We start from the raw sequence: 57671 nt of genomic DNA, 5'->3' as shown, positions 1-57671 counted from the left end.
GCTGGCGCTGGCCGCCGGAAAGCTGACGCGGTTTGCGTTCCAGATAGTCCGTGAGATTGAGCACGCGGGCGGCATCGGCCACCTTGCGGTCGATTTCCGCCTTGTCTACGCTGGCCATCTTCAGCGGAAAAGCGATGTTGTTCCTGACGCTCATATGGGGATAGAGCGCGTATGACTGGAACACCATGGCAAGACCGCGTTCGGACGGCGCCTTGTGAGTGGCATCCTTGCCGTCAATGACGATCTTGCCGCCGGTGACATCCTCCAGTCCGGCGATTAGGCGCAGCAGGGTGGACTTGCCGCATCCGGAGGGACCCACGAAGACGACGAATTCGCCGTCTCTGATGTCGAGATCGATGGAAGGGATAACCCTGGCCTCGCCGAAGACCTTCGAAACCTTTTGAAGCGTGATGCTGCCCATGTCTGTCTTCCCTACTTAACCGCGCCGAAGGTGAGGCCGCGAACGAGTTGTTTCTGCGAGAACCAGCCAAGGATCAGGATCGGCGCGATCGCCATGGTCGAAGCCGCTGAAAGCTTGGCGTAGAACAACCCTTCCGGGCTGGAATAGGAGGCGATGAAGGCCGTCAATGGCGCCGCCTTGGAAGCACTGAGATTGAGCGTCCAGAACGCCTCGTTCCAGGCCAGGATGATGTTGAGCAGAAGCGTCGAGGCGATGCCGGGGACTGCCATCGGCGTCAATACGTAGATGATTTCCTTGGCGAGCGAGGCGCCGTCCATCCGCGCTGCTTCCAGGATCTCTCCGGGGATCTCCTTGAAATAGGTGTAGAGCATCCAGACGATGATCGGCAAATTGATCAGCGTCAGCACGATGACGAGACCGGTGCGCGAATCGAGAAGACCGACATTGCGGAAGATCAGGTAGATCGGAATGAGCGCGCCGACCGGCGGCATCATTTTCGTCGAAAGCATCCACATCAGCACGTCCTTCGTCCGTTTGGTCGGTGAGAAGGCCATGGCCCAGGCGGAGGGGATGGCGATCACGAGACCGATCAGCGTCGAGCCGAAGGCAATGACCACCGAATTCATGAAGTGGCTGAAATAGTTCGAACGTGACTGGACTTCGAAATAGTTTTCCGTCGTCCAGTGGAAGAACAGGAATTGCGGCGGCGACGCGACGGCATCGGCCTCCGTCTTGAAGCTGGTGAGGAAGGTCCAGAGGATCGGGAAGAAGATCAGGATGCCGATCACCCAGGCGATCACCGTCATCGTCACCTTGTGCTGGGTCGAAACACTGCGAGCCATCTCAAGCCTCCAGATTCTTGCCGATGAGGCGCACGAGGAAGATTGCCACGATATTGGCCAGGATCACGGCGACGATACCGCCCGCCGACGCACCGCCTATATCGAATTGCAGCAGCGCCTGGGCGTAGACGAGGAAGGTGAGGTTCGTGCTCTGCGTGCCCGGGCCGCCATTCGTCGTCACCAGGATTTCCGCGAAGACCGAAAGCAGGAAAATGGTCTCGATCAGGATGACCACGGTGATGGCGCGTGCCATATGAGGCAGGACGATGTGGATGAAGCGCGAAACCGCACCGGCGCCATCCATCTCGGCCGCTTCCTTTTGTTCCTCATCCAGCGACTGCAGCGACGTCAGCAGGATGAGCGTCGCGAACGGCAGCCACTGCCAGGCGACGATGAGGATGACCGACAGGAGAGGAACATTGGCGAGCCAGTCGAGCGGCTGCAGGCCGATGGCCTTGGCGAGCCATGCGAAGAGGCCGTTCACAGGGTTCATGAACATGTTCTTCCAGACCAAGGCGGCCACGGTCGGCATGACGAAGAAGGGTGCAATCACGAGAATGCGCACGATCCCCTGCCCGTAGATGGGCTGATCGAGCAACAGAGCCAGCGCAATGCCGCCCACGACGGTGATCAGCAGGACCCCGATCACAAGCAGCAAGGTATTGCCCAAAGCGTCGAGGAAGGCAGGATCGCTCAGGAAGTATCGGTAGTTCACCAGACCGACGAAGCTCTCCATCCCCGGATTGAGCAGGTTGTAATTCAGCAGCGAGAAATAGATCGTCATCGCGAGCGGAACGATCATCCATGCAAAGAGAAGCAGAACCGATGGTGACATCATCAGGCGGGCTGCGGAACGGGTGTGTGTCGTCGCCATGCTCGTATCGACCTTGTCTAGCGCGAAACTCCGAAAACACATTCTTTTCTGAGAGGTTACGCGTGGGCCCGGAAAATTGGAATATCCTTTGGCCGGCTAACGCAGCAATCACGAGCGCAAAGCATCTGCCGCGTCGAGCGAGAACAAAGGAGGCCGCCGACGCAGTTCGGGCACTCGGCGGCCTGAAAACCGGAATGCCTCAGCATTCCGGTCCTGTCTCGGGAGTTTCTTATTTTATGTAACCAGCCTTGGTCATTTCGCGCGTCGTCAGCTGCTGCGCGCTCTTCAGCGCCTGATCGACCGAGATCTGGCCAGCAAGCGCTGCCGAAAACTGCTGGCCGACGGCCGTGCCTATACCCTGGAATTCAGGGATCGAAACGAACTGGCCACCGGTATAGGGCACCGGCTTGACCGAGGGCTTGGCCGTGTTTGCCGCGTTCATCGCTTCGAGCGTCTTGGCGGCAAAGGGGGCGGCCTTCTGGTACTCGGAGTTCGCATAGAGCGACTGACGTGTTCCCGGAGGAACGTTAGCCCAGCCTTCCTTGGAAGCGACGAGCTGCGTATAGGCCTTGTCGGTCGCCCAGGCGATAAACTTCTGGGCAGCTTCCCCCTTCTGCGAGCTTGCCGGTACGGCAAGGCTCCAGGCCCAGAGCCAGTTGCCGTGATTGCCGAGGTCACCCTTGGTCGGGAACAGCGCATAGCCGACCTTGCCGGCAACCGTCGAGTCCTTCGGATTGGACACAAAGGAAGCAGCGACCGTCGCGTCGATCCACATCCCGCATTTGCCGGTCTGGAACAGGGCGAGGTTCTCGTTGAACCCGTTCGACGAAGCCCCCGGAGGGCCGGCTTCCTTCATCAGGTTGACGTAGAACGTGAGTGCGTCCTTCCATTCCGCCTGATCGAACTGCGGCTTCCACTGCTCATCGAACCAGCGGCCGCCGTAGGAATTCGCAAGCGCCGTCAGGAAGGCCATGTTCTCGCCCCAGCCTGCCTTGCCGCGCAGGCAGATGCCGTAGACTTCGCCGCTCTTGTCGGTGATCTTGCGGGCCGCCTCCGCGATGAAGTCCCAGGTCGGAGCGTCAGGCATCTTCAGGCCGGCCTTTTCGAAAAGGTCGGTGCGGTACATCAGCATGGCGCTTTCACCGTAAAACGGTGCAGCATAGAGCTTGTTCTCATACGAGACCGACTCGCGGATGGCCGGAAGAAGGTCATCGATGGCATAGTCGCTGCCGAGGTTGTCGAGCGGCAGGAGCCAGCCCTGCTTGGCCCAGATCGGAACTTCGTAGTTGCCGATCGTCAGAACGTCGTACTGGCCGCCCTTGGTTGCGATATCCGTCGTCACCTTCTGGCGCAGAACGTTTTCCTCGAGAGTGACCCATTCGAGGTCGATATCGGGGTTCTTCGCCTTGAAATCATCCGTCAGCTTCTGCATCCGGACCATGTCGCCGTTGTTAACGGTGGCGATCGTCAGCGTCTCGGCAGACGCCATACCGGCGAACGCGAGCGCCGAGCAGGCGCCCAGCAGGAAAGTTTTCAATGTCATATCTTCCTCCCAGAAGAGAAAATATCGAGCATTCGCTTTGCTCATGAGCAATTACTCACCACACGCGACAAAATGTCAATGCGGATTCGTCGCTGCAATGCCGAAGATCGAAGTTATCTATTTGAAAAGAAATAAAAAAATTTTTGCTCAGGAATTGAGCAAAAATTCGGCCGTCTCTTCGTCAGTGATCAATCCGTTGATTTGACGACCAGTTACAGCGGCTTTGATGGCGCTGAATTTGCGTCTTCCTTTCGCAAGCCCGATGACCATGGAGGCCTCTCGCGAGGGGATAGGCGCACTCGCGACACGCTCGTTGATCGCGTTTTCGAGAAGCCTGCCATTACCATCGAAGACCCAGCCGCAGATCTCGCCCGCCGCCCCTCGTCGCATCAACTCCATCATCTCGTCCTTTTCCAGGAAACCATCGACGCAGAGGGGGCCATCGATGCCAAGTTCGCCGATACCGACGAAGGTGACGTCTGCCTGCGCGCTCATGTTAAGCGTCGAACGGACGAGTGGCTGACCGTGAAGCAGTTCGCGCTCCTCCGCGCCGGTCACAAGGACCGGCAACGGCATCGGATAGTGCCGCGCCTTCACCGCCTCGGCCATGCTGAAGATGACATTGTAATAGGCGGCAGAACCGTCCGGTGCGATATTGCCCGTCAATGAGACGATGCGATGATGCGAACATTCGATGACCGGTAATTGATCCACCGCTGCCTTCAATGTTCGGCCGGTTCCGATCGCAAGGACGATCGGATCCGAACGTTTCAGCCAGCGCTCGATTTCCGCCGCGCCGGCCTCGGCGATGCCGACGGTCGTGGACGTGGAGCCCGGATCGCTCGGTACCACCTCGACATGCTTGAGGCCGAAACGCTGGCGCAGGGCCTGCGCCAGCTCCAGACAGGCGGCGATCGGATGGTCGAGCCGAACCTTGACCAGCCGCTCCGCAACGGCCAGCGACACCAGCCTTTGTGCCGACTGGCGCGATATCCCCATCGCCGATGCGATCTCATCCTGGGTCCGTCCCGCGACATAATAGAGCCATCCGGCCCGAGCCGCGTCGTCGAGCCGTTCCTGGATTTCGGGCCTTTTCACCATTTATGCCTGCCGTACGATTTGCGGAACAACCTGTAAGGAATCTCTTATTCGGCAGATCAAACCAAAATTTGGGCAAATGTCGAGTGGATTGAGAAATTGCTTAAGCAGATCCTGTCAGGCGAACCAGCGCATCACAAAGAAGAGTGCGGTTTTGGCTAGCCCGTAGACCACGCCGCCGACGACCGTCAGTGACACGGCGGACATGACTAGCCCGAAGATGATGAACAGCCCATCTCGGCCCAATATGCCAAAGGAGAACAAGGTAATGGCAAGCGCTGGAAGGATGTTGCCGAGCGGGATCGGCAGCGTGAGCACGATCGCAAGCACGAGACAAAGGAAGCCGGTCAAATATTCGATCGGCGGATAGACGAAAAGGCCGAGCCGCGGCGTCAGCATCCGCTCGGCGCGTGCAAGCCAGGGATTGATCCGGACAACAAGCGCCTCGAAGTCCTCCCGCTGCATTGAACGCCTGGCGATGAATTTCGGCAGCCAAGGGCGCAATCCAAAAGTAAGCTGCGCCGCAAGAAACAAAAGCGGCGTTCCGAGCACGGCCGAGGTTCCGGGTGGCGTCGGAAAGATGTTCGGCAAGGAGAAAATCAGCATCAGTGCACCGGTCGCGCGATCACCCACGTTCTCGAAGAGATCTCCGACGGATATGCGCTCCCGGCTCGTGTCCCCGGCCAATTGCCGCAGGATCGCAGAAAGGCGCCGACCGGATTTTGGTCTCTTCGGTCTCATTGTTCCCGCCGCAGTTCCGATGCTGTCGGTCGTCATAGTTCCCCAATATCGTTCAGCTGCCGATAACAGCGTGTTCTCTGTCGAATAGGCCCAGATGATGACTGGGATGTTACAGAATCGCCGCTCGTTAAAGGGCGATTTCGATACCGGCGCTTAAAGCCAAGAATAGATCCAGACGGCATATGTTCCATGCTCGCTGAACCCCGCTACCCTGTTTTCAATCGATTGAGCTTGCAAATAGCACGGAACGATGTCAGCACACGAGGGCAGTTTCAATTCAATAGAACACGAATGATCATTTCATTTGATATTGGCGGCTCCGCCATAAAGAGCGGGATCGCCCGTTCCGAATCCGATATCATGCCGCTTGGCCGCTGCCCTACCCCGAGAGCCGACTTCGCGCCGTTCGTGGAAGCGTTGCGCGGCATCATCGTGCAGACCGGGGAAAGTCCGGCCTGCCTCTCATTTTCCATCGCCGGCGTCGTCGATCCCGACACGCAGGCGACCACCTGCGCCAATATTCCCTGCATTCACGGACGGCGCCTCGCCGCAGATCTTGAAGCGGCGCTCGGTTATCCGGTCCTGATCGCCAATGATGCCGACTGCTTTGCCGTGGCGGAGGCGCAATTGGGTGCCGGCCGCGGCCATCGCATCGTCTTCGGCGCCATCCTCGGCACCGGCGTCGGTGGTGGGCTCGTGACGGACGGGCAGCTCGTCAACGCCGCCGGCGGCTTTGCCGGCGAATGGGGCCACGGACCGATCGTCGCCTCCTTCGCCGGCGATCCGCCCGTCAGCATTCCTGCCTATCCCTGCGGCTGCGGACTGAAAGGCTGTGTTGATACCGTTGGCGGCGCCCGCGGCGTCGAACGCCTGCACAAGACGCTGCACGATCTGGACTTCTCCAGCGAGGACATCATCCGACAGTGGCTGGAGGGGGACGCGCGCGCCCGCCGGACCATCGATGTCTATGTGGACCTCGTCGCTTCGCCGCTGGCCGTGACGGTCAACATCACCGGCGCGACGATCGTCCCGGTCGGCGGCGGCCTTTCCAATGTCGAACGCCTTATCGAGGAGCTCGACAAGGCCGTGCGTGCACGGACGCTGCGCAAATTCGATCGTCCCTTGGTCGTGCGCAGCCAGTGCCGCGTGGAGCCAGGCCTGATCGGCGCGGCACTGATCGGATTGAAACACGCGGAAAATCCTTAGAAAACCCAGATGAGAGATCCGTTCAAGAACCCCTTCCCGACGGCAGACACGGCGCGCCACGCCATCTGGGAAATGCTGGTCACCCGCGATATCGACGCCTTCCTTGCCGCCGACTGGACAAGGGTTGCCGGTGACTTCATCGAAGACGGCTTCATCGGCATCGACGCCGGGCGCCACACGAATCCGGACCAATGGCGCCTCGCCTTTCCGACGCTCGAGGCCTATCGCGACGAATGGCTGCGTCAGGCGAGCGAATTCGCCGCCATCCGTTTTAGCGAAGACCCGCGCACTGCGATCTTCACCACGACCACGCTGGAAAACATCGAGATAAACGGCGAAACGGCGCTGGTCCGCAAGAAGTTCGACGGCAGCATCCTGCGCAGTGATGGCGAGCGCGACCGCATGCTGTGGCAGACGCTCTATTACTGCCGCCTGCATGGGGACCGTTGGAAGATTTCCGGCTTCACCGGCTATCTGCCGAACCCGATGGGTTGAAGCGACAGCAGAAGGCGCAGCTCCGGCCGCGCCTTCCGGAATATTGTCTTATTCGGCGGCGATCGCCGTCGGCCGCATGGACTCTTCGCCGACATCCGCCTCACCACTTTCTGCGGCCGGCGAATGCTTCTTCGGCTCTTTGCCGAAGAACAGAGCATAGCCGGCCGGCAGCACCAGGATGGTAAGCACGGTGGCGACCAGAATACCACCCATCATGGCATAGGCGAGCGGACCCCAGAAAACACCGCGCGAGATCGGGATCAGCGCCAATACCGCGGTCATTGCCGTTAGCATGATCGGCCGGAAACGCCGCACGGCAGCGCCGACGATCGCCTCCGAACGTTCCATCCCGGCCCGGATATCCTGATCGATCTGGTCGACGAGGATGATCGAGTTGCGGATGATGATGCCGAGAAGCGCGATGACGCCGAGGATTGCGACGAAGCCGAAGGGCGCGCCGCTGATCAGCAGTGCCGCGGCCGCGCCGATGATGCCGAGCGGACCGGTCGCAAGCACCAGCATGGCCTTGCCGAAATGCTGCAGCTGCGCCATCAGCAGCACGACGATGACGACGAGCATGATCGGCGCCTTGGCGGCGATCGAGGCCTGGCTTTCGGCGCTGTCCTCGGCGCCGCCCTGGATCTCGATCTTATAGCCTGGGGCAAGGCTGTCGCGCAGATCCTTCGTCTCGTTAAAGAGCTTCATGGTCACGTCGTTCGACTGGACGCCGTCGGGCAGCGTCGCACGCACGGTGATCGTCGGCAGGCGATCTCGCCTCCACTCGATGCCCTGCTCCATGACGGGCACGACCTTGGCGATCTGCGAGATCGGCACCGAACCGCCGAAATCCGTGGGGACATAGACGGAGTTGACCGCCGAGAGCAGATGACGCGACGATTCCGGCTCGCGGGCGACGATGGAGACGGTCTCTTCACTGTCGCGGAAATCGGCAAGCGGCGCACCGGACACCGTCGCCTGCAGCATCTGCCGCACGCGCTGCGAGGTTACGCCGAGCGCCCTCGCCCGATCCTGATCGATGACCAGCTTCATCGCCGGGACAGGCTCGAGCCAGTCGTCGTGGATCGCGCCGAGCATCGGATTTTGGGCGAAGCGCGCCTTGACCTCGTCGGCAATGCGGCGGACTTCCTGCCTATCCGGTCCCATGACGCGCAGCTGCACCGGCCATCCCGTCGGCGGGCCGAGGAACAGACGGTCCACCTTGGCGCGGATCGACGGAAAATCCTCGGCGAGAATGGTCCTGAGCTTCACGATCAGCCGTTCGCGGGCGGGCTCGTCATTGGCCATGATCAGGAGCTGCGCGAAATTGGGGTTGCGCAGCTGCTGATCGAGCGGCAGGAAGAAGCGCGGCGCGCCTTCGCCGATATAGGTGGCGATGAAGCGCTTGTCCTTGTCGTCCATCATGCGCTTTTCGAGCGCCTTGGCCTGTGCATCCACTTCCTTGATGCTCGTTCCTTCCGGCAGCCAGAGGTCGACAAGAATTTCCGGACGGGAGGACTGCGGGAAGAAGTTCTGCGGAATGAACTGGAAGGCAAAGAGGCTTCCGGCGAAGGTCAGAAGCGTTAGCGCCAGTACGATGACGCGGTGGTGCACAGCCCACGCGACCGTGGCACGCAGGCGCCGGTAGAAGCGGGTGTCGAAGACGTCATGATGCTGGCCGGCATGATGACGCTGCTTCAGGATCATGTAACCGAGCCAGGGCGTAAAATAGACCGCTACGAACCATGACGTCACCAGCGCAATACCGACGACATAAAAGAGCGAACGCACATATTCGCCCGCCGTCGATTCCGCAAAGCCGACCGGAATGAAGCCCGCCGTGGTGATCAGCGTGCCCGTCAGCATCGGGAAGGCGGTCGAGGAATAGGCGAAACTTGCCGCGTCGAGCTTGACGAGGCCCTCCTCCAGCTTCCGCTCCATGAGCTCGACGACGATCATGGCGTCGTCGACAAGAAGGCCGAGCGCGATGATCAGAGCGCCGAGCGAGATGCGCTGCAGGTCGATGCCGAGCTCGTACATGATGGCGAAGGTCGCCGCCAGCACGAGCGGGATGGCGATTGCGATGACAAGCCCCGAGCGCCAGCCGATCGACAGGAACGAGACGACGAGCACGATCACCAGCGCTTCCCCGAGCGCATGCATGAATTCGCTGATCGCATCGGTCACCACATCCGGCTGATTGGAGATCTGGTCGACCGAGACGCCGTAAGGCAGCGATGATTCGAAGCGCTGATAGGTCGCTTCGACATCCTTGCCGACGTCGGTGACCTTGAAGCCTTTCGCCATGACGACGCCGACCTGAACGCTGTCATGGCCGTCGAAGCGGTACTTGCGCTGATAGGGATCCTCGAGGCCGGACGTCACGGTTGCGATGTCGCCGAGGCGGGTCACCTGATTACCGGCGCGAATGCGCAGCTCGCGGATATCGTCCACCTTGTTGACATCGCCCTCGACGGAAATGCGCACCGAGCGGATGCCGGTATCGACGCTGCCTGCCGGATCAACATTGTTCTGGCCGACCAGCGTGTTGCGCAGATCGTCGAGCGTCAGGCCACGTTCCGCAAGCGCCTTCGAGGAGACGTCGATATAGATCTTCTCCGGCTGGTCGCCGATGATCACCGCCTTCTCGACGCCCGGCGTCGTCAGCAGCATGTCGCGCGCCTGGATCGCGAATTTCTTCAGTTCCGGATAGCTGTAGCCATCGCCGCTGATCGAGTGCAGCGTGATAAAGGTATCGCCGAATTCATCGTTGAAGTAAGGGCCGAGCAGACCCTGCGGCAGCTCGTTGGCGATATCGCCGACCTTCTTGCGCACCTGGTAGAAGGCATCGGCCACTTCGGCCGCGTCGGTATCGCCCTTGACCTGCAGGGTGATGATGGCGCTGCCCGCACGCGTATAGGATCGCACGAAATCGAGATGCGGCGTCTCCTGCAGCTTGCGCTCGATCTTGTTGACGACCTGATCCTCCATGTCCTGGATGGAGGCGCCCGGCCACATCGCCTGCACGACCATGACACGGAAGGTGAAATCCGGATCCTCCTTCTGGCCCATGCGGGTCAGGCCGAGGACGCCTGTAATGATGATCAGCCCGAAGAGAAAGCGCGCAATGCTCGGATGCCCGATGGCCCAGCGCGAGAGATTGAACGGCTGTCTTTCCTGCGTGGAACTGGTCATGGCATGTCCCGCCTTATGGATGAGTGGAGCGAGAGCGGGATGCCGAAAAGTGTGTGCGATTTTCGGGCGACATCCCGCTCTAACTTTTTTGATTGAGAGACGATTCAGATTTTCAGGTCGATTCGACCTGAAATCATCCGTCTCTAGCGGACGACCGCGGCCTTGCCGCCGTCGTCATCGGCGGAAGCGGACTGTGCGCCGGCACCGGGGAGCTTCACTTTCAGGTTTTCCGTCATGAACTGGGTACCCGCAGCGACCACCACGTCGCCCGCCTGCAATCCGTCCGTGACGCGCACCCCACCATCGGTAAAATCGGCGACCTTGATGTCGCGCGCATGCACGGTACCAGCCTCCCGGTCGACGACCCAGACGATCTGCCTGCCCTCTTTTTCGGCCAATGCGCTCAAGGGAATGGAGATAAGATCCTTCTCATCCTCGACCTTTGCCTCGATCGTCGCCGTCATGCCGAGCAGGATGCGCGGATCGTTCGGCAGGCTTACCCGAACGGCGAAGGTGCGCGATTGCTGATCCGCGCTGCCGGCAACCTCGCGGACCTTGCCCTCGAGTGTCAGCGCATCGTCCGACCAGAAGCGGGCCTTGACGATCTTGCCCGGCTTGAATTGAGCGATATCCATCTCCGGCACGGCGATCTGGACTTCCTTCTCGCCATCAACCGCGACCGTCACGACCGGCGTTCCGGATCCGACGACCTGGCCGACATCCGCGTTGATGGCAGTAACGATGCCGTTCTGATCCGATTTGAGATCGGCATAGCTCACCTGGTTCCTCGCCTGTTCAAGCGAGGAGGCGGCGGAGTCGCGGGTGGATACGGCCTGATCATAGGCCAGCGAAGCCTGTTCGAGCTCGGATTTCGGCGCCACGTTCTTGGCGAAGAGCTGCTCGGCGCGTTTGCGGGCAAGATCGGTCGTCTCGACCTGTTTCACGGCCGCGGCCAGATTGGCCTCCGCACTTTTGACCGCCAACTGATAATCGTTCGGATCGATGCGCGCCAGGAGATCGCCGGGCTTGACCCGATCACCGACATCGACCAACCGCTCCGTGATCTTGCCGTTGACGCGGAAGCCGAGGTTCATCTCGACACGCGCCCGGACGGAGCCCGAATAGTCGAGACGGCGCGCGTCATCCGCCTTGGCGATCTCGACGACCTTGACCGGACGAATGACCTCCTTGGTCTCGGCGACCTCGTCCGAGCAGCCTGCCAGGGCCGCGACGATTGCGGCAGCAAGCGCGAAACGCGCACTGACCGGCATGGCAATACTGATGGTCCTGAGCGAAAGCATCTTCGCGCTCTCCTGATCAGTTGAAACGAAAGTATAAAAGTCGCCACCACTGGTGGCATCTTTACTTCTTCAAAGCTCTGATTGCAAATTCTATAAGATCATCCGGCATCGCCCGGTTCTCCTTTGCGAGGCACTGGGCGACCATTTGCGGATGACAGAGCGAGATCGTGGCCGCACCGAAACATTTGGCGGCCACATCGGCATCCTGGTCGGCGAATTCACCGGCTTCAATGCCCTCACGGATGATCTCGGCCATGAGATCATGGATCCGGTCGATATGCTTTTCGATGACGTGCCAGTCGCGCTCGATGGCGACGACCACCATTTCGTGCACCTTCTGCTCGTCAAGCATGGTTTCGAGGGTCATCTTGTACTGACCCTGCACATATTGGCGCAAACGATCTGCGGCGCTGATCTTTTGGCGCGAGATGTCATAGGCCATCTGATAGCTCGCGGCCAGCATGCGCCCGCAGACGGCCTGGTGGATTTCCGTCTTGGAGGCGAAGAAACGGTAGATATTCGCAGTCGACATGCCGAGATCGCGCGCGATGTCAGCAACCGTCGTCTTGCTGTAACCATAGTGACGAAACAGCCGTTCGGCCGAATCGAGAATTCGCGTCACATTCTCCTGGCGCGTGGAGTCGATGCTGACATCGTTGAGACCATACATGGCGGCAATCCGTCTTACGACTGACGATTTTCAATTTTCGTCAGTCGTAAGACATTATTACTCGCATGTCAACCGTCATTTGGCGGCGACCACTACTGCCAGTATGTTCTGAAGGTTGGTGCCGCAACCAGCATGCGGCACCGGAGGGGTGGCAGACGTCAGCTAAGCTTGACGTCGAGCGTGATTGGAACGGCCGAAAGTGCCTTGGAAACGGGGCAACCGGCCTTAGCCTTGTCAGCGAGTTCCTTGAAAGTCGCCTCGTCCGCGCCCGGAACGGTTCCGGTCAAAGACAAATGAATGGCGGTGATGGCAAATCCGCCCTCGACGCTCTCGAGCGTCACCTTTGCCGTCGTCTCCATGCTATCGGCCTTGAAGCCCGCTTCACTGAGGATGAGCGACAGCGCCATGGTGAAGCAGCCCGCATGTGCGGCGCCGATCAGCTCTTCCGGATTGGTGCCCGGAATGCCTTCGAACCGGCTGGCGAAGCCATAGGGATAAGCTTTGAGCGCGCCACTCTGTGTCGATATCTGCCCTTTTCCGTCCTTGAGGCCGCCGGACCACTGAGCCGAGCCTGTGCGATTGATCTGCATGCCGTCCTCCTTGTTGATGAGCATTAATTGAGCAGCACTCCTGCCGCCCCGATTGCATGAAGCGCGCGCAAAGGCGCCGCAATCGGCAATATAACGCTCTATCCGTCGAAGACGACAGGGCGGTAAAAATTGCTGGGCCGAAGCGAAGAAAGACGTGTTACGCCGGATGCTGCTGCACGCTGAGGCCGCCGTCGATCGTTAGACAGGTGGCATTCATGAACGGGCATTCATCGGAGATCATGAAGACGGCAGCCATCGCGATTTCCTCCGGGCTCGCGATGCGTCCGCCGGGATGCAGCTTCATCGTCTCCGCCTTCGCCGCCTCGGGATCCGGAAAGCTGTTCCAGTAGTCGATGACCTTCTGCGTCGCAACATAGCCGGGCGCAATCGCATTCACCCGGATGTTGCGCGCTGCATATTCGAGGCCGAGCGATCTGGTCATGCCCAGCAGCGCATGCTTGGCGAGCGGATAGGGAAAAGTGTGGGGAATGATGGTGAAAGCGTGGGTCGAGGCGATGTTGAGAATAACGCCGCCCCCCTCTTCGATCATTCCCGGCAGAACCGCCCTGCAGCAGTTCCAGGCCCCCTTGAGATTGATGTCGAAGCAGCGGCTCCATTCCTCGTCGCTGGTTGCAAGCGGTTCGGAAAAGACGTTGACCCCGGCATTGTTGACGAGCCCGTTCAATGGCCCGATCTCTTTGCCCGCTTGCGCCACCGCCATGCGGATCGTCGCGGCGTCCGTGACATCCGCCGGCAGATAGCCGATCCGGGCCTCGTCGCCGCTGAGTTCTCTTGCCGCCTGTGCAAGCATGGGGCCGTCGCGATCGAGCAGAAAGACATTTGCTCCTTCGCGGATGAAGGCGCGTGCGATCGCAAGGCCAATCCCCTGTGCAGCACCGGTGATCATGATACGCTTTCCCGCAAGACGGTCGCTCATTCCCGTATCTCCCTAAATTTCTCCGGCAGCGTCGCAAGCCCTATTCTTACCCCACCGGAAAGGCTCTCGCCGGGCGCCAAAATTGCCAGTCCACCGCGACCGGCCATGTGATGCCCGTTCGGCAGATGGCTCATCGGCTCCAGACAGAAAAAATCCGCCCGTTCGACCGGCATGTAAAGCATGTAGCGGCCATAGATCCGATCCGCTTCGATCTCCGCGCGGAGGCCGAGCTCCGGCCACACGATCGTCGCATGACCGTCCCAGCCGCCAAAGGCATTGTTGACCCAGCGCCCGGGCAGCAGTGCGCCATTGGAGAAATCGAGATCGACGGGCAACGGTGACGCCGGACCCGGCAGATGTCCGCCCCGCTCTCCCCAGAACCGCTCGCACCGGATTGTAAGTCGCGTTGCCGGCGTGCGCAAAAAGAACGGGTGCTGGCCGAGACCGAAGGGCAGCGGCCTGTCTCCGTCATTACGCACCGAAAGGTCGAGCGCGACTGCATCGTCCTCGATGCGAATGTCCTGTTCCGCCTGATACCGGTAAGGCGAAACCGCGTCGGGATGATGAGACAGCGAAAGACGAACACGGCGCCTGTCGGCGTCATCGACATTCCAGCGTTCCAGCCAGCCGTCCCCATGCAGATAAAGGGGATCGGCACTGTTCGGTTGGAATCGATAGTCGCGACCGTCGAAATGAAAGACATTTCCTTCGACACGGTTGCCGAAGGGCACGAGCGGGAAGCTCGCCATATCGCCACCCGGCCCGCCGGCTCCGACCATGAACGACGAACCGCGATATCTTGCCGACATCAACGCTCCGCCGCGACGGCTGACCCGCATGACGAGATCGCGATCGCGAAGAAGAAGCTCGCCGTCGCCGCGCTCTTTGCTCACCCGCGGCGCCCTATCGCCCTCGACCGCAGATTGTCGAGCAGAACTGCAACAAGGAGGATGAGACCACGCACGACGTATTGATAGAAGGCCTGGATATTCAGGAGATTCATGACATTCTCGGCAATTCCCAGGATGAGCACGCCGACGATCACGCCCGTCATCGCTGCACGACCGCCGGCAAGCGAAACACCCCCAAGAACGCAGGCCGAGATGACCGAAAGTTCGAGGCCTGTGGCCGCATTGGGCTGACCGGAGGTGATGCGCGAGGCAAGCAGGATGCCGGCGATGGCGCAGACAAGACCCTGCAGCGCGAAGATCCAGATGCGCATGTTGACGACGTTGACGCCGGCAAGCCGGGAGGCCTCCGGATTGCCGCCGATCGCAAGCGTATTCTTGCCGAAGACGGTCCGGTTCAGGACGAAGCCGAAGAGGATGAAGAGGGCCACCATGATCCAGATTGGTGTCGGAATCCCGAACAGACGGGAAAGCGCCAGCTGATAGAAGGTCGGATCGTTGATGCCGACCGCGCGGCCGTCCGAAGCGATCAGCGCCATGCCGCGCACGATCTGCATCGTCGCGAGCGTGGTGATAAGCGCGTTGATCCTGAACTTGGCGATGACGATGCCGTTGACCACGCCGACGACGGCGCCACAGAGAAGCGCGGCGAGCAATCCAACCGGGATCGAGCCTGTCGAATTCGAGACCATGACCGCAATCATGCCCGAGAAGGCCACGGTCGAACCAACAGAAAGATCGAAATCGCGCGAGGCAAGGCAGAACATCATGGTGCAGGCGACGATACCGATCGTGACTACCGATTGCAGCAGACCGAACATGTTGCGCTCGGTGAGGAAGTTCGGAACCGCAAGCGACACGATGATGAAGGCGACCGCGAAGATGACCACAAGGCCTTGCTCGCCGAGAACGATTTTTTTCAAAGATTTCATCGCCTAATTCCCTGAATCAAATTGTGCCCGCGGCGTTCTTGTCTGGAAGCGCCGCCGTCAGGATGCTGCGCTCGTCGAAATCCGCCCGAGCGACATTGGCTGCGACCCGACCGCCGCACATGACCATGATCCGGTCGGAAATACCCATGACCTCGGGCAGTTCGCTGGAGATCACGACGATTGCCATGCCATCGGCCGCAAGTTCGTAGAGGATCTCGTATATTTCCGATTTCGCGCCAACGTCGATGCCGCGCGTCGGCTCGTCGATCACCAGAACCTTGACGCCTTGCTCCGAAAGCCAGCGCCCAAGGATGACCTTCTGCTGATTGCCGCCGGAGAGATTTATGATGTCCTGTTTGCGCGACGGCGTGCGCACGCGCAGCTTGGCGATGAACCGTTCGGCAAGCTCGCCCTCTCTGCGCAGATCGAGCACGCCGAAGCGGGAGAAATGCCGCCGGGAGGAGATGGCGATATTCTCCTCGATCGATCGGCCCTGAATGATGCCGTCGAATTTGCGGTCCTCCGGGCAGAGCACCATGCCGGCGTGGATCGCCGCCTGCGGATTATCCGGCCGTACCGTAACGCCATCGATCGCGACGCTTCCCTGGCTGCGATGGTCGGCACCGAAAAGCAGTCGCGCCATCTCGCTGCGGCCCGCGCCGATCAAGCCAAAGAAGCCGAGGATCTCGCCGCGGCGGACGGAAAAACTGATTGGATTGCGCAGCTTCGGCCCGGAAAGATTCCTCACTTCGAGACGCACATCGCCAAGCGGACGTTCCCGCCAGGCCCAGATATTGCTGATCTCGCGACCGACCATCTCGGAAATGATCTGCTCGCGCGTCACTTTCGAGACATCCGGATGATGCGCAGCAAGCTTGCCGTCGCGCAACACCGTGAGGCTGTCGCAGAGCCGGAAGATTTCATCCAGCCGATGCGAGACGTAGAGGATAACCGTGCCGTTCGATTTCAGCCGGTCGATCAGGGAAAAGAGGATCTCGCTTTCACGTGATGAAAGCGACGAGGTCGGCTCGTCGAGCGCGATGACGCGGGCATTGACCATCACAGCCTTGGCGATCTCCACCATCTGCCGCGCGCCGATCGACAGCGACGACACCTTGGCGGTCGGATCGACATCGATGCCGATCTCGGCAAGCTTGGTCCTGACGGTTTCGATCAGCACCTTGGCGTTGATGACGCCGCCCTTGCCCGGGAACCGCCCGAGCCAGAGATTTTCGGCGACCGTCAGCTCCGGAACGAGCTGCAGTTCCTGGTGAATGACAATGACACCGGCATGGAAGGCATCGCGCACCGAACCATAATGCTGCTCCGCGCCCTCGATCAGGATGCTGCCGGCATCGGCCGACTGGTCGCCGGAGAGCACGCGGATCAGCGTCGATTTGCCGGCGCCGTTCTCGCCCATGAGGCCGTGGACGGCGCCTTTCTCTACCGAAAAGGAAACATTGGCGAGCGCCTGAACGCCGGGATAGCCTTTGGAAATGCCTTTGAATTCGAGGAAAGCGGTCATCATGTCCTCATCCTGAATGTCCGGCGGCAATAGCCGCCGGATCCTATCACCCTACAGCGCAATAGAAGGATGATTATTCGATTCCAAGTTCCTTGCGGACTTCCTGGTAGTTGTCGCGCAGCGCAAGCTGGCCGGCAGTCAGCGTGAGCTTCGGCGGCTCCTTGTCGTTGGCGATCCAGTCATACATGTCGATCGCGGTCTCATAGCCATGACGCTTCGGCGAGATGATGACCGAACCGAAGAAACCCGTCGCGGATGGCTTCTTGAACTCGTTGATCGCGGAATCCGCACCACCGATGCCGACACCGATGACATTGGAGGCCGGAATGCCGACCGACTCGGTGGCACGAACCGCGCCGAGGACGGCTTCGTCATTGAGGCCGAAGGCGACCCAATACTTGATGTCCGCATGACCGTTGAGAACGGTCGTTGCGGCATTGAGCGCAGCCTCCGTGTCGGTCTTTGCCTGCGGCGCATCGAAGATGTTTTCCGCCGGGAAGCCTGCGGCCTTCAACACGGAAATCGCGCCTTCGACGCGGTCGACGGCCGTCGGAAGCTGGTCGTAGGAAACGCGGATAGCGCCGACATTCTTCATGTCCCAGCCGCGCTTCTTGAGCTCGTCGACAATCGCCTGACCAACGGTTTCGCCGATCTTGGTCGCCGAGATACCCATATGCGGCACATCTTCCAGCGGCTTTCCTTCCGCGTCGACAAGCCGATCGTCGACCGTCATCAGCTTGAGCTCATTGGCGGCAGCCTTGGCGACGATGCCGGGACCGAGCTTGACGTCGGGCGTGCAAATGATGAAGCCCTGTGCGCCTTGCGCGCCGAGATTGTCGATCGCCGACTGGACCTTTTCACCGTCTTCGGCGCCGATCTTGACGAGCGTGAAGCCCTTTTCCTTGGCGGCCATGTCGGCAAACTTCCATTCGTCCTGGAACCACGGTTCTTCGGGTTGCTTGACGACGAAACCGATCTTCACGTCTGCGGCAAAGGCGGAGCTGGCTGTGACGATGGCAACGGTGCCAGCCAGAATGGCTGCTTTAAAAAAGCGCATGTCTCTCTCCCAAATCTGAGCGTCTGCCTCCCCGGCAGCACCATTGAATTATGATAAATCATCATACCAGTCAATTGCCAATGTATGATGATTGGAATAATAGAAAAGGGTCGCCGGTTGGTCGGCGCAGGAGGAGCTTGTCGCAAAGCCTGACGAATCCCGATAAGCAGGCGGAAGTTGGATGCGCAAGCAAGGTGGAGAGAGCAGTTGGAAACAATCGGACGGCAGAGTGGGACAGACACCCAGGCAGCCGGGCGCCGCCCGCGCGTACGCGGCAACGTGATGGCCGCGATTGCCCGCGATATCTGTTCGAAACGCTATCCCCCGGGTTCACCCTTGCCGCGTGAAAACGATCTCTGCGAGCTTTACGGCGTCAGCCGCACGGTTATCCGTGAATCGTTGAAAGTGCTGGAATCGAAGGGGCTCGTCCGTGGCAGGCCGCGCATAGGCACCACGGTCTGCGAGCAGGACGATTGGAACATCCTCGATCAGGACGTTCTCGAATGGATGGGACCCTATATCAGCAGCTTCGATCTTCTCGGCTGCATTCTTGAAGCCCGGCGCACGTTCGAGCCTGCTGCCGCCGAATACGCGGCCGAACGCGCGACCGCGCAGGAAATTGCCGATCTGGACAACGCCTGGCGGCGGATGCGCGATTCCGCCGGCGACCCTGAAAGTTTCACCGAGGCGGACGTGATGTTCCATTCGGTGCTGCTGAGCGCCAGCCACAATCAGATCTTCCGCCGGCTTGCAACCATCATCCATGCCGCGCTGCAATACGCGCTGCATGCTTCGAACATCGCGGCGGAAAATCGCGATGACGCCATCCTCCTGCATGGCGAACTGGTCGAAGCCCTTCGCCTGCGCGATCGGGAACGCGCCCGGATCTGCGCCAACCGCATGCTCGATCTGGCGGCGCGCGATCTTGCCGCCGCGAGCAAAGCGAGTAGCCGAACCGAAAGCATGCCCTGAGGAATCGGAATTAGGCCCAGGGCCGTCGACGTCATCCTGAAATCGAGACGGAAGCATTGCCATGAAAATCACCAAGCTGACGACCTATATCGTTCCGCCACGCTGGCTGTTCCTGAAGATCGAAACCGATGAGGGCGTCGTCGGTTGGGGCGAGCCGGTGGTCGAGGGCCGCGCGCTGACCGTCGAGACGGCGGTGCACGAGCTTGCGGACTACCTGATCGGCAAGGATCCGTTCCTGATCGAGGACCACTGGAACGTACTCTATCGCGGCGGCTTCTATCGCGGCGGCGCGATCCATATGAGTGCGCTTGCCGGCATCGACCAAGCGCTCTGGGACATCAAGGGAAAGGCGCTCGGGGTGCCGGTGCATTCCCTGCTCGGAGGCCAATGCCGCGACCGGATCAAGGTCTACTCCTGGATCGGCGGGGATCGGCCGTCGGATGTCGCAGCCAATGCCCGCGACGTCGTCGCCCGCGGCTTCAAGGCGATCAAGCTCAACGGCTGTGAGGAACTGCAGATCGTCGACACCAACGAAAAGATCGACAAGGCGGTCGAGACGATCGCCACCATCCGCGACACGATCGGCCCCCATATCGGCATCGGCGTCGATTTCCACGGCCGCGTCCATCGGCCGATGGCGAAGGTTCTCGCCAAGGAACTCGAGCCCTACAAGCTGATGTTCATCGAGGAACCCGTCCTGTCCGAACACCGGGAGGCACTGAAGGAGATCGCCAACCATTGCTCGACGCCGATCGCGCTCGGCGAGCGGCTCTATTCGCGCTGGGACTTCAAGCACGTGCTCGCCGACGGCTATGTCGACATCATACAGCCGGACCTGTCCCATGCCGGCGGCATCACCGAATGCCGCAAGATCGCGGCGATGGCGGAAGCCTATGACGTGGCGCTGGCGCCGCATTGTCCGCTCGGCCCGATCGCGCTCGCCGCCTGTCTGCAGATCGATGCCGTCAGCTATAACGCCTTCATCCAGGAACAGAGCCTCGGCATCCACTACAACGAAGGCAACGACATCCTGGACTATATCGCCAACAAGGAGGTCTTCCATTACGAGGACGGTTTCGTCACCATCCCGCAAGGACCCGGCCTCGGCATCGAGGTGGACGAGGCCTATGTCATCGAACGCGCCAAGGAAGGCCATCGCTGGCGCAATCCGATCTGGCGCCACGCCGATGGCAGCTTCGCCGAGTGGTAGCGATTACAGCCCCGCGCATCTTTTCAGACGCACGGGGCTGTAGCACTTTAAATTACGCAGTCCGCGCTGATCAGGAGGCAATATCCTCCAGCTTCCGGCCGCCGGTTTCGATCATCCTTGTTGCCGCAATCGCGCCGATGCCGGCGACGATGGCGAGCATCACGAAGACCGAGTTGATGCCCTGTGCACCGACGAGATAGCCAACGATCGTCGGCCCGACGGCGGACGCAATCCGGAGCCAGGAGGTTGCGAGACCAGTACCGATCGCCCGCATGCGGGTCGGGTAGATTTCCGGCGTATAGAGATAGAGGACGGCGTTGACCGAACCGACGATGCCATAGGCAATCGTCGCGAGCGGAATGACCGACCAGAGGCTCGCCGCACCGCCGGCGGCGAGCGCCACGAACAGCAATGCGCCGATAAGGAAGGAAACGACGGCCCAGGTCCGCCTGCCGATGCGATCGATGCAGAAGGCGCAGACCAGCAGGATGAGAACCTGCGCGACATTGGTCATCGAAGCTGCCCTGAGCGCAGTTCCGAGATCCAGTTGATAGACCGTGTGGTAAAGGGTCGGCATCCAGTTGTTGAGACTGTTGGCGACAAAGAAGGAGCTGGCCCACAGCACCCAGGCGATCAGTGTCCGCCAGCGGTAGGTGCCTGAGAGCAGCTCGCTCCAGCGGCTGCGTTGCTGAGGAGCGCTTGGTCGGCTTTTCTCGCCAGTCCCCGCGACCTCCAGATTCGGCCGCCCTTTGTAGACATAGTCCGGATCTCGGATTTTGGCGCTCGCCTCCGCCTGGAGAATGATGGCTTCGGCCTCGTTTAGCCTTCCCTGGCCGATCAGCCAGCGCGGCGATTCCGGCAGGCGGAACAGGAGATAGGTGATGACAAGACCCGGTATCCCGCCGAGCAGGAACAGTGACGTCCAGCCGAAAGCCGGAACAAGCAATGTTCCGATCTGTCCCGTGATCATCAGGCCCACCGGGAAGATCATCTCATAGAGCATGAAGTTGCGGCCGCGCCCCTTCGCCCGCAGCAACTCGCTGATATAGGCGGCAGCCACAGGCATTTCGCCGCCCACGCCGATGCCCTGGATCAGGCGGCACAGGAAGAGAAGATGAAAATTACCGGTGAACGCGCAGGCAAGGCTCATCACCGACATCAGGGCGGTGGCGGTCGCCGCCATGTGGACCCGGCCGAAGCTTTCCGCGAGCCGGCTGAACAGCAACGCCCCGATCAACTGTCCGATATAGCTTGCGGCAATAAGCCAGCCGATATTGGCCGGCGATAGCGACCAAAGCTTCACCAGGACCGGCAGGACGAAGGCGAGCGACAGCGCATCGAAGGCATCGAGAAAGGTTGCGCTGCCCATCACGATGCGCGCGCGCCGGTGCCAGGGCGTAAAGGGGATAGCCTCGAACCGAGCGATCAGCGCGTCGGCGCGACCAGAATTGGCAACGGCGTCGCCTTTGGCCGATGCCGCGATCTCGGCCGGATGGCCGGCGAGCAGGATACTTTTGTTATCGTGCATATACTCCTCCCAGACGTTGCACGTGCAAAACTGTCAGTCGGCGTTTCCGCGCCGCCTGTCCTAGAGCGGGATGCCGAAAAGCGTGCGCGGTTTTCGGGCAACATCCCGCTCTAACTTTTTGATTTAGAGGCGGATTCAGATTTCGGGTCGATTCGACCTGAAATCATCCGGCTCTCGGGTTTGCCGTGACTGCCTGCCCTTTCGATCAGGGTCCTGATCTCGCCTGCGATTGCCTTGGGGCATTCGATCGGTGTCAGGTGCCTTGCCGCCGGCAGGATGGTTAATGAAGCATCCGGAATTGCCGCTTGAAGATCACGTGCCGCCTGAACGGGCGTCGCATAGTCTTCCTCCCCCACGACAATGGCAACCGGAAACAGGAATTCGGCAAGGCTCGACCTGAGGTCGACTTTGCCCAGCATTTCGCAAGTCGCCGCATAGCATTCGATATTGTTCGCGGCGAAAACATTCATCGCATCCATCACGCGCGCGGGGTGCTCCCGCCGAAAGCGGTCACCGAACCAGCGCGTGACCTGGAATTCGGCCATCGAAGCCAGTCCTTCGGCCTTCGCCCGTTCGGCGCGCTTGCGCCATTCGGCCGGAGCGTCCTGGCCGTACCAGGCCGTGGTATCTATCAGCAGAAGTCCCCGGACCCGGTCGGGATGACGGGCGGCAAAGGCTTGCGCGACGCAACCGCCCATCGAGCAGCCGGCCACGATCGCATTATCCCAGCCGAGATGATCGAAAATGTCGGCGATGTCGTCGCCAAACATTTCGATCGTATACGGAACGGCTGACCGGCTTGAGCGTCCATGCCCGCGGCAGTCGATGGCTACGAGATCCGCCTCCACCGCAAGCTCCGCGATGACGTCGTCCCAGACGCTCGCGTCAAGGGCCAGCGAATGGATGAGGCCGATCCGCGGGACGTCAGCCCCGCGAGGGCCGGCGCGGTTAAACGCGAGCCTTGCACCATCCCTGGCTGTGATGTGGTCTGCAGTCATCTGGACACCACCGATGGCGTAGATTGCGACATGGCGGCCTCAGCCGGCCAAAGCCATGTCGTGTTCGCCGACGAGCGGCACGTTCCATGCGTCATAGCCATAGAGCCAGGACGTATCGTCGTTGCCGCCCGACATCCAGGTATTGGCGCTGGAGATCGCCTGAATGCGCGAGGTACGTGGCTTGCGGTTCGCCTCGTAGCGTCGGAACGCTCCTTCGATGTCGTCATTGTCGACATCCGCCAGGCACCGCGCCAGGACCGCCGCATCCTCGATGGAGGTGGCCGCACCCTGTGCCATGTAAGGCGTCATCGGATGGCAGGCATCGCCGAGCAGGACGACGCGGCCGTCGCTCCAGTGCGGCAGCGGCTCGCGCTCGAGGATCGCCCATTTATGGCAATCCGGGCAGGCTTCCAGCACCATGCGCACTTCGGGATGGAAGCCCTCATAGGCAGCACGCAACTCATGCACGTCACCCTTGGCGGACCAGGATTCCGCCGTCAGCCAGTCCGCAGGCTCGGGAACGCTGGTGACGAAATAGAGCGTGCTGCGATCGGCGGCGGTGTAATAGATGACGATGTGTCGGTCGATACCCCACCATTTCGTTCTGGAGGGGGTGATTTTGCCTCCCTTCATCAGGCTGGCGTCGAAGACCGCGCGATAGGCGATCCGGCCCTTGTGGATCGGTGCGTCCGGACCGACGACAATGTCTCGGACCAGAGAATGCACGCCGTCGGCGCCGATCACGGCATCGGCTTCCGCCTTGGTTCCATCGGCGAAGGAGAGCGTCACGCGGCCTTTCGCCTGATCAAGCCCGACGAGTTTTTTGCCGAGATGAACGATCTCCGGGGGCAGAACGGAATAAAGTGCTTCATGAAGATCGGCGCGGTGCATGCAAAGGAAGGGAGAGCCATAGAGGCTCTCCGGCATCGGAAGTTCGCGCTTGATCTCGCCGGTATCCCAGACACGGTTCAGGTGGGAATAAGGCTCGAATGCAATCTTTCGCAGTCCATCGAGAACGCCTATGCCGTGCAGGACACGCGTGGAATTCGGAAGCATCTGGATGCCCGCGCCGATGCGGGCGAACTTCGGCGTCTGCTCGTAGACGTTCACGTCGATGCCGACCTGGCGCAACGTGGCGGCGGCGGCAAGGCCTCCCATGCCTGCTCCGACGATGGCGATCGAGGGTTTGAATTTGGCCATGGCATTCTCCCTTTGGCTCCTCATCCAAGAACTAACGTCATTGATAAAAGCCAAATATCAGTATGTAAAATATTTATATAATTCATGTTTGATACGTTTTATGTTTATATGGCTGAAAACCAGAGGGATACCGGCATGGAACTTCGGCACTTGAGATACTTTGTCGCGGTGGCGGAAGAAGGCAGCATCACCCGCGCGGCAGAACGGCTGGGCATCCAGCAGCCGCCCCTTGGTCAGCAGATCAAGGCACTCGAGGACGAACTCGGGGTGGAGCTCTTCGATCGCCAGCCGAAACGAATATCGCTGAACAGCGCCGGCGAGGTTTTCCTGGAAGATGCCCGCGATATTCTCAAGCGCGCCAGCGAGGCGATCGACCATATCCGCCGCTTCGATCGGGGCGAAAGCGGCCGGCTCTCGATCGGATTCACCAGTTCCGCATCACTGCATGTGCTCGCCCCGAAGCTGCTGCAAGTATTTCGTGAGGCTTACCCGCTGGTGAAGATAGCGGTGGAGGAAAGCGAAACCTATGAACTGATCCTTGGCTTGCAGCAGCGACGCATCGATGTCGCCCTGCTTCACATTGCAGTCGACCGTTTCCCCGATCTGACGGGCACGATCCTGTCCGAGGAGGACATGCTGGTGGCGGTGCCTCGAACACACCCGCTCGCAGCATGGCCGCTGGAACCGGTGACCTTGCAGATGTTGGCGGACCAGGATCTCGTCGTCTACCGCCGGCCCGATGGCCCGGGCATTTTCGAGAAGATCTTCAATATTTTCACGGCCGCCGGCATCACTCCGAATATCTCGGACGAGGTTTATCGCCTGATCGCCGCGCTCAATCTCGTCGCCGCCGGACGCGGGCTAACGCTGGTGCCCGCCTCTATGCAGGTTCTGCATCGGGAATCCGTGATCTATCGTCCGCTCGCCCCGGGTGCCTTGCCGCTGCTTCCGCTCTACCTCGCCTATCCCCACAAGACCAGGCTCGCACTTGTCCGCAATTTTATCTCGATTGCCGCCGCACTCGGCGATACGCACGCCGGGTTCGCGGTCACGAAATCCGCAGGATCGTGATCAGCGCATAGCTGGCAATGCCAAGCGCAACGAGTGACAAGGTCGCGACCGCAATGACCCGTCCCCCGGCATGGGCGACCGCACGGATGTTGACGGACAATCCCAGGGCGGCCATGGCAATCACCGTCAAACCATTCGAGACCAGCGACATCGGAGCGAGCACGGCCTCCGGGATGAATCCGAACGAACGCAGGCTCATCGTGAGGAGAAAGCCGACGATGAACCAGGGGACGATCGGATGATGAACCGAATGAAACCCATCACCCCGCGCCTCGGCCTTGCTGAGAACGCCCATCATTAAGATGACAGGGCCGAGCATCAACACCCGGATCAGCTTGACCAGCGTGCCCGTTTGCACCGCAAGGACGCCGACCGGCGCGGTCGCAGCCAGCACCTGCGGCACCGCATAGACGGTCAGGCCGGCAAGCACCCCATATTCCGACACGCTCATGCCGGCATCAAAATGGAGGAGCGGCAGCAGGAAGACTGCGACGACTCCCAGCACAGCCGTGAAGGCGAGTGCTGCGGTTATTTCCTCCAATTTGGCCTCGATGACGGGGGCAACCGCCACGATTGCCGAATTTCCGCAGATGGAATTGCCGCAGGCGATCAGCGTCGCGAGCTTCGGCGGCAGACCGAACAGCCGGCCTATCGCATAGCTGATGACGATCGAGAACACCACAATGAGCGCAATCCCGCCGATGAGCGGCAGCCCTGCCGCCCCGATGGTGGAGAGACTAATGGAACCTCCGAGCAGAACGATCGCGATCTCGAGCAACATCTTGGCGCTGAAATCGATTCCGGGACGCATGCGCCGATCGATGGGCCTGACGGTGCACAGCACCATGCCGAATGCAATGGCAAGCACGAGGCTCTCGATCCATCTGCCGCCAAAAACCGCGATTTCGGCATGCTCCGCCATGAACGCTGCCAACGCTACGGCACCACAGAGCGCCACTCCCGGCAGAACCTGCTGCGCACGCCTGAGCAATATCATGGTCGTCATTTCCGTTTTTGGTCGATGACGAGAATGTCTCATTCATAAATATCGACATCCATCGAATATTCTTCTACGTTTCATTCGATAAATTAGAACGATTTCCCATGACCTTCGAACAGCTCGCCATCTTTGTCGCCGTCGCCGAGCGCGAGCATCTGACGCAGGCGGCCGAAGCCGTTCACCTGACGCCATCGGCGGTCAGCTCGGCGATCAGGAATCTCGAAGCCTATTATCGTGTCGAGCTCTTCCACCGTGTCGGCCGGCACATCGAGCTGACACAGGCTGGCCGTCTCTTTCTGGGCGAGGCGAAGGCAACGCTCGCCCGTGTCCGATCGGCCGAACTCGTGCTCTCCGAACTTGGCGGCCTGGCGCGCGGCAAGCTCAGCGTTCATGCCAGCCAGACCATAGCCACCTCCTGGCTGCCGCCACGTCTCATGCGTTTTCACAGCGACTATCCGGGCATCGAGCTCGACCTGACGATCGGCAACACGCGCACGGTCGCAGACGCAGTGATCGCGGGCGAGGCCGAGCTCGGCTTCGTCGAAGGCAAAGTTGACGCGCCGGCACTCTCATCGAAGGTCGTGGCGCAGGATGCTCTCGTGATCGTCGTTGCACCCGAACATCCATGGGCTGATGGACGTCCACTATGCGTAGAAGACCTGGCTTCGGGCAGCTATTGGGTAATGCGGGAAGAAGGATCGGGGACGCGCTCGGAGTTCGAAGCAGCCGTGGCAAGGCTCGGCATATCCGCGAGCGCACTGCAGACCGCGGTTGTTCTGCCGTCGAATGAGGCGGTTTTATCCGCCGTTTGCGCAGGACAATGCGCCGCAGCCGTTTCCAGTGCGGCCGCGGGTCTCTATCTTCAGCAGGGCCTGCTTAAAAGGGCAGCTTTCGATTTGCCTGCCAGGGATTTCCGGATCCTGCGGCATAAAGAGCGCCACAGCAGCAAGGCGTCAACCATTCTGGAGCGTATTTGTAATCCTCTCACCCAGACGGCTTGAGAGGCGCACCGCTCCTTTCGGAGCGCGCCTCAATTCTCCCAGAGACTGGCCTTCGAGAAGATCTCCGCCAGGGCTTCGATACCGGCCTGATCATCGGCATCGAACCGGGCGGACACGGGGCTGTCCAGGTCGATCACGCCCAGGATCTCCCCGTTATGGGTGATCGGGACGACAAGTTCAGATCGCGATGCGGCATCGCAGGCGATATGGCCCGGAAACGCATGAACATCTTCGACCAGGATCGACCTTTCCTCTTCCACGGCCGTTCCACACACGCCACGTCCAACTGCGATGCGCACACAAGCCGGCTTACCCTGGAAGGGACCGAGAACCAGCTCGTCTTCCGACTGAAGAAAATAGAAACCCGCCCAATTGAGATCGGGCATCATCTGGAACATCAGGGCAGACGTGTTTGCCGCATTCGCGATCGCGTCGGTCTCACCCGACAGCAAAGCCCGCAGCTGCTTGCCAAGCTCCCGATAGAATTGCGGCTTGTCGTTCTGATCGATCGCTGTTGCCTGAAACATTTCGCTACCTCGATTTGCGTCGTACGGTTTCCTGTTAAGCGAATTTGCTCCATCCGCCAAACCTGTTCGGAAAATGCTGGCGGATGATGAAGCCGTGACATTATGGGTCGCTGCTCGTTGTTGCGATGTCGCGCCGCATTCCTTTAAATCCGAGTGACAGTTGGATACGCGCAAGGCAAATGTCCATCCCGATTCTATGATCTCATTGAAACTGGAATGAATTTTATGACTGGAAAGCTGCTTGAAATACCGGTGAAACGCGCCGACGGACGTGATACGACACTGAACGAATACCGCGGACAGGTCATACTCATTGTCAATGTCGCCTCCAAATGCGGGCTGAGCGCGCAATATGAAGGGCTGGAAAAGCTCTATGAAGACAAGAGGGATCGCGGTTTTGTCATCGCAGCCTTCCCGGCCAACGATTTCAAGAATCAGGAACCCGGTACGGATGCCGAGATCGTGGCGTTCTGCACCAGCACCTATGACGTGCAGTTCCCGATCTTCTCCAAAATCTCCGTCAAGGGTGAAGGAAAGCATCCCCTTTATCAGCTCCTGACCGCGTCCGCCGTCGCAACGACCGGCGACGGCCCGATGCGTGAGCGGCTCAAGGACCGTGGTCTCGCGGTCGCCGACGACAGCGAAATTCTCTGGAACTTCGAGAAATTCTTGATCGGAAGAAATGGCGAATTGGTTGCGCGCTTTGCTCCCGACGTCACCGCTGACGATTCCCGTCTCGTCGCCGCCATCGACAGAGAATTGGCGAAAGCAGGTGAGATTGCTCTTAAACTTGGTGGCGATCAGGTGCCAGGTTCGGGATGATCCAGTGTGAAGAGTTGCTGGGTCCGCTTGACGCCGCGCAGCGCGAAACGGCCGACCGAAGCCAGCAGGTGGCGTTGTGTCGCCGGCATGGCCTCAGCGAAGTCGGAGGAGATCAGGATATTGCGGTCGACCGACCGGCACATGGACGCGATCCGGCTGACTTCGTTGACGGCCGGGCCGATGACGGTGAAATCGAGCCGATCCTGGCTGCCGATATTGCCATAGAAGACGTCGCCGATATGCAGGCCGAGATAGACATCTGTGAGTGGGCGGCCGTCGGCGGAACGCTGCTCGTTCAGAAGAACGAGCTTCTGCCGCAGCCGCGATTGCGCAAGCAGCGCCGAGATACAGGCATCCTCGGGCTTTTCCGCCTTGAAGATGGCGAGCACTCCGTCACCGATGAGCTTCAGGACATCGCCGCCCGCCTCATGAATGGCAGAAATCACCGCGCCGCTGTAGTCATCGAGGAGCGGTATGATCTCTTCCGGCGCCGCATTGTCGGAGATGCGGGTATAGCCGACGAGATCGGAGAACCAGAGCACCGCTGAAATACGCTCGGTTTTGCCGCGCATGATCTTGCCTTCAAGAACCTGTCGCGCTGCATCATCGCCGAGATAGACCTCGGCAATGGTGCGCGCAATCCGGCCAAGGGCGATGCACTTGATTGCAAGCGCCAGCACCGGGACGAGTTTGCGAAGAAGAAACAGATCGCGATCGGAAAAGCCTTCGGGCTTTTTCGTGGCGAAATGCGAGAAGAAGCAGTCCATCTCGCCGATCGTGCCCGCCGTGGCGAAACGATGGATCATCGCCACGAAATCCGTATGGCCGGCCTCTCGGATCGTCTCCAGCAGGGTGAAGTCCGTGGGATCGCCGAAACCGATGCGACGACGAACCTCGTTCTCAGTCCCCTGCCACAGGTAGTAGAAGGCGGATCGCTGCCAGGTATCGCGTGCCTCGCCTTCTCCGGATGGACCATATTCGAACTCGGTCTCGACCGCTTCTTCGCTGTCCCAGCGAAAGGCGCGGCCCTCATGAACGGGATGCAAGGTATCCATCAGGGCCATGCCGCGATCGATCAGGAGCCCGGCCCTGCGGCACCGCTCGCAAAAGCCAGTCAGAAGCTCTGCTTCCGTAGTGCCCTTCAGGCCTTGTTCGGTCAGCCAGGCCGAAATCTCACCGATGTCCGTGTCTTTCATGGCTGGTTCCAGGTTTTCCGTCCATGTTCTACATATAAGCGATCGGCGGAAAAAGCCTGACCGCTCTATCACTTTGAATCAGTGCGCAAGCCTTACCGAAAATCGATCCAGATCGTCGTGGTTAGCATTCTTAGAAGCGTTTCAGCTTTTCATGGAAACGCGGAACCGCTCTAAACTTTTGTTTTTACGCAGTTCCGGACGGAAAACCGCTTCGCACTTTTCCTGAATTGCTCTAGAGAATCCACAAATTACCCTGCGCGATCTTGAGCGCCGTCAGATTTCCCGTCGCATAAGCGGCGGTGTCGATGCAAATCCGGTCGTTGCCGAAAACGGGCTTCTGGTCCGGTGTATGACCATGGATGACCAGGATCGGCAAGCCGGGGCCCTGAGAGAGAAAAGGCTCCCTAATCCACATCAGGTCCTCGTCTGTCTGCTCGCGCATCGGAACGCCGGGCTTGATGCCCGCATGAACGAAGACGAGATCGCCGATCGAAAGAGCGATCGGCATGGCACGAAGGAATTCGATGTGATGTGCCGGAACCGCATAACGCGCGGCGGCAGCCACGTCCGCCACGCGCCCATGCCGCATCAGGTATTCGAAGTCGACGCCGTAGGAATGAAGCGTCTCCTGTCCTCCCAGGTTGAGCCAGGCATTGCCCGGCTGCGACACCGTCAGAAAGTCGAGAAAGGCCTCATCATGATTGCCGCAGATCGCAATGCGCTCAAAGCCTTCCGGCGGCGGCAGGCAGAGGTGGTCCAGGACTTCGCTGGAACGCGGGCCGCGATCGACATAATCACCAAGCAGGACAATAAGTTTGCGTCCTTCGACGGTATCGCCATCGCTGACGATCCGCCGCTCGATCTCAATCAACTGATCATAGCATCCATGCACGTCGCCTATGGCGTAAACGGCGGCAATTTCGGAGGGATCATAGGCCAACCGAGCCCGCTGTGGCTTCTTGGGCGCCGAGGGCTGTGCAATCCTGAAAAGTCTCGTTATCAGACCACTCATATCCTGCCAGGATGCGCCTGTGCGCTCAAAAACATCTTTGTCAGCAGTCCAATCACCCTACCGCATGGTCCCTAAACCGGAACCGGTTCAAGGATAAAAGCATTCGGCAATTCAAAGTATTACAGCGACCTTTGTGCGCCCTGTGAGGCGCACGGCGCTGTTCGATCCGAACAGCTATAAGCCAGCGATTGTTCGCGCGCAACTCATCGCATCTTGACGCTCGCCTCTGCCGTTTGATTCGATCATCACGACGGTGTGACTTGGAAGATTTCGTGCCTGCAGACGATCGAGCGGGAGGCCGAAAAGTGAGCGCGATTTTCTGGCGACATCCCGCTCTAACTCTTTGATGTAGAGCACTATGAAGGGCCCTCGGCTAAGGGTTCGTCAGCGGATGGCAGCCAGCGCGCGGTATCGAAATAATCCCGTGTGCGCCGTTGACCGGGCGTGCGCGCCTGCACAGTCATGAAGAAATTGAAGGCGCGGGGATTTTCAAATTCATGGCTGAACGAAATGGCGGCTCCGAAACGGCTTTCATCCACGGTATCCAGCCGGTTTATCGCTCCGGCTGCGTCCGCGAATTCGAGCCATCCGGCCTGCTCCACGAAATTCCTGTAAGCCTCGACAAGCTTTTTCTGCAATTCCGCCCCGCCTGCCTCCGGGGGCGGAAGGACGATCTTCATCCGAACCATCGAGATCTCGCCCAAGGTCGTTCCTCTCACGATCAGAAAAAACGAGCCCGCGTCGGCGATGTCGCCCGCATTGCCTGCGGTCGGCTCATGAATGCACTCCGACGTCTTCGCGTCGAAACCGCTCATCTGCCACCCTTTGTTCGAGATGCCCGCCGCATTCAGCCTGTCGCACAGCGTCGGCCCGGAATTTCGCCATTTCCGCAGAAACTCGCCGGGTGGGAGAGGACTGTCCGGGTCGAGAAGCGCTGCCGGGACGAGGATGTTCTTCTGTTTCACCTCGGTCTTCGGGAGCCCCTCCACCTTGGTGGGCGCAGCTATTCTGTCGTCGAACCAGTCAAGCTGATAGTGGTGCACGAGTGCCTTCAGGTTTCGCTTGTCGTTTGCAAGCAGCACCACGGCCAGGATGACGAATGTGAAGGCGGCAGCCGCAACCCAGAATACGCGCTTGCTCCGGGGTCTGATCGGTTCAGTCGTCATCGACCGGCCCAGGCCTTGTCATGCCGGCCTTCTCGACGTGCAGGGCAGGGTTGCGAGCGGATCTTTCCTGATTTTTTGTGCCTGCAAACCTCGAAATACACATCCTGCTCACATGCCACGATCCAGCCTGCCCGCGCCGGCAGTCGGAACGATATCCGAGCACATGCTTTCGGTGAAGTGGCTTTCTTTTCTACCGACGGTCACAATATACGCAACGCCCTTGCGAAGACGGACTGATGCCGCCATCCGCAAGGGCGCGCCCCCTCCACTGCATGGTTTGGTAAATCAGATTCGATTTACAGATAAAGCCACGCAGCACCTCGAAGTGTTACAGCGATCCTGTGCGTCTATGGGACGCACGGCGCTTTATTCACTGATCGTTGTCGTTTTCCATGGCCACGGTTGTGCTGCCAGGGATGCGCGGCGCGATCGTTGAAATAGATGACCTCGGCAAGCTGCAGGCCCAGTCGATGGACCGTTTTGCTCTGGCCATAAAAGACGGGCTCGACAGGCCAGTCGAGCGCGCGTGCAACATCGATCGTCATGATGACAACCTGAACCCAAAGGAGGGCGCCATTCGGATGATCGTATGAATATCGGAAAACAGGGGAGCAAAGCCGAGACGAATCCTTGCCTCGCGCGCGTCGGAAAAGTGCAACGGCGGATCGTCTGCTCGTCGCTTCTCGAAGACCAACGGCACAACTTTGCCGGTGACGTGCCGGATAGACCCGAGGATTTCCCTCACGGATGTTGCCTGGTCCGATCCCAGATTGAGGCTGAGGGAAGTGCCGCCGGCCAGCAGATAGTCGATCGCCGAGACATGAGCCTGCGCCAGATCGCAGATATGATGCGTTTCCGCATCGTGCCACTCCGAAAGTTCTTCTGCTGGATCTGCGTCGGCGGCATTGAAGTAACGCAGCGTCACATAGCGCAGGCCATAGGCGGCCACATAGTCGTCGAGCATGCTCTCGAAAATCAGCTTGGTCCGCTCGTAAGGATCGATCGGCACGTGCGCCATCTCTTCGCGGATCGGCAGAAACGCCGGTATGCCGTAAGTCGCACATCTGCTGGAAAAAACGAAGCGATCGAGCCCTTCGCCCAGACAGGTCTCCAGAAGCGCCAGGCTGCCTCCGACATTGCTGCAGTCATATTTTCTTGGATGCGCGGAGGATTCGCCGACATGGGCGCTCGCCGCACAATGGATCACACCTTGAGGCCGATATTTCCGAATCGCCGTCGTCAACCGGCGACGGTCTTGCAGGTCGCCCTCGACGAGCGGTCCCCATCGAACATTGTCCGGATGCCCTGTCGACAGGTTGTCATAGACGACCGGGACCACCCCCACGCGCGCCAGCGCCCTGCAGATATGGCTACCTATGAAGCCGGCTCCGCCGGTAACGAGAAGATACCGGTACATCTCATACGGCCTCCGCTACCATCGACCGGCTGATGAGCAGCTTGCCGCAATAAAGGATGCTTCGATGTCGAGCGGATCGCGCGCATCGAAAGTCACGACGCGAAAATTCCGGTTTGTCATGAGAGTGGGCGATATTCTGCCGTCTGCCCGTGGAAAAATCATCCAGGCAGGTGACCGAACAGTATCGTTCGAGCAATGCTTCACAGAGATGGGATCGAAGAAACTCGCTGCCGCCAATGACCAGAACAGCTCTGGCACGCGACGAAACCTGCGATGGTCCTATTTCGGCAGTTACGGGAACGAAGTTACGCATTACGCATCCCCCACGCAAGGTCATTACTGGACCTATACGTTACAATGCCAAGAATTCTTCAAAGTTTTCGACGCAATTCACATTTATACACGAATCATACGCCGGTATCGCATAGCGTCAACTGAAAAATAAGAGTTTATTATCTAAACTAACCTATTTAGCTATTCCCTAATACCTGAACTATACCTAAATTCCTCCACTCTTAATCCCCAGGGAGGATGCTTTTTTCCGCGACCAAATGATTCTTCGAAGGTTATCCCCGCCGAGCCCTCGGCGGTGGATCGATGCGCGCAAGCCTCCGCCAAGACATCGCTACAACTCCCGTACTGGCGTTCTCGAAGAACCGATGGAGCCTACGGCAGAAAAGCAGCGCTCCATCGCCTTGGCGGCAACGTCCAGCGGCAGAGCCGGCTCTACACGTGCGGTACGAAAACCTCTCCGAAAGTATCGATGAGATTCAAGGTGGAGACCTATTACCGCTCGTCTACGGCGCCGTGCGTCCTATAAGACGCACGGCGCCGTAGCGCTTTGAAATGCTGCATGTTTTTATCCTTAAATCGGCTACGATTTAAGGCAACATCCAGTAGCGGCTTCGAACAGAAGTCCCGTTGCTTTAAATGAAATTCGCTTTGAATGGAAACCACGCGTCCAAGGATGCGCGGTTTCGTCATCAGCACACGGCCGAACGCCTCAGTTGTTCCACTTCCGTGACGGGCCGCGGTCGCCCTCGGCATTGAAGAATCGCGAAGCCGCTTCGGTGCGGTTACGCACATTCATCTTCTTGTAGATGTTACGGACATGGACCTTGACCGTATTCTCCGAAAGCCGCAGCTGGTCCGCTATGATCTTGTTCTGCGTTCCTTTGCAGATCAGATCGAGGATCTGGACTTCACGGGTGGTCAGCGCCAGGAAGCTGCCGCTGTTTCCGGCCGGCGTTCCCAAAGAACGGGAGCCGTTGGTCAGAAGCGCCGGTGCGCTGGACAGCGACTGGTCGGATGACTGCCCCGTAAGCCTGCGCAGGAGCGCGGACGGGAAATGCTCGCCTCCCTTCATCAGAAGTTCGATCGCCGCCATGAATACGTCCAGCCGCAAATTGAGCGGCAGAACGCCGTCAATGTTCCTGCCTTCAACGAGGCGGGCAACATAGGGATCAAGCATGTTGATTGCTTCCACGACGAGGCCGACCGAAGCATCCGGATGGTGGACCTGCAATACCTGCAGCATGTCCTGCATCTCGTTTGCGGCAATATGGTAGAAAAGAACCAAGCCGACATCCGCTAGACTATCGTCGAGAAGCGTCTTCGGATCGGTAGCGCTCACCACGTCGCAGTCGGGAAACTTGATCGCCAAAGCCTGCGCCAAACATTCCGAAAAGAGATCCGCGTCGGCAAACAGGATGATGGTATGTTTGATTGGAAGGATATTCCGATTTTCCTCGGCCCCCCCAGCCCTCGAACTCGCCATAAACATTTACGCCTCTCCACCGTTACAAGGCTGACATTCGCCCAATGAGCTCCTGGCTCCCTGCAGGCAAAACCTTGTCACTGATCGAAGCGGCATGAGACAATCTGTCGGATAAGGCTTTAGTGCGGAAATGCCCTTACTTCCCGCCCTTTAGCACTTGGCCAGGCAGATTGCCCTTAATCCTTCGGATCCTGAAACGGCTTGATATGTTCTTTGAAGCGCCGAGTGAGAAATAGCCTCTTCTTCGGGCCTTCTCGACCGATGCCTCTCCCGTTTTCAGACACCATTTCGAACATATGAGTAGGTCTTAACCTTAGTCCCCGGACCTCAAAGCTCACATGCGCTGTTGATTGCCTAATTCGTTAGACAATTCTTAATTAAACTAATACAGGTCCGCCGTAAAGCAAATTGCCTAAATGGATTAGGCTTTCTGTAAAAAAACGCGAAAGGCAAACATTCTGGTTGTATACTTTAGAAAAATATCACCACCAGCTACAATTTTGCCCGCTTTTTCCCACTTTTATTCGTTAGTGTCCTACGTAAAAATTAAGACTAAAGTGGAGCCTCCCAGCTATTTAGCGGAGCGTGTGAAAAATTAAGCCATCCGTCTAAACATTAGGGATTAGAGCTTACTCCGTTCCACCTTGGTCAAGGCAGGCCGATCCTTCGATCTCAGCCAAATAAATGCGAAAAATTAGGTATTTACACGACCTCTCTGGAATTGAAGGGACCGCATAGAGATCGCTTCCGCCGGCGTTAGCCCCAATTGATATCTATCAGAGTTCCCTTTTCTGGATCACAGTTTGATCGTCGCACCAAAGTCGTGCGTCAGGAAATACCTGGAACGTCCTTAGTTTCTGCGTGGCGGGAAGGGTAAATTCGGGGGAGTGACTGCCTAATCGCATCGTAAAAAGTGAAGTGAAGTTGATGCCTGCAATGCATCAGCATGGATTTGTTCGTCCATGTATCGAGTAACGACGGTCCCAATACTAAGGGTCTGGTTCAACAGACCGGAGTTCGAGTGCAGGCAATTGTTGTCTGCTCATGACTAACGGCGCCGGGGCAAGCGCGAATAAGATCCCATTTGAGATGAGAGGGATTTCGAGGCTGCTCCGCTTTTTTTTGGAGAGAGATCGGAAATGCCTTCCTATAATGATCATGACGATCCGACGGTTGTCACATTCGACGACGACACAAAAGTCGGCGCACTTGCTGACGGCTTTGCCAACAGCGCAATCAATTCCACGGAAATCGACGAGGACTCAACTGGTTATGTCGGCGGCGTCGGTAACGGCGATAATCGCGACAACACCGATGTCGACGTAAAGGCGGATGTCGATACGAATATCAATAACGGCGACAATCGCGATAATCAATATGACTGGAGTTACGACAGCAAGACCAGCACCGATATCGATACGGATATCAAAACGGTCAATACCAACATCAATGATGCTGACACCAACATCAAGTCCGACTACGACTGGAGCTATGAGAGCAAGGTCGATGTCGATACGGACATCGACACCGATACGAAGACGATCAACACCAACATCAACGATGCCGACACCGACATCAAGCAGACGAGCGATAACGATACGGCAACAGGCAGCTACAACACCGCCAAAACCGACACCGACTTCGCAGTCCTCGAAGACGTCAAGGATTTCGACAATCTCGGCATCGCAGGGCGCGACCTGAGCTTTGATATCGGTGACGACTTCTCGTTCAACCTCCACGTCGACGGTCTGTTGAATGATGCGCTGAACGGCGCGGGCAACGATATGGCCTTCAACCCCGTTCAGGCCAACAATCTTGCCGACCAGGATTACGCCTACAACGTCAACTGGAACACTGAAGGTGCCAACAACAACCTGGGCGCCAATGGCGGAAGCGCCTGGGGCGCGGAAGGCATTGACGCTGACGGCAAGGTCGGATGGGACATCAAGGCAGGCGACGACGCCGCCGGCAGCAGCTCTGCCGACGCATCCGCAATCCTCGCCAATTCCGGTTTCCATCTGGAATTCGTCCAGGGTGCAAACATGGTCAGCAACGTGGTGGATTCCACGATCTTCGGGAACGATGGCTCGATCTCCAGCAGCGGCGAGGATTCGGACTCCTGAGCCGGCTCGCGAATTTTCAAGGCGAAGTGCACCGGCCGTCCGGCCGGTGCATGCTGGCGAGTTGAAGTTGAGCTTCTCGGCATAGCCAAAGTCGCCGAACTTCGACGACAGCGCAGAAAGATCCAAGCCCCATGGCTGGGGGAGCAGTCGAATGCACGCTGAGAAAGTTTCCGAAATTATCGCCCATTTCATCGGTTGGTTCGAAACCCTCACCGATGAGATGCGGATGCGCCAGAGCTATCGGGAGGGGCAGGCTCCGGCGGACGAGGAAGACGATATACCGGACGAGGAACAGCGGAGCGATGACTTCAAGTCCGATTTCACGCTCGGTGACTACGATCCCGGGGTGGACTACGCGGCCGGCCACTATTCCTACAATAACCTCGTTATGAGGAACTACGCTCGAACCTTTGAAGAGAGCATTGAAAAGCTTGCCGAAATCAATGCCCAGGGCGGCGTCGTACACCACAGGCCCGAATTCGGCACCAGCGATGGTGACTATGTCGAGTTGCCCGGAAAGCTGCCGGATCTCGTAGTTCATGCCGGCCCGGGCACGGCTGTCGGTCATGTCCTGCAGGTCAACGTGCTTCGCGACGATGACTATCTGAACATGACCGATGGTCCCGACCGTCTCCGGGACACGAGCTTCGTCACCGAGCGGCTCGCGGAATTCAATACCCACGCCGAGATCTTCACTCCCTTCGGTGCGCTGGAGGAACCCGAGACCAATGAAGGGTTGATGAAGATCGCCGATGAGGTTCACGATTACTCCCAGAATCTGCAGCAGGAAACCATCGGCGAGAGCACCAGCTTCGGCACCGGCGCCGAGGTTGATTTCGAGCTGGCCGCCAGCCAGATCAATGGGATTTACGTCAACGGCGAGCTTGTCGAAGAGGCGCCGAGCCTCAATGACTTCGTGGCCGACCGCGGCATTGCCAAACCGGAGGAGGCGCCGGACGACAGCCAATCCATGGTCCGTCACGAGGGTGGAAGCGGCGATTCTCTGGTCGTGGAAGCCGGGGCCAATATGGTGGCCAATATTGTCGGAATCGTCGACACGGGGGTCATGGCCTCGGTCACCGCCGTCATGGGCGACTATCATCAGATCGACGTCATTTCGCAGGTCTACGTCTACAGCGATCGCGACGAAATCGAATCCGTTTTGTCCAACAATTCCGATTCCGCGCATGACTCGGCGACGGTCGGAATGAACGTCGCGCTGTTCGAACGCAGCATCTACGATCCAGGTGCCCAGCACGAGACGACGGATGCGGACGGCGATCCGATCTTTCCGACAGCCTGGCGGGTTAGCGTCGTTGAAGGCGACGTCTCATTCGTCCACTGGGTCGAACAATACAATTTCGTTACCGACAGCGACACGATGACGGTCATGAACCAGGGGGCCGAGATTTCGGTGCTGACGGGCGGCAACAGTGCCATCAATCTCTCCTCCTACCTCGGCTACGGCATGCAATACGATCTGGTGATCGTCGGCGGCAATGCCCTCGACATGAATGTGATCACTCAGATCTCTATCCTCTACGACAATGATTGGGTCCGCTCCGACGGCACCGGTCAGATGGACGTTCAGACTGGCAACAACCTGCTGTGGAACATGGCGTCGATCCATAATGTCGGTGGCGCCGACCGCTTCCAGGATATGCCCGACTATATGCGCGATACGGCCGACAATATTGACGACCGCGTGCCGGTCATGCCGAATGGGCTTGCGGCCGATCACAATTTCGCAGGCTATGAAGCGCTGAATATTCTCTACATTACCGGCAACCTCTACGACGTGAACGTCGTGAAGCAGGTGAGCATACTTGGCGATTCCGACGACGTTGCCCATGTCGCGAATTCGCTGCTGGAAGAAAATCCACACGCGACGGTCACGATCGACACAGGCAGCAACACTGTCGCCAACGTTGCGCAGATCATCGACTACGACAGCTTCGGCCAGACGACCTACGTCGCCGGACAAGTCTATTCCGACGCGATTCTCATCCAGGGTGGGCTGGTGGAACATGATGCCTCCCAGCCGGAAAACCCGGGCGATCGGCTGGCGAACGAGGTCATCGCATTTCTCGACGACGACACGCCGAACAATGGCGACGGCGTCGTCGATACCGGTCACGACCAGTCATGGGCGAACGGGCAGGTTGCGGACATCATGCAGACCGTCCTGTCCTGACGAAACAAACCGATAAGAAACTTGCAGACGGGAGCTGCGCCAAATGAATCAGATCTCGAAATGGACCCCGGCCACACCTGTGCGAAATCCGCAAGAGGAAGAAATGACGGCCGCCTGCATCGCAGCAATCGATCGGGCCGTCGAAAATCTTCGCACGCTGAACGGCCTGTCCGATTTCGAAGATGACAGCAGCCGCCCATCGCCTGTCCCGACGGTCGTGACGGAAGCTCCCCCGGCACCGCAGGCGCCGCGTAAGGACGCCCCTCCAATCGCTCCGCTGCCTGGTTCCGTCATCGAAACACTGACAGCCAGGTCGCGCGACGAAGGCCAGCCGCAGCGTCATGCGACTGACGCCACGCCGCGCATCGAGGCCAAAGCAGCGCCTTCGGTAGCGCCCAACCCGCCACAGCCTGAGCGGATAACCCGTGAAGCGGACAGGCAGCCCGTCATGCGCGCAGCGCCAATCGTCGAGCCGGAAAACAAGCAGGAGTTAAAGTCCAAACCCGTCCCGCTTGCGCGAACGATCGACAACAATCCTGGCCCGATCAAGGAGAACGAGCGCCGCGTTCGCGCCGGCGGCGGCGGAAACGACATCAATCGCGGCACCGGCAATGGTGGCGGTGGCGGAGGCAACGAAGGCGGCGTCTTCCATAAGCGCAGCGGCCCGATCAATTTCGCAGCCAGCCTTCACGACGGTATTGCGGCGGTACGGCGCAACCTGATGATCGTGATGATCTTCACCGTGGCAATCAATGTTCTCGTGCTTGGAATACCGCTCTATCTCTTCCAGATCTCCGACCGCGTGCTCACCAGCCGATCGATCGATACGCTGATCATGTTGACGGTCGCTGTACTCGGCGCCGTCATCCTGCAGGTGATCATGGATTCGATACGCCGCTTCATCCTGATGCGCACCGCTGTCGAGCTTGAAGTGCAATTGGGCGCTCCGATCCTGAGCGCCGCAGCCCGGGCCTCGTTGCATGGCAATGGCAAGGACTACCAGATCCTGTCGGACCTGCAGCAGCTCCGCTCTTTCCTGACCTCGGGAACATTGATCTCTTTTCTCGACGCGCCATTGATGCCCCTCTTCATTGTCGTGGTCTATTTCGTCCACCCGCATCTCGGCATCATCATCATATGCTGCTGCGCGGTTCTCTTCCTGATCGCCTATCTCAACCAAAAGATGACGGCGAAGCAGTTCGGCGAAGCCAATGCCTATCTCAGCCGCGCCAATTTCCATCTGGATTCGATGGCCCGCAACGCGCAGATCATCAATGCGCTCGCGATGATCCCCGAGGCCGTCAAGATGTGGGGCCGTGAGACGGCGGGCTCGCTGAAATCGCAGGTTCACGCACAGGACAGAAACATCGTCTTTTCCGGTCTCTCGAAGGCCGCCCGCATGGTCACCCAGATCATGCTTCTCGGCTGGGGCGCGCATCTGTCGCTGTCAGGCGAATTGACCGGCGGCATGGTCATCGCCGCATCCATCGTCTCCGGTCGCGCGCTGGCGCCAGTCGAGGGTGCCATCGAAGGCTGGAACCAGTTTAACAAGTCCGCTGCCGCCTACGGCCGCATCAAGCAGCTGCTGTTGACGTCCCCGCTGAATTTTCCGCGCCTGCGCCTGCCGAACCCGGAAGGGCGGCTTGATGTCGAGCGCATCCTCTTCGTGCCGCCGCCACAGAAACGCGTGATCCTGAATGGCGTATCCTTCTCGCTTCAGAAGGGTGAATCGCTGGCGATCATCGGCAATTCCGGCTCCGGCAAGACGACGCTCGGCAAGATGCTCGTCGGCTCGATCCTGCCGACGTCGGGCAACGTGCGGCTGGATCTCATGGACCTGCGCAACTGGGACCAGCGGCAGTTCGGCGAAAGCATTGGCTATCTGCCGCAGGACGTTCAGCTTTTTCCCGGCACGATCAAGGCCAATATCTGCCGCATGCGCGATGACGTCGACGATAGCATGATCTATGAGGCAGCCGTGCTTGCGGACGTCCACGAATTGATCGCAACGTTCCCGCAGGGCTACGAGACGCTGGTGGCCGCCGATGGCGCGCCGCTCTCCGGCGGCCAGAAGCAACGCATCGCGCTTGCTCGCGCCTTTTTCGGAAATCCGAAATTCGTTGTGCTCGACGAGCCGAATTCCAATCTCGATACGAACGGCGAGGCCGCACTCGCGCGCGCCCTCATCCATGCGAAAAAGCAAGGCATCACTACGGTCACGATCACCCAGCGCCCCGCGCTCCTGCAATGCGTCGACAAGATCCTCGTCCTCAAGGAGGGATCGGTCGCCATGTTCGGCGAGCGCGTGGAAGTATTGAAGGCGCTGAGCGGCCGCACCGGCAATGCAGCCGGGCCCCAGGCACCGCGCGTCGAAGGATAACCGAAATGGCTGGACAAAAAAGCAAGGGCGGTCGGACCGAACAGATCGAATGGTACAGCGAAGTGCCGCGCTCCATTCGCCTTCACACGGTGATCGGGCTTGCGATCCTCTTTGCCACCTTCGGCGGCTTCGGTCTCTGGGCGGCAACGGCACCGCTGGCCTCGGCAGTCATCGCGCAGGGCAGCTTCGTCGCCACCGGCAACAACAAGATCGTCCAGCATCTGGAGGGCGGCATCATCAAGGAGATGCGGGTGAATGAGGGAGAGGTCGTCCATGAGGGCGACATTCTGGTGACGCTCGACCCAACCGCCGCACTTGCCAATGAACGCATGCTGCAGCTTCGCCGCCTCCGCCTGGAAGCGGTTGTGGCACGTCTCAAGGCGGAAGCGCTCGGAAGCTCCCAATTGACGATCCCCGATATCGTGATGGCCGAGGCGAGCGATCCCGACGTCAACACGATCATCCAGAGCCAGAACACGATCTTCCACAGCAAGCAGATCAAGCTGCAGGAGCAGCTGAACCTCATCGAAAAGAATATCAAGTCCTTGCAATACCGCGCCGTCGGCTATGAGGGCCAGAAGCAGTCCTTCGAGCGGCAACTTGCGCTTCTGACGGAGGAGCGCGATTCCAAGGCTCGCCTCGTCAAGGTCGGTTACATGCGCAGGACCGATCTTCTGGCAATCGAGCGGGCGATCGCCGATGCCATGGGAGACATTTCGCGGCTGCAAGGCGAATTGAACGAAGGCGAGGCGCAGATCGCCAGGTACCAGCAGGAAGCTGTCATCGCCGTTAATTCGAACAAGCAGGCCGCCCTTGACGCGCTCGAGACAGCCGAATCCGATCTGGAAAGCGTGCGCGAGCAGGCACGGGAGGCATCCGGCGTGCTGGAGCGCACGGTGATCCGCTCGCCCGTGTCGGGTACAGTCGTGCGCTCCTATTATCACACGGCCGGCGGCGTCATTACGACTGGCAAGCCGATCATGGAAATCCTTCCGGCCAATGTTCCGCTGATCATCGAAGCGCAGGTGCTGCGCACCTCGATCGACCAGCTGCACGAAGGACAGACGGCCGCAATCCGGCTCTCATCGCTCAATCGCCGCACGACACCCGTGCTCGAGGGAAAGGTTTTTTATGTTTCCGCCGATTCGATCGAGGAAACCAATGGGGCGACGATGAAGGATGTCTATATCGTCCGCGTCTCCATCACCAATGACGAGGTCAAGCGCGTGCACGGCTTCCATCCGGTACCGGGGATGCCCGCCGATGTCCTGATCCAGACATCGGAGCGGACGTTCTTCGAATATCTGACGAAGCCGATCACCGACAGCATGTCGCGAGCCTTCAAGGAGCGCTGACGGACTTCGCCACGCCGACAAGGCGGCGCACCGCAAATGTTACTCGATATTCCTTATAGAGAAATGGGCCAGTATAAAAAATTGGACTATAATGGCGGGCAGGGCAAATATAGCAAATTGGGGAGGCGCACCGCTATGCCGGCCATGTCGGATATTCTCTTGCGCGTTGGTCGGCTCAACTATGTCTGGACCAATACGGAAAGTCTGCTGATTTACATCATCGCACATCTGCTGAAGGTGCAGAAGGAAGCCGCGATCGTCATCTTCCTCACCCTGAACACGACGCGCGCGCGTATCGACCTGGTGGAGCGCCTTGCAAAGCTGCGTTCGACGCCACCCTCAGACAACAAGATCATACTCAGTCTTATGGGTCGGCTGAAAAAGGAATCGAAGATGCGCAACAAATATAACCACTGCATCTATTCCTTCGACGAGAAGGGCGAAATCTCCAGCACTCAGCTGATGCGCCTCGTGGACGATGACAAGGAAGTCAAATACGGCAAGGTCGAGCAACTCGACATGAAAGAGATGGACCGGCTGGAAAGATCCATTGCCGAAATTGTCGATATCAGCCGGGCGCTCTGGACCTTCATCCATGCGAGCCCGACATTCGCCGAACCCGTCCGCATGCAACGCATGCCCGCACAGAGGCCCATGCGCGCCCCTTCACCAGTGAAATAGCAGCGCCGCCGAAGGGGTAATCCCAATAGGTATAGTCGACTAACACGAAGGGAATATTTGAAGCTTTTCAATTGCCTATATGATGAGGTCTCTTGTTTCGCGTTCGAGTGGGGGACTTATGCGTATCGATGTTATCGACAACGGTGCGGATTTCGAAAGAGTCCGGGATAACTGGGATCGCGTCTATATGAGCGATCCGTATGCGCAACATTTCCTCTCCTGGATATGGCTCCGCGAATTTCTTTCCCGCAAACGCCGTTGGTTCATCCTTGCGCTACGTGAGCGCGAACCGGGCTCACCCTATGTCGCCTTTTTCCCGCTCAGGATTTCCACTACGCAGGACCCGAAGACAGGGATTTTCACCGACGACATCATCATGGCGGGCAATTATGCGGCCGATTATACGGGCTTCATCAGCGAGCCGGACTATGAAGATCACGCCATCAAGGGTTTCTCCGCGTTCCTGAAGAGCCAGAACTGGACGAATTTCAAGCTCGAATATTTCTCCGGCCCGCCGGAGCGCAAGGAGGCCATGCTGAGTGCCTTCCGCGGTTCAGACTTCAGGCACCGCGACAGCGCTCCGAAGTCGAGCGACAACCTGGACATCTGTCTCTGTCCAGTCGTGACACTGCCCGACAGCTGGGAAACTTATCTCGAGACAAAGATGAGCAGCCAGAGCCGCCAGAAACTTCGTCGCTTCCTGAGGAAGGTCGAGAGCGACGAGATGTATCGCATCACGCATGCGACGCCCGAGACGATCAAGCGCGACCTCGACGTCCTTTTCTCGCTGTGGCGGATCAAGTGGCTGCCGAAGAAGGGCGAAACTCGGATAGACCGGCTGATTGCGGCTACGCGCCAGATGCTGATGGATTGCTTCAACGACGGCAATCTCGACGTGCCGATATTCTGGTACGGCGACCGCCCCTTGGGAGCGCTAGCCAACATTGTCGATCGCCAGAAAAAGACGATTCTGTTCTACATCACTGGACGCGATGAAGAATGGAAGACACCCTCCCCGGGTCTGATCCTTCATGGCGACTGCATTCGCCGCGCCATTGCGGACGGCTTCAAGACCTATGATTTCCTTCGAGGAAACGAACCCTATAAATACGTGTTCGGCGCCGACGAACGCGCGATCAGCTGCACGGTCATAGCCACCCGCACGGGGCGCAATCTTGGAGACAAGCTTCATCCCCGCAGCATCCGCCATGTCTATGAACGCGGCACCCAGCTATATAAGAGCGGTGCCAAGCGCGGCGCGGAAATCGCCTTCCAGCAGGTCTGCGAGGCGGCGGCCGAACACATGGGTGCGCGCTTTGGCCTTGCCCGCCTCCTGTTCGACAAGGGATTGTTCGCTGAGGCGGAAGCCGCCTACAAGGAGATTGCCGCGAAGGTGACTGATCCCGTACCCGTGCTTGTCGGCCTTGGCGACGCGCAGCTGGCGCTTCGCCATTTCGGCGATGCCGCCGCGACCTTTCGGAAGGTCATCGATCTGCGTCCGCATCACAGCCAGGCGCACTTCAAGCGAGGTGTGGCTCTGGTGGCGGCTCATCGCTCCGCAGAGGCCGCCAAGGCCTTTGGCGCGCTCGAGAAATTTCATTCGGACGATCCAGAGCATGCATCCTATCGCGACAAGGCGCGCCACGCGCTAGCCAGGATCGCACCCGTAAGCGCCGCCAGGGAACCCACCCTTAGTCCCGCGCAGCTTCCGTTGGATATGGCGGCGCTGATCGCGGCAGCCCGCCCTGCTGGGTCGAAAGATCTGAAGTTCTCGACAGCGATACGCTATCCGAAGACGGTGGTACGTTCCCCTAAGTAATTTACTTAATGCATGTCGCGCAAAAGTGTGCAGCGGTTTCGCGGCAACGACATGCATGAAAACAACAACCTAAAGCCTGTCGCGTGAGCCTACCTTCATGCGATAGGCTTTAGGGGAACGCATGCGAGGCAACGATCACTCGTTCGACATCTCGATCGTCTTGTTGAAAGCCAGTGCGAGCAACGTGCACACCGCGCCGGAGAGAAGATAGTAACCGGCATAGGTGACGCCGAAGTGGCTGGAGAGACCAAGCGACACCAGCGGTGCGAAGCCGGCACCGATCAGCCAGGAAATGTCCGAAGTTATGGCGGCACCGGTATAGCGATAGACACGGCTGAACCGTGACGAGACGGTACCGGCCGCCTGACCGAAGGAGAGACCGAGCAAGCCGAAGCCGACGATCACGAAGGCGTCGCGGCCGGTTTGTCCCGCCTGCAGCAGCTGCGGCGCGATGAAGCTGAAGACGCCGATCAACACCGCCGCAACACCAAGCTGCGAGCGCCGGCCGATCAGGTCCGCCAGGAGGCCTGAGGCGACGATGCCGCCGATCAAGACAATCCCGCCGATGAACTGCACCATGAGGAATCCGGCCGGTACATGATCGGTGTACAGCGTTACCCAGCCGAGCGGAAACACCGTCATCCAGTGGAACATCGCGAAGCTCGCAAGCGATGCGAAAGCACCGATCAGGACGTTGCGGCCATGCGCGCGCAGCATTGCACTCACCGGTTGCGCCTCCAGCTCGTGCTGTTCGAGAAGCGCACCGAATTCGGCCGTCATGACAAGCCGCAGGCGGGCAAACAGAGCGACGACGTTAACCGCGAAGGCAACGAAGAAGGGATAACGCCAGCCCCATTCCAGGAAATCGGCCGACGAGAGGTTCGCGACGAAATAGGCAAACAGGGCGCTTGCCAGCATGAAGCCAATCGGCGCGCCGAGCTGCGGGATCATCGCATACCAGCCGCGCCGCTCCGGCGGAGCATTCAGAGCGAGAAGCGAGGCGAGCCCGTCCCAGGCGCCGCCAAGCGCGAATCCCTGGCCGAGACGAAAAAGCGAAAGCAGACAGATCGCCCAGACACCGACATCGTCATAACTCGGCAGGAAGCTCATCGAGACGGTCGATCCGCCGAGGATGAAGAGGGCGATGGTAAGCTTGGTACCGCGGCCATAGTTGCGATCGATCGCCATGAAGACCAGCGAACCGACAGGACGCGCGATGAAGGCGAGCGAGAAGATCGCGAAGGAATAGAGCGTCGCGGTCACGGGATCCGCGAAGGGAAATAAGAGCCGGGGAAAAACGAGGACCGAAGCGATACCGTAAACAAAAAAGTCGAAGAATTCCGATGCACGGCCGATAACGACACCGATGGCGATATTGCCCGCCGCCACAGGTTTGTCGGCATGAATGAGCCGGGCGTCGCGTTCGAGCGGCGCCGATGTCGGACCAAACGACTTATGAATAGCATTGCTCATATAAAAACGCCTCCCACGTTTCAAGGCTGTTCCATGGGAACAGACCCTAACTAGGATGTTGATCAAACTGACATCCATATCAAGAGCCGACGCTTGAAATAGTTCGGCTCTTTTCCATTTTTCTCCTGATTGCGGGACGATCGACGCTTTCCCGCATGAGGGGTCTGTCGATTTTCGACAAGTACTTGTATAAGAATTCCAGCAAATAGCATGGCGTCCGGAGAAATCCCTCAAAGAACCGTCAGGATTTCAAGGGGATGAGTGTGAAATTTATGCCGCATTGCACCATGCATGCTGCGGTGCGACCAAACACCTCATATCGTTCGCCGGACTAGTCCTTTAGTCGCAAACGGTCGAAAACAAAAAAGAGCTTTAACGACGTGCCGAAACTGTCACAGTTTTTACGCCGCCTGTCCGTTCTGCCGTTGTTTGGTTTGCTGGCAGGCTGCAACATGGTTGTCATGGCTCCCTCGGGAGACATCGCCGTTCAGCAGCGCGACCTTATTGTCGTCTCGACGATCCTCATGTTGCTGATCATCGTTCCGGTCATTTTCCTGACCTTGCTATTTGCCTGGCGATATCGCCGCTCGAACACCAGCGCCACATATGATCCCGAGTGGCATCATTCCACCCGCCTTGAAGTCGTTATCTGGTCGGCGCCGCTGGCCATTATCATCGCGCTCGGCGCGGTCACCTGGATCAGCACCCACAAACTCGATCCGTTCCGCCCCCTGGACCGTATCGATGCAGACCGCACAGTTCCCGAGAACGTCCAACCCCTGACAGTGGAAGTCGTGGCGCTCGACTGGAAATGGCTGTTCTTCTATCCCGAGCAGGGCGTTGCGACGGTCAACGAGATGGCCGCCCCGGTCGATCGGCCGATCGTGTTCAAGATCACTTCTTCGTCGGTGATGAATTCTTTCTTCGTGCCGGCCTTGGCGGGTCAGATCTATGCCATGCCGGGCATGGAAACGAAGCTTCACGCCGTCATCAACCGTGAAGGCGAGTTCGAAGGCTTCTCCGCCAATTACAGCGGCGCCGGCTTTTCGAACATGCGCTTCAGGTTCCACGGCGTGACGGAGCAGGGCTTCCAAGACTGGATCGCCAAAGTCAAGAGCCAGGGCACCGCCTTGAACCGCGACACCTATCTCAAGCTCGCAAAGCCGAGCGAAAGGGATCCCGTCCGCTATTTCGCTTCCGCCGAAACCGGCCTTTATGACGCCATCCTCAACATGTGCGCCGAGCCCGGCAAGATGTGCATGAACGAGATGATGCACATCGATATGACAGGCGGCGGCGGCAAGGATAGCGAGCACAACCGCGAACGCCTGATCTACGACAATCGCAACGCCGAAGCGAGCGATGTCACTCCGGCGGCCGCCGCACCGGCGCAGCCGATGCAGCACGACCACAACGCGATGGAAGGGATGGACATGCCCGGCATGGACATGGGCAACAGTTCTGCCGCCCCTGCCAAGCCGGCCACCAGCGAATCAGCAAAGTGAGCTCGGTCGTGCATTCGAAAACAAGAAAATCATAAGGGACAGAGGCAATCCATGTTTTCCAACCCGGACCTCTACAAATTCATTTTCGGTCGGCTGACGCTCGACTCGATCCCCTATCAAGAGCCGATCCTCGTCGTGACCTTCATCGGCGTCGTGATCGGCGGTATCGCCGTCCTTGGCGCCATCACCTATTTCCGCCTCTGGGGCTACCTTTGGAAGGAATGGCTCACCAGCGTCGATCACAAGAAGATCGGCATCATGTACATCATCCTGGCGCTCATCATGCTTCTGCGCGGCTTCTCCGATGCGCTGCTGATGCGTACGCAACAGGCAATCGCCTTCAACGGCTCGGATGGTTACCTGCCTCCACACCACTACGACCAGATCTTCACTGCCCATGGCGTGATCATGATCTTTTTCGTGGCAATGCCGCTCGTGACCGGTCTGATCAACTTCGTCGTGCCGCTCCAGATCGGCGCGCGCGACGTGTCGTTCCCGTTCCTCAATAATTTCAGCTTCTGGATGACGACAGCGGGCGCAATCATCATCATGATTTCGCTCTTCATCGGTGAGTTCGCCCGCACCGGTTGGCTCGCCTATCCGCCGCTGTCGGGTAGCGCTTACAGTCCCGATGTCGGTGTCGACTATTATATCTGGGGACTGCAGGTGGCCGGCATCGGAACGACGCTGTCAGGCATCAACCTGATCGCCACCATCGTGAAGATGCGCGCCCCCGGCATGACGATGATGAAGATGCCGATTTTTACGTGGACCGCGCTCTGCACCAACGTCCTGATCGTTGCGGCCTTCCCGATCCTGACCGCCGTTCTGGCCCTGCTGACGCTCGATCGCTACGTCGGCACGAACTTCTTCACCAATGATCTTGGCGGCAATCCGATGATGTATATCAACCTCATCTGGATCTGGGGTCATCCGGAAGTTTACATCCTCGTCCTGCCGGCCTTCGGCGTCTTCTCCGAAGTCGTCGCCACCTTCTGCGGCAAGCGGCTCTTCGGTTATGCTTCGATGGTCTATGCCACCGTGGTCATCACCATCCTTTCCTATCTTGTCTGGCTGCATCACTTCTTCACGATGGGCTCCGGCGCCAGCGTCAACTCCTTCTTCGGCATTACGACGATGATCATCTCGATCCCGACCGGAGCTAAGATGTTCAACTGGCTCTTCACCATGTATCGCGGCCGCATCCGCTACGAAGTGCCTATGCTTTGGACCGTTGCATTCATGGTGACCTTCGTGATCGGCGGCATGACCGGCGTGATGCTCGCTGTTCCGCCGGCGGACTTCGTGCTCCACAACTCGCTCTTCCTGATTGCCCACTTCCATAACGTGATCATCGGTGGCGTGCTGTTCGGCATGTTTGCGGGGATCGCCTACTGGTTCCCGAAAGCCTTCGGCTTCAAGCTCGATCCGTTCTGGGGCAAGATGTCCTTCTGGTTTTGGGTGGTGGGCTTCTACTTCGCCTTCATGCCGCTCTACGTGCTCGGTCTGATGGGCGTCACCCGCCGTCTCAGCCAGTTCGACGATCCGTCGCTGCAGGTCTATTTCGTCACTGCCGCCTTTGGCGCCCTGCTGATCGCGCTCGGCATCCTGTTTTTCATTATCCAGCTTGTCGTCAGCTTCATGAAGCGCGAACAGCTGCGTGATGTCACGGGCGATCCCTGGGATGGACGCACGCTCGAATGGTCGACCTCCTCACCGCCGCCGGAATACAACTTCGCCCTCACACCCATGGTCTACGATCACGATTCCTGGTGGGATATGAAGAGGCGGGGCCACACGCGCCCTGTCGAAGGCTTCATGCCGATCCACATGCCGAAGAACACCGGCACCGGCTTCATCCTTGCCGTGCTGAGCATCGGCTTCGCTTTCGGCATGATCTGGTACATGTGGTGGTTGGCCCTTATCACCTTCGTGGCGATGCTGGGGATCGCGATCGGCCACACCTTCAACTACAAGCGCGACTTCTACATTCCTGCCGATGAAGTCGTCGAGACCGAAGCGACGCGCACGAAGCTGCTCGCAGGACAGGTTTAAGCCCATGAACGAAGCAATTACGAACAAAACGGCCGAGACCGCTCCGCAATTCTACCTAGAGGAAGAGCACCATCCGGAAGGGAGCACCATGCTCGGCTTCTGGCTCTATATCATGAGCGACTGCCTGATCTTTGCAGTCCTCTTCGCCACCTTCGCTGTTCTCGGCCGAAATTATGCGGCCGGCCCTTCACCGGCCGACCTCTTTGATCTGTCGGTGGTCGCCGTCAACACCTCGATGCTGCTGCTCTCGTCCATCACCTATGGCTTCGCCATGCTGATGATGGTGAAGAACAACAAGGCGGGGACGCTCTTCTGGCTCGCTGTCACCGGTATCTTCGGTGCGATCTTCGTCGGCCTCGAACTCAATGAGTTCTGGCACCTGATCCAGGAGGGCGCCGGACCCCAGCGCAGTGCCTTCCTCTCTGCTTTCTTCACCCTGGTCGGGACGCACGGCCTGCACGTCACCGCCGGTATCATCTGGCTCATCACCCTGATGGTCCAGGTCGGCCTGCATGGATTGATCGTGGAGAACCAGCGCCGACTGATGTGCCTGAGCATGTTCTGGCACTTCCTCGACGTCGTCTGGATCGGCGTCTTTTCCTTCGTCTATCTGATGGGAGTTCTCGGATGAGTTCGCACGCCCCTTCGCATGAGGATGCCGCTCACGCCCACCACGGCCATGGCGGCCACGAGGCTAGCCACGGCACGTTCAAGAGCTACATGACGGGCTTCGTCCTCTCCGTCATACTAACCGCCATTCCCTTCTGGCTGGTCATGGCCAAGGTTTTCGACAGTTCTGTGGTTACGGCAGCACTTGTCATGATCCTCGGCGGCATCCAGATCGTGGTGCACATGATCTACTTCCTGCACCTGGATACAAAATCCGAGGGCGGCTGGAACATGATGGCGTTGATCTTCACGCTCGTCATCGTCGTCATCGCTCTCAGCGGTTCGCTCTGGGTGATGTACCATCTGAACGCCAACATGATGCCGGCCATGTCGCCGGAAATGATGCGGAACATGCCCTGACGGCACGCCGGCGGGCGGCGTCCTGTTGAATCGCAGTAGATTCACTAAGTTAGCGCGTCCTTTATGCGTCCATTCGGACGCACGGCGCGCTAGGCCGCCTGCCCCGTCATTCCGCCATGGTCATCCCTTTACGGAGTATCCGATGACCGCTGATAGCGCCGAAACGCCAGCCCGGCCGCGTTCGCCCGTCACGCTCGCCCTTTTCGCCATTCTGAGCCTTCTCTTGATCGTCGCCCTGCTGGCCCTCGGGGTCTGGCAGGTCCACAGGCTCTCGTGGAAACTCGATCTCATTGCACGCATCGACGCCAGGGTCCATGCCGAACCCGCCGCGCCGCCTTCGCCGGCTGAGTGGTCTGGGATCAATGCGGCGAAGGATGAATATCGACGCGTCCGCGTCAGCGGAACGTTCGACAACGATCGGGAAAGCAAGGTTTATGCCGCAACGGCACTCGGCGCCGGTTACTGGGTGCTGACGCCATTGCTAACGACGGACGGGAACGAGATCCTCATCAACCGCGGCTTCGTGCCGATCGACAAGCGAGACGCCGCAACACGCCCGCAGGGACAGATTTCCGGCGAGACCACCGTCACCGGACTTATGCGCATGACTGAGCCGAAGGGTACGCTGCTGCGGTCGAATGATCCGGCAGCAGATCGCTGGTATTCGCGCGATGTGGAAGCGATCGCCCGGGCGCGTGGCCTAACAAATGTCGCACCCTATTTCATCGATGCCGATGCCACACGCAATCCAGGCGGCCTACCGGTCGGCGGGCTGACGCAGCTCGTCTTTCCCAACAACCATCTGGCCTATGCCATCACCTGGTTTGTGCTCGCCCTTATGGTCACGGGCGGCTCGGTCTATGTCGCCTGGGACGAATGGCGCCTGCGGCGCAATCGGATTAAATCCCTTTGACCGTTCAGTCTGGAACGGGATCCGTATTCGTCTCTGGAGCAATTTCAGGAAAAGTGCGAAGCGGTTTTCCGTCCGGAATTGCGTGAAAACAAAAAATTACCGCATGTCGCGCAAGAGTGTGCAGCGGTCTTGCGGTAACGACATGAATGAAAACAGCAGCTTAAAGCCTGTCGCGTGAAGCTCTTTTCACGCGACAGGCTTTAGGCTTCCGCCCTTGATGCGACGAGCCGGCCCTTTGACGACAACATCTTCCTGAGAGGCTTTTCCGCACATTCATAGGCGGCCATCCCGAGAAGCGTCCCGGAGATCATGGCGGCCAGAAGCGTGACGGAAACCGGGACGGCGACAACCTGCGCGGCCTTGACGACAACCGATATCGCCAGCGTGTGCCAGAGATAGATCGAATAGGAACTATTGCCGAGATAGGTAAGAACACCGTTGACCGGGATCTTGTCTGCCTTCTCCAGGGAGACGACCCCGTAGACCAATGCTGCGGCGAGCGGCCCGCAGATGAACTCGTCGAATTCCGCTCCGAGCAGATAAATGGCGATGAAGCCACAGAGCGAAGCGCCGACGAAGGCAAGTCCGAGGGGCGCCGACACGATTTTTCCGGAAAGCCAAAGCTGCCCAATCAAAACGCCTATGACGAACTCGAGGATGATCGGCCGTGTGTAGGTCTGAAGCACGGGGCTCTCTGGCGTGAACAAGACCCCGGCTATCACGAAGGCGAGGAAGATGGCGCAAAGCGATGTCAACTGCCAGCGGCGCGGCAGGAAGAGCGTGCCGGCGAAAAGGACATAGAAGAACATCTCGAAGTCCAGTGTCCAACCTTGGACCAGAACCGGCCAGATCTCGCCATTGCTGGGCGAGCGGACGGGAACGAAGAAGAGAGATCCCAGGATATGCCCGGCATTGAGCCGAAGGTTCGGAAAGAGATGTACGAGCGCCCCGACAATCATGACAAGGGTCACGAGCCAGTAGGACGGGACGATGCGGCGAATGCGGTCGACGAGGAAGCGCCCGGGCGTAATCGGCCGCGCCCGGCTCATGGTCCACATGATGAAACCGCTGATGACGAAGAAAATGTCGACACCCGCCGCCCCGATTTTGAAGTGTTGGCCGGTCTTCTCTGTGGCATGAAAGAGCACCACGGCCAGGGCGGCCAGGGCACGCAGATATTGTACCCCGTGGACCGTCTTCATCCCCTGCTCTCCTCTCCCGAGACCGGAAGCGCGAAATCCGTATGGTCGTAGCCGTAAAGTGGCACGGCCTGGTATTCGCTTCGCGGCATCGTCAACTTTCCGGCCATGAAATAGAGAAGGAAGGAGCCGATATGGTACGGGTTCAGAATGTCGATTTCGACGAAGGAGCGCACCAGCAGCAGCACACTGATTCCGAAGAGCAGGTAGGATTCGCTATTGCGTGCATTGTCCAGCAGCCGCGTCAGATGGCCGAAAATGGAAACAATCAGGATCAGGCTCAGCAGAAGAACGCCTATTATCCCTGTTTCCACGACCGCCTCGATATAGGTGTTGTGGAAATGAAAGCCGCCGCGCCCGGTGATGAAGAATTCCTCCCACAGCCGCTCAGCCTCCGAGAAGCCCTGCACCCAGTAGGCCTGGTAGCCGACACCGACCCAGGGCGATTGGGTGGCGGCCTCGATGCCCTGTTGCCAGAGATAGGTCCGGCCGGTCAGGGTGGAGTCCTTGCCAAAGGCCCCCAGCACGACGTCGATCACCCCGAGATAGACTGCGGCGACGGCAAGGGTGATTGCGCAAATAGCGCCGGCCAGGAATAGACCTTTTCGGTTTCGCGGCGACAGCATGAGGACGGCGCGCATACCGATGGTCAGCGCAATGATCGCCGCCGTCGTGATGACCGAAGTCGCCGATTGCGAGGCGTGAAGGCAATAGGCAGACAGAAGTGCGGCAAATCCGCTAACCATCAGCCAGAGCTTCCGCTCTCCCAGAATGAAAACGGCGGCAAAGGAGAAATAGATGCCGAGAGAGGCATAGAAGCCGAGTTGGTTCTTGGAGGAGAAGGCGCCGACGAAGCTGAAGGTCCCGTCCAGCGTATCGTACTCATAATAGCCGAAAGCCAGTGAATAGAGCAGAACCAGGATGATGCCTGCCACTGCGCCGAGGGTAAGGCCGCGCACATCGAGTACACGCATGGCGATGAGCGCGCAGATCACGTGGGAGAGATATTGAATGGCCGCGCGCAAGGTGGCGCTTGGCGCCTGCGACCAGAAAGTCGAAAGAATTGCAAAGATTGCGAAGGCGAAAATCCAGACATAGCGGGTATAGTTGCCGAGCACCCTGCGATAGTCGACGAAGACGAGCGGCAGCCACAGGCCGTAATAGGCCAGGATCGACACCTGTCCGAAGCGAGCGGAATAGGCGAAGACGAAGACCGAAAGAGCTAAGGCCGGAATAGCATAGATGATGTTATCTTCCGGCCGTATGAAGACTGATTTCGCAATCCGCATTAGGCACCCTATTGCCCGTACAATCCGGCGGCCGCTTTGATCAGATCGCCGGGAAGGACAGGCGTGCTCTCCTGTACCTGGATTTCCTTCGATTGCCCGTCTACTTCACGAACGATCGTGTAGGCGACGTTGACTGTCTGCCCGTTTGCCCCGAAGCGGGCGGCATCCGCCGATTGCTCAAGCGCTTCGGACATCAGGTCCTGGCTTGTCGAAAGCTTCAGGGCGAGCGTGTCTAGATCGGACTCGGTATTCTGCAATTCCTGGGCAAGCTGGGCCTCCCAGTCGTTCTGCAGCGTGATTTCGTCCTGGTTGGCCTTGCTGATATCCTGTTTCGCCTTCAGCGAATTGGTGTCGATATCGAGAAGCGTCGCCTCGAGATCGGCGGCCCGTTGCTCGGCCTGCATCTTGCGGGTGCTGAGCGCAAGGCCCTTTTCGGCCAGATCCTCGATCTTGTCGCGATCCTGTTTGGCAAGCTCGAGCTGCCGGCTCTGGGTATCGGTTTTCTTGCTGAGTGACTCAATCTCGCTCTCGAGCAGAGACTTGAGGTCGGCAAGCGCCTGCAATTGCAGCTTCAGCCGCTTTTCGCGTGTCTGCATTAGGGCAGACTCGCTCTCCATCAGCGCCCCGGCATCCGGCAGATCCTTTATGTCTTTGGGCATCTCGATCTTGGGATTACCCGCAATTTCTGCCTGCAGCCGGGCCCGCCGCACGAGTAAGCGCGCGCGCTCGCGAACATAGACGTCGGAATCGCCCTTGGCGTTGATGAAATCGCGGGCGAAACGCTGGCCGGCATCGGAGCGATGCATCCCTCCGGCAAGGCTGACCGCCTTGATGACGGTGAGGCCAGGCGCAAAGGGATATTCTCCCGGCTTGTCGACGTCACCCGTAAGATAGATCGGTCGGAACTCCGCGAGTTCGACGGAGGCCGAGGGGCGATCCCGCAGGCCGAACTGTTTCTGCAATTCCAGCCCGATCGCTTCCGCGATGGCACCCGTCGTCTTTCCCGAAGCGGGCATGTCGCCGATGAAAGGCAGCGACACCGTGCCGGAAGGTCCGATCGTATAGTCGCCGCTGATGACCGACCAGTCACGCATCGTCCCTTCGGCGGTCTGCCATTCGGCAACGCGGATTCTGAGCTTGTCCATGACCCCGAGCTGGTAGTCGTCCGCTCTTGCGGCATTCATGCCTGAAAGCATGAGGCCGAGCCCCGCTGAAGCAACAAGGGCCAGGCGGATTGTCGTTATACGGATAAAGGCTTTGCCCGGCATCAGGGATTTCGTCATCTATATATTTCCGTTGTTACGCCGCAGCTCCGTTTCGGGAGAGCCGCGGCAAAAGCCCACGATATTGTGCGTGTCGATTCAGTAGCTGCCGCGCGAGAGGCAGACAGCCGGGATGGTTCGCACGATAATGAGAAAATCCCTGATCAAGGACCAGTTCTTGACGTAGTGGGAGTCAAACTCGATACGCGTCGCGTAGGAGACATCATTGCGGCCGCTGATTTGCCAGAGGCCGGTAAGGCCCGGACGTGAGCTCAGATAGTAGGCAGCAGCGCTTTCATAGAGTTCAAGTTCTTCCTCTACGACCGGGCGCGGTCCAACAACGCTCATTTCGCCGCGGATGATGTTGAAGAGCTGTGGCAGCTCGTCGAGGCTCAGCTTGCGCAGCACGCCACCGACGAGTGTCACGCGCGGATCGTCCTTCAGCTTGCGGGTCGCCTTCCATTCTTCCATGGCCCTGGGATTGGCCGCCAGATGCTCGCGCAAAATTCGGTCACCATCGACTGCCATCGTGCGGAACTTCAGGCAGCGGAAGGTGCGGCCGTTATAGCCTATGCGCCGGTGGCCATAGAAGATCGGCCCCCGGTCGGACAATTTTACGAGCAGCATCAGCATCAGGAAGATAGGGCTGATGAAGACGAGGCAGAGCAAAGCTGCCGTGAGGTCGAAACCTCTTTTCGAAATGCCGCCAACCGGCGGCAGCGTAGTCACTTGAACAGAGCCAAAAAGTGGCGAACTGGCCGATCGCGTCGCAGACTTCATAGAGGCAACTCCATTTGTGTTGGCGATTGGTCGGGAACCCCAAGGGCGGATAGCTAGAGCAACTAAGCGTCAAGTGTATGGTGAGAATTTGCTTTTTTAAGCCAAATTTTGTGGCAGGGGCATTTTCGGCCAAGTTTAGGGCCTTTTCGCAGCCAGATTCCTTTTATCAGTAACACCTTATATATTAAACTATATTTGCAATTTTCAATAAGAGGCAAAAATACGCCGACACAAAAGCTTCAATATATTGTATTTTTCAAATATGGCAAAGAAGAGCACCGCCGTAGAGCACCTGAAAGCTGCTGTGTTGGAACTGGCGAGCCATATCTTATGACTTGGACGCATTATACGCGTGGGAATGGCGTTATTGCGTCGCGTCAAATTT

At 58.9% G+C, this 57671-nt stretch carries 49 protein-coding genes (1 of these 49 only partly in view); 18 read left to right on the top strand and 31 right to left on the bottom strand.

The window, feature by feature from the left end:
* The 6 genes from AAE029_RS11640 to AAE029_RS11615 form a co-directional block, all read right to left on the bottom strand.
* Window positions 1-421 carry the 5' end (the start) of an ABC transporter ATP-binding protein gene (locus tag AAE029_RS11640; protein WP_371073000.1) on the bottom strand. It extends 578 nt beyond the left edge of the window, so only the first 421 of its 999 coding nucleotides appear in the window; its start codon is at window positions 419-421; its stop codon lies beyond the left edge, outside the window.
* An 11-nt stretch (window positions 422-432) separates the two neighbouring features.
* Window positions 433-1263 carry a carbohydrate ABC transporter permease gene (locus AAE029_RS11635; RefSeq protein WP_371072999.1) on the bottom strand — a complete coding sequence of 277 codons (831 nt, stop codon included), beginning with the start codon at window positions 1261-1263 and terminating at the stop codon, window positions 433-435.
* A 1-nt stretch (window position 1264) separates the two neighbouring features.
* On the bottom strand, window positions 1265-2137 hold the full coding sequence (locus AAE029_RS11630) for a carbohydrate ABC transporter permease (RefSeq protein ID WP_371072998.1): 873 nt from the start codon (window positions 2135-2137) through the stop codon (window positions 1265-1267).
* A gap of 229 nt (window positions 2138-2366) precedes the next feature.
* Complete coding sequence (locus AAE029_RS11625; RefSeq protein ID WP_371072997.1) at window positions 2367-3680, bottom strand: sugar ABC transporter substrate-binding protein; 1314 nt, start codon at window positions 3678-3680, stop codon at window positions 2367-2369.
* 147 nt (window positions 3681-3827) lie between these two features.
* Window positions 3828-4781 (bottom strand): sugar-binding transcriptional regulator, encoded by a 954-nt coding sequence (locus tag AAE029_RS11620; RefSeq protein ID WP_371072996.1) that lies wholly within the window; start codon window positions 4779-4781, stop codon window positions 3828-3830.
* 114 nt (window positions 4782-4895) lie between these two features.
* Window positions 4896-5519, bottom strand: coding sequence for an exopolysaccharide biosynthesis protein (locus AAE029_RS11615; RefSeq protein ID WP_371072995.1), 624 nt, complete (start codon window positions 5517-5519; stop codon window positions 4896-4898).
* 291 nt (window positions 5520-5810) lie between these two features.
* On the opposite strand from AAE029_RS11615, the gene AAE029_RS11610 reads away from it, so the two are divergent.
* Together AAE029_RS11610 and AAE029_RS11605 are read left to right on the top strand one after the other, a co-directional pair.
* Complete coding sequence (locus tag AAE029_RS11610) at window positions 5811-6725, top strand: ROK family protein (protein ID WP_371072994.1); 915 nt, start codon at window positions 5811-5813, stop codon at window positions 6723-6725.
* 9 nt (window positions 6726-6734) lie between these two features.
* Window positions 6735-7220 (top strand): hypothetical protein, encoded by a 486-nt coding sequence (locus AAE029_RS11605; protein WP_371072993.1) that lies wholly within the window; start codon window positions 6735-6737, stop codon window positions 7218-7220.
* Window positions 7221-7268: 48 nt separating this feature from the next.
* On the opposite strand, the gene AAE029_RS11600 is transcribed toward AAE029_RS11605, so the two are convergent.
* From AAE029_RS11600 to AAE029_RS11560, 9 genes are all read right to left on the bottom strand, one after another.
* A complete protein-coding gene (locus tag AAE029_RS11600; protein WP_371072992.1) occupies window positions 7269-10412 on the bottom strand; it encodes an efflux RND transporter permease subunit in 3144 nt (1047 codons plus the stop codon).
* Window positions 10413-10555: 143 nt separating this feature from the next.
* Window positions 10556-11713, bottom strand: coding sequence for an efflux RND transporter periplasmic adaptor subunit (locus tag AAE029_RS11595; protein ID WP_371072991.1), 1158 nt, complete (start codon window positions 11711-11713; stop codon window positions 10556-10558).
* A 61-nt stretch (window positions 11714-11774) separates the two neighbouring features.
* Window positions 11775-12383 carry a TetR family transcriptional regulator gene (locus AAE029_RS11590; protein WP_371072990.1) on the bottom strand — a complete coding sequence of 203 codons (609 nt, stop codon included), beginning with the start codon at window positions 12381-12383 and terminating at the stop codon, window positions 11775-11777.
* 158 nt (window positions 12384-12541) lie between these two features.
* Complete coding sequence (locus tag AAE029_RS11585) at window positions 12542-12973, bottom strand: OsmC family protein (protein ID WP_371072989.1); 432 nt, start codon at window positions 12971-12973, stop codon at window positions 12542-12544.
* A 157-nt stretch (window positions 12974-13130) separates the two neighbouring features.
* Window positions 13131-13910, bottom strand: coding sequence for an SDR family oxidoreductase (locus AAE029_RS11580; RefSeq protein WP_371072988.1), 780 nt, complete (start codon window positions 13908-13910; stop codon window positions 13131-13133).
* Window positions 13907-14803 (bottom strand): aldose 1-epimerase, encoded by an 897-nt coding sequence (locus tag AAE029_RS11575; RefSeq protein ID WP_371072987.1) that lies wholly within the window; start codon window positions 14801-14803, stop codon window positions 13907-13909. The genes AAE029_RS11580 and AAE029_RS11575 overlap by 4 nt, the downstream gene beginning before the upstream one ends.
* Window positions 14800-15750 (bottom strand): L-arabinose ABC transporter permease AraH, encoded by a 951-nt coding sequence (gene araH / locus AAE029_RS11570; RefSeq protein WP_371072986.1) that lies wholly within the window; start codon window positions 15748-15750, stop codon window positions 14800-14802. The genes AAE029_RS11575 and araH overlap by 4 nt, the downstream gene beginning before the upstream one ends.
* 16 nt (window positions 15751-15766) lie before the next feature.
* Window positions 15767-17275: an L-arabinose ABC transporter ATP-binding protein AraG gene (gene araG, locus AAE029_RS11565; protein ID WP_371073170.1), complete on the bottom strand. Its 1509-nt coding sequence runs from the start codon at window positions 17273-17275 to the stop codon at window positions 15767-15769.
* Between the two features lie 73 nt (window positions 17276-17348).
* The gene (locus AAE029_RS11560) at window positions 17349-18332 is read right to left on the bottom strand and encodes an arabinose ABC transporter substrate-binding protein (protein ID WP_371072985.1); all 984 of its coding nucleotides are present in this window, start codon (window positions 18330-18332) and stop codon (window positions 17349-17351) included.
* A 207-nt stretch (window positions 18333-18539) separates the two neighbouring features.
* Here AAE029_RS11560 and AAE029_RS11555 point away from each other — a divergent pair, with 207 nt between their 5' ends.
* Both AAE029_RS11555 and dgoD read left to right on the top strand, forming a co-directional pair.
* Window positions 18540-19304 (top strand): FadR/GntR family transcriptional regulator, encoded by a 765-nt coding sequence (locus tag AAE029_RS11555; protein WP_371072984.1) that lies wholly within the window; start codon window positions 18540-18542, stop codon window positions 19302-19304.
* A gap of 61 nt (window positions 19305-19365) precedes the next feature.
* On the top strand, window positions 19366-20514 hold the full coding sequence (gene dgoD, locus AAE029_RS11550) for a galactonate dehydratase (RefSeq protein ID WP_371072983.1): 1149 nt from the start codon (window positions 19366-19368) through the stop codon (window positions 20512-20514).
* A gap of 70 nt (window positions 20515-20584) precedes the next feature.
* On the opposite strand, the gene AAE029_RS11545 is transcribed toward dgoD, so the two are convergent.
* From AAE029_RS11545 to AAE029_RS11535, 3 genes are all read right to left on the bottom strand, one after another.
* The gene (locus AAE029_RS11545; RefSeq protein WP_371072982.1) at window positions 20585-22042 is read right to left on the bottom strand and encodes an MFS transporter; all 1458 of its coding nucleotides are present in this window, start codon (window positions 22040-22042) and stop codon (window positions 20585-20587) included.
* Between the two features lie 110 nt (window positions 22043-22152).
* Window positions 22153-23040, bottom strand: a complete 888-nt coding sequence (locus tag AAE029_RS11540) for an alpha/beta fold hydrolase (protein ID WP_371072981.1) — start codon at window positions 23038-23040, stop codon at window positions 22153-22155.
* Between the two features lie 39 nt (window positions 23041-23079).
* Window positions 23080-24240 (bottom strand): FAD-dependent monooxygenase, encoded by a 1161-nt coding sequence (locus tag AAE029_RS11535; protein WP_371072980.1) that lies wholly within the window; start codon window positions 24238-24240, stop codon window positions 23080-23082.
* A 135-nt stretch (window positions 24241-24375) separates the two neighbouring features.
* On the opposite strand from AAE029_RS11535, the gene AAE029_RS11530 reads away from it, so the two are divergent.
* Window positions 24376-25311 carry a LysR substrate-binding domain-containing protein gene (locus tag AAE029_RS11530; protein ID WP_371072979.1) on the top strand — a complete coding sequence of 312 codons (936 nt, stop codon included), beginning with the start codon at window positions 24376-24378 and terminating at the stop codon, window positions 25309-25311.
* Here the strand turns inward: AAE029_RS11530 and AAE029_RS11525 are convergent.
* On the bottom strand, window positions 25289-26308 hold the full coding sequence (locus AAE029_RS11525; RefSeq protein ID WP_371072978.1) for a YeiH family protein: 1020 nt from the start codon (window positions 26306-26308) through the stop codon (window positions 25289-25291). The genes AAE029_RS11530 and AAE029_RS11525 overlap by 23 nt on opposite strands.
* Before the next feature lie 107 nt (window positions 26309-26415).
* Between AAE029_RS11525 and AAE029_RS11520 the strand changes: the two genes are divergently transcribed.
* Window positions 26416-27312: a LysR substrate-binding domain-containing protein gene (locus AAE029_RS11520; RefSeq protein WP_371072977.1), complete on the top strand. Its 897-nt coding sequence runs from the start codon at window positions 26416-26418 to the stop codon at window positions 27310-27312.
* A gap of 29 nt (window positions 27313-27341) precedes the next feature.
* On the opposite strand, the gene AAE029_RS11515 is transcribed toward AAE029_RS11520, so the two are convergent.
* Window positions 27342-27839: a GAF domain-containing protein gene (locus AAE029_RS11515; RefSeq protein ID WP_371072976.1), complete on the bottom strand. Its 498-nt coding sequence runs from the start codon at window positions 27837-27839 to the stop codon at window positions 27342-27344.
* Window positions 27840-28064: 225 nt separating this feature from the next.
* Between AAE029_RS11515 and AAE029_RS11510 the strand changes: the two genes are divergently transcribed.
* A complete protein-coding gene (locus tag AAE029_RS11510) occupies window positions 28065-28661 on the top strand; it encodes a glutathione peroxidase (RefSeq protein WP_371073169.1) in 597 nt (198 codons plus the stop codon).
* Here the strand turns inward: AAE029_RS11510 and AAE029_RS11505 are convergent.
* The 6 genes from AAE029_RS11505 to AAE029_RS11480 form a co-directional block, all read right to left on the bottom strand.
* Window positions 28640-29857, bottom strand: a complete 1218-nt coding sequence (locus AAE029_RS11505; RefSeq protein WP_371072975.1) for an adenylate/guanylate cyclase domain-containing protein — start codon at window positions 29855-29857, stop codon at window positions 28640-28642. The genes AAE029_RS11510 and AAE029_RS11505 overlap by 22 nt on opposite strands.
* Before the next feature lie 232 nt (window positions 29858-30089).
* Window positions 30090-30869 carry a metallophosphoesterase family protein gene (locus tag AAE029_RS11500; RefSeq protein WP_371072974.1) on the bottom strand — a complete coding sequence of 260 codons (780 nt, stop codon included), beginning with the start codon at window positions 30867-30869 and terminating at the stop codon, window positions 30090-30092.
* A 356-nt stretch (window positions 30870-31225) separates the two neighbouring features.
* Window positions 31226-32035 carry a DUF6030 family protein gene (locus tag AAE029_RS11495; protein WP_371072973.1) on the bottom strand — a complete coding sequence of 270 codons (810 nt, stop codon included), beginning with the start codon at window positions 32033-32035 and terminating at the stop codon, window positions 31226-31228.
* A 347-nt stretch (window positions 32036-32382) separates the two neighbouring features.
* Window positions 32383-32580 carry a hypothetical protein gene (locus AAE029_RS11490; RefSeq protein ID WP_371072972.1) on the bottom strand — a complete coding sequence of 66 codons (198 nt, stop codon included), beginning with the start codon at window positions 32578-32580 and terminating at the stop codon, window positions 32383-32385.
* Entirely contained in the window at window positions 32577-33452 is an 876-nt protein-coding gene (locus AAE029_RS11485) for an NAD-dependent epimerase/dehydratase family protein (protein ID WP_371072971.1), read from the bottom strand. The genes AAE029_RS11490 and AAE029_RS11485 overlap by 4 nt, the downstream gene beginning before the upstream one ends.
* A gap of 1003 nt (window positions 33453-34455) precedes the next feature.
* On the bottom strand, window positions 34456-35235 hold the full coding sequence (locus AAE029_RS11480; RefSeq protein WP_371072970.1) for a LuxR C-terminal-related transcriptional regulator: 780 nt from the start codon (window positions 35233-35235) through the stop codon (window positions 34456-34458).
* 1133 nt (window positions 35236-36368) lie between these two features.
* On the opposite strand from AAE029_RS11480, the gene AAE029_RS11475 reads away from it, so the two are divergent.
* From AAE029_RS11475 to AAE029_RS11450, 6 genes are all read left to right on the top strand, one after another.
* Complete coding sequence (locus AAE029_RS11475) at window positions 36369-37352, top strand: fibrinogen-binding protein (protein ID WP_371072969.1); 984 nt, start codon at window positions 36369-36371, stop codon at window positions 37350-37352.
* Window positions 37353-37503: 151 nt separating this feature from the next.
* Window positions 37504-39546, top strand: coding sequence for a hypothetical protein (locus tag AAE029_RS11470; RefSeq protein WP_371072968.1), 2043 nt, complete (start codon window positions 37504-37506; stop codon window positions 39544-39546).
* Window positions 39547-39589: 43 nt separating this feature from the next.
* A complete protein-coding gene (locus tag AAE029_RS11465; RefSeq protein WP_371072967.1) occupies window positions 39590-41926 on the top strand; it encodes a type I secretion system permease/ATPase in 2337 nt (778 codons plus the stop codon).
* Window positions 41927-41931: 5 nt separating this feature from the next.
* Window positions 41932-43281: an HlyD family type I secretion periplasmic adaptor subunit gene (locus AAE029_RS11460; RefSeq protein ID WP_371072966.1), complete on the top strand. Its 1350-nt coding sequence runs from the start codon at window positions 41932-41934 to the stop codon at window positions 43279-43281.
* A gap of 135 nt (window positions 43282-43416) precedes the next feature.
* Window positions 43417-43962 (top strand): hypothetical protein, encoded by a 546-nt coding sequence (locus AAE029_RS11455; RefSeq protein WP_371072965.1) that lies wholly within the window; start codon window positions 43417-43419, stop codon window positions 43960-43962.
* Window positions 43963-44080: 118 nt separating this feature from the next.
* Window positions 44081-45781: a GNAT family N-acetyltransferase gene (locus AAE029_RS11450; protein WP_371072964.1), complete on the top strand. Its 1701-nt coding sequence runs from the start codon at window positions 44081-44083 to the stop codon at window positions 45779-45781.
* Between the two features lie 135 nt (window positions 45782-45916).
* Here the strand turns inward: AAE029_RS11450 and AAE029_RS11445 are convergent, their stop codons facing one another.
* Window positions 45917-47254: an MFS transporter gene (locus AAE029_RS11445; RefSeq protein WP_371072963.1), complete on the bottom strand. Its 1338-nt coding sequence runs from the start codon at window positions 47252-47254 to the stop codon at window positions 45917-45919.
* 380 nt (window positions 47255-47634) lie between these two features.
* Here AAE029_RS11445 and cyoA point away from each other — a divergent pair, with 380 nt between their 5' ends.
* The 5 genes from cyoA to AAE029_RS11420 all read left to right on the top strand — a co-directional run bounded on the left by cyoA (window position 47635) and on the right by AAE029_RS11420 (window position 52756).
* The gene (cyoA, locus tag AAE029_RS11440; protein ID WP_371072962.1) at window positions 47635-48759 is read left to right on the top strand and encodes a ubiquinol oxidase subunit II; all 1125 of its coding nucleotides are present in this window, start codon (window positions 47635-47637) and stop codon (window positions 48757-48759) included.
* A gap of 51 nt (window positions 48760-48810) precedes the next feature.
* Window positions 48811-50814, top strand: coding sequence for a cytochrome o ubiquinol oxidase subunit I (gene cyoB / locus AAE029_RS11435; RefSeq protein WP_371072961.1), 2004 nt, complete (start codon window positions 48811-48813; stop codon window positions 50812-50814).
* Window positions 50815-50818: 4 nt separating this feature from the next.
* Window positions 50819-51445 carry a cytochrome o ubiquinol oxidase subunit III gene (gene cyoC, locus AAE029_RS11430; protein WP_371072960.1) on the top strand — a complete coding sequence of 209 codons (627 nt, stop codon included), beginning with the start codon at window positions 50819-50821 and terminating at the stop codon, window positions 51443-51445.
* Entirely contained in the window at window positions 51442-51843 is a 402-nt protein-coding gene (gene cyoD, locus AAE029_RS11425; protein WP_371072959.1) for a cytochrome o ubiquinol oxidase subunit IV, read from the top strand. Before cyoC ends, cyoD begins: the two co-directional genes overlap by 4 nt.
* A gap of 142 nt (window positions 51844-51985) precedes the next feature.
* On the top strand, window positions 51986-52756 hold the full coding sequence (locus AAE029_RS11420; RefSeq protein WP_371072958.1) for an SURF1 family protein: 771 nt from the start codon (window positions 51986-51988) through the stop codon (window positions 52754-52756).
* A 200-nt stretch (window positions 52757-52956) separates the two neighbouring features.
* Here AAE029_RS11420 and AAE029_RS11415 read toward each other — a convergent pair whose 3' ends face one another.
* The 4 genes from AAE029_RS11415 to AAE029_RS11400 form a co-directional block, all read right to left on the bottom strand.
* Window positions 52957-53958: an acyltransferase family protein gene (locus AAE029_RS11415; protein ID WP_371072957.1), complete on the bottom strand. Its 1002-nt coding sequence runs from the start codon at window positions 53956-53958 to the stop codon at window positions 52957-52959.
* Entirely contained in the window at window positions 53955-55244 is a 1290-nt protein-coding gene (locus tag AAE029_RS11410; protein WP_371072956.1) for an O-antigen ligase family protein, read from the bottom strand. Before AAE029_RS11410 ends, AAE029_RS11415 begins: the two co-directional genes overlap by 4 nt.
* A gap of 8 nt (window positions 55245-55252) precedes the next feature.
* Window positions 55253-56527 carry a polysaccharide biosynthesis/export family protein gene (locus AAE029_RS11405; protein WP_371072955.1) on the bottom strand — a complete coding sequence of 425 codons (1275 nt, stop codon included), beginning with the start codon at window positions 56525-56527 and terminating at the stop codon, window positions 55253-55255.
* 78 nt (window positions 56528-56605) lie between these two features.
* A complete protein-coding gene (locus AAE029_RS11400) occupies window positions 56606-57286 on the bottom strand; it encodes a sugar transferase (protein ID WP_371072954.1) in 681 nt (226 codons plus the stop codon).
* Window positions 57287-57671 lie beyond the last annotated feature (385 nt).

This window comes from Sinorhizobium sp. CB7 (genome assembly GCF_041357635.1).
GTDB lineage: Bacteria > Pseudomonadota > Alphaproteobacteria > Rhizobiales > Rhizobiaceae > Rhizobium.
This window is presented reverse-complemented; position numbering and strand designations above follow the sequence as displayed.

Bases quoted from the DNA above. Each gene is read 5' to 3' on its own strand.
- AAE029_RS11580 (WP_371072988.1), bottom strand. From the start codon at position 13,910: ATGAGCGACCGTCTTGCGGGAAAGCGTATCATGATCACCGGTGCTGCA.
- AAE029_RS11455 (WP_371072965.1), top strand. From the start codon at position 43,417: ATGCCGGCCATGTCGGATATTCTCTTGCGCGTTGGTCGGCTCAACTAT.
- AAE029_RS11500 (WP_371072974.1), bottom strand. From the start codon at position 30,869: ATGAGTGGTCTGATAACGAGACTTTTCAGGATTGCACAGCCCTCGGCG.
- AAE029_RS11560 (WP_371072985.1), bottom strand. From the start codon at position 18,332: ATGCGCTTTTTTAAAGCAGCCATTCTGGCTGGCACCGTTGCCATCGTC.
- AAE029_RS11450 (WP_371072964.1), top strand. From the start codon at position 44,081: ATGCGTATCGATGTTATCGACAACGGTGCGGATTTCGAAAGAGTCCGG.
- AAE029_RS11410 (WP_371072956.1), bottom strand. From the start codon at position 55,244: ATGCGGATTGCGAAATCAGTCTTCATACGGCCGGAAGATAACATCATC.
- AAE029_RS11405 (WP_371072955.1), bottom strand. From the start codon at position 56,527: ATGACGAAATCCCTGATGCCGGGCAAAGCCTTTATCCGTATAACGACA.
- AAE029_RS11445 (WP_371072963.1), bottom strand. From the start codon at position 47,254: ATGAGCAATGCTATTCATAAGTCGTTTGGTCCGACATCGGCGCCGCTC.
- AAE029_RS11495 (WP_371072973.1), bottom strand. From the start codon at position 32,035: ATGACGACTGAACCGATCAGACCCCGGAGCAAGCGCGTATTCTGGGTT.
- cyoD (WP_371072959.1), top strand. From the start codon at position 51,442: ATGAGTTCGCACGCCCCTTCGCATGAGGATGCCGCTCACGCCCACCAC.
- AAE029_RS11545 (WP_371072982.1), bottom strand. From the start codon at position 22,042: ATGCACGATAACAAAAGTATCCTGCTCGCCGGCCATCCGGCCGAGATC.
- dgoD (WP_371072983.1), top strand. From the start codon at position 19,366: ATGAAAATCACCAAGCTGACGACCTATATCGTTCCGCCACGCTGGCTG.
- AAE029_RS11595 (WP_371072991.1), bottom strand. From the start codon at position 11,713: ATGCTTTCGCTCAGGACCATCAGTATTGCCATGCCGGTCAGTGCGCGT.
- AAE029_RS11470 (WP_371072968.1), top strand. From the start codon at position 37,504: ATGCACGCTGAGAAAGTTTCCGAAATTATCGCCCATTTCATCGGTTGG.
- AAE029_RS11510 (WP_371073169.1), top strand. From the start codon at position 28,065: ATGACTGGAAAGCTGCTTGAAATACCGGTGAAACGCGCCGACGGACGT.
- AAE029_RS11615 (WP_371072995.1), bottom strand. From the start codon at position 5,519: ATGAGACCGAAGAGACCAAAATCCGGTCGGCGCCTTTCTGCGATCCTG.
- AAE029_RS11635 (WP_371072999.1), bottom strand. From the start codon at position 1,263: ATGGCTCGCAGTGTTTCGACCCAGCACAAGGTGACGATGACGGTGATC.
- AAE029_RS11480 (WP_371072970.1), bottom strand. From the start codon at position 35,235: ATGTTTATGGCGAGTTCGAGGGCTGGGGGGGCCGAGGAAAATCGGAAT.
- AAE029_RS11465 (WP_371072967.1), top strand. From the start codon at position 39,590: ATGAATCAGATCTCGAAATGGACCCCGGCCACACCTGTGCGAAATCCG.
- AAE029_RS11530 (WP_371072979.1), top strand. From the start codon at position 24,376: ATGGAACTTCGGCACTTGAGATACTTTGTCGCGGTGGCGGAAGAAGGC.
- AAE029_RS11400 (WP_371072954.1), bottom strand. From the start codon at position 57,286: ATGAAGTCTGCGACGCGATCGGCCAGTTCGCCACTTTTTGGCTCTGTT.
- AAE029_RS11590 (WP_371072990.1), bottom strand. From the start codon at position 12,383: ATGTATGGTCTCAACGATGTCAGCATCGACTCCACGCGCCAGGAGAAT.
- AAE029_RS11525 (WP_371072978.1), bottom strand. From the start codon at position 26,308: ATGATATTGCTCAGGCGTGCGCAGCAGGTTCTGCCGGGAGTGGCGCTC.
- AAE029_RS11460 (WP_371072966.1), top strand. From the start codon at position 41,932: ATGGCTGGACAAAAAAGCAAGGGCGGTCGGACCGAACAGATCGAATGG.
- AAE029_RS11585 (WP_371072989.1), bottom strand. From the start codon at position 12,973: ATGCAGATCAATCGCACAGGCTCGGCTCAGTGGTCCGGCGGCCTCAAG.
- AAE029_RS11610 (WP_371072994.1), top strand. From the start codon at position 5,811: ATGATCATTTCATTTGATATTGGCGGCTCCGCCATAAAGAGCGGGATC.
- AAE029_RS11505 (WP_371072975.1), bottom strand. From the start codon at position 29,857: ATGAAAGACACGGACATCGGTGAGATTTCGGCCTGGCTGACCGAACAA.
- AAE029_RS11605 (WP_371072993.1), top strand. From the start codon at position 6,735: ATGAGAGATCCGTTCAAGAACCCCTTCCCGACGGCAGACACGGCGCGC.
- AAE029_RS11625 (WP_371072997.1), bottom strand. From the start codon at position 3,680: ATGACATTGAAAACTTTCCTGCTGGGCGCCTGCTCGGCGCTCGCGTTC.
- AAE029_RS11490 (WP_371072972.1), bottom strand. From the start codon at position 32,580: ATGACGATCGATGTTGCACGCGCGCTCGACTGGCCTGTCGAGCCCGTC.
- cyoB (WP_371072961.1), top strand. From the start codon at position 48,811: ATGTTTTCCAACCCGGACCTCTACAAATTCATTTTCGGTCGGCTGACG.
- cyoC (WP_371072960.1), top strand. From the start codon at position 50,819: ATGAACGAAGCAATTACGAACAAAACGGCCGAGACCGCTCCGCAATTC.
- AAE029_RS11415 (WP_371072957.1), bottom strand. From the start codon at position 53,958: ATGAAGACGGTCCACGGGGTACAATATCTGCGTGCCCTGGCCGCCCTG.
- araG (WP_371073170.1), bottom strand. From the start codon at position 17,275: ATGACCGCTTTCCTCGAATTCAAAGGCATTTCCAAAGGCTATCCCGGC.
- AAE029_RS11540 (WP_371072981.1), bottom strand. From the start codon at position 23,040: ATGACTGCAGACCACATCACAGCCAGGGATGGTGCAAGGCTCGCGTTT.
- AAE029_RS11520 (WP_371072977.1), top strand. From the start codon at position 26,416: ATGACCTTCGAACAGCTCGCCATCTTTGTCGCCGTCGCCGAGCGCGAG.
- AAE029_RS11485 (WP_371072971.1), bottom strand. From the start codon at position 33,452: ATGTACCGGTATCTTCTCGTTACCGGCGGAGCCGGCTTCATAGGTAGC.
- AAE029_RS11630 (WP_371072998.1), bottom strand. From the start codon at position 2,137: ATGGCGACGACACACACCCGTTCCGCAGCCCGCCTGATGATGTCACCA.
- AAE029_RS11600 (WP_371072992.1), bottom strand. From the start codon at position 10,412: ATGACCAGTTCCACGCAGGAAAGACAGCCGTTCAATCTCTCGCGCTGG.
- araH (WP_371072986.1), bottom strand. From the start codon at position 15,750: ATGAAATCTTTGAAAAAAATCGTTCTCGGCGAGCAAGGCCTTGTGGTC.
- AAE029_RS11535 (WP_371072980.1), bottom strand. From the start codon at position 24,240: ATGGCCAAATTCAAACCCTCGATCGCCATCGTCGGAGCAGGCATGGGA.
- AAE029_RS11420 (WP_371072958.1), top strand. From the start codon at position 51,986: ATGACCGCTGATAGCGCCGAAACGCCAGCCCGGCCGCGTTCGCCCGTC.
- AAE029_RS11475 (WP_371072969.1), top strand. From the start codon at position 36,369: ATGCCTTCCTATAATGATCATGACGATCCGACGGTTGTCACATTCGAC.
- AAE029_RS11515 (WP_371072976.1), bottom strand. From the start codon at position 27,839: ATGTTTCAGGCAACAGCGATCGATCAGAACGACAAGCCGCAATTCTAT.
- AAE029_RS11620 (WP_371072996.1), bottom strand. From the start codon at position 4,781: ATGGTGAAAAGGCCCGAAATCCAGGAACGGCTCGACGACGCGGCTCGG.